Origin of the sequence: Arcanobacterium ihumii (genome assembly GCF_900604515.1) — a bacterium.
Classification (GTDB): domain Bacteria; phylum Actinomycetota; class Actinomycetes; order Actinomycetales; family Actinomycetaceae; genus Arcanobacterium_A; species Arcanobacterium_A ihumii.
The window spans coordinates 173015-230685 of the sequence record NZ_UWOS01000002.1 but is presented as its reverse complement, the minus strand read 5'-3'; the positions used below and the strand labels follow the sequence as shown (position 1 = coordinate 230685).

Here is a 57671-nt window from a genome sequence, read left to right as displayed (position 1 = left end):
AACCGGTGAATTCGACGATCCGAGCTGGGTTGAAATAGCAACGCAATATTTTGGACGTTTCAACTCTGGCGACGAATGCTCCTCGCAAGATATACATAGAACTGCTGCGGTGCTAATTCATGCCATGAGGAAAATCGAAAACCGAGATAAAATCATCGTATATGCACTTTTGCCGGGGAATTTATTGTTCTCAGAAATCCGCAGTCAATCTCTTTCGCGACTTTTGGATAAAGCTTCGTGCGCTGCTCCAGATAACGATAAACTTGGAGCCGTTATCTCGGCAATGATTGAACTGCATAATGTCAGTCCAAAAACAGAAGTTGCGCCGCTCGCCGTTATTGCTTACCTAAAATGGTGGATCGGTGCAGGTACCGATGCATATTCATGTGCTTCGCTAGCTCTCACCCGAGATCCCGATTATTCGCTTGCAAAGCTAGTTGAGTATGCGATAAGGGTTCAATTACCTCCTCCATGGGTATAGATAAATGAACGAAACTGCATTGGCGAAGAGAAGTGATGTAAAGACCTAGGTGAATACCATAGCAATCGGTTTTGAGTATGGCTTAGATGTTAAAATTCTTAAAATAAATACTTCTCAGTAGGTGAATATTTCTATTATTTTGCCGAGCGAATGGTAGTGTGACGATAGGTCAATTCTCGGCGCTACCGTGGTATTTCCGAAGAGAGGTTGGAAAATAATGACTCTTTTGATTCCTGTTCTTGCATCGAACATCGAATCTGATGCATTGGCATCAGGTATTACCTTTGCTCAAGAACACGAAGGGTCACTCCAAGTATTCCTTGATTTTTCAAATGCTGACTACACCCAAGATTCGATGAATAACACGATTGATGCCATCAGTGAAAAACTTGATGTTGCGGATATCCAATACCGTGTAGAGACAGTCCTTCGCGGAGACGATATGGTCGAAAAGCTAACTGGCGCTGCACGAGCTAACTCAAATGATGTGGTTATTGTCGGCCTTCAGTCGAAAATCTCACAAGAAAAGGTTCATCTGGGATCACAGATCCAGCGTATTTTACTTGAAGTTCCGTGTGCAGTCTTTATTTTGCGTCCGGATACAGGCGATTTCTTCGAGCCGTTGCAAACGTCAAGGGAATAAATCTGCTTCTTTGCGAGTTATCACTGATGCGGTTCCGTTAGGGAACTGCCCACTTTGCGCGTTATAATAGTGCAGCTGGCTCTCACAGCATCATCCTAAGTTCGAAAGGTCACACGTGGCTGCTTCCACTTCTCAAAAAACAGTATCGTCTAAAACTAAGAAGGCGGAGTCTGAAGAAATTACTGCACCGCTCAATACAGCATTGAAAGCGGCGTGGGTGGAGTACCGAGTAACTCGTGGCGATCTATCCGAAAAAGATGCTAAGGCTTTAACTAAAAAAGAGCTTATCGATTTTGAACCTGCTGAGGTTGTTACTCCTGCAACTCCCGCTGTCAAGAAAGCTATCAAGAAGCGTGGTAAAGCCAAAGACGCGGAAGTTGATGAAGAAGTAGCCGAAACCAAGGTCGCAGAAGAAACGGATTCTTCGGAGGAATCTGATCTTGATACCGTTTCGACCCCAGAAGAACCTGATTCGTTGGACGATGATGCGGATATCGATGTCGACGATATCGAAGAAGATGAAGAAGACATTGAAGACGAGGATATTGACGATGAGGACGTCGATTCCGAGACCTCGGCTTCTTCTGACGAGGCCGACGATGACGCTGAGAAGAAAACCAAGGTTACGTCTGCTGGCGCCTTCGTCATGAAAGATTCGGACGACACCGACGAACCGCAGCAGCGTGTCCATGTTGCAGGAGCGACAGCCGACTCGGTCAAGGATTACCTGAAGCAGATCGGTAAAGTTGCTCTTTTGAACGCTGAGCAAGAGGTTGAACTGGCGAAGCGAATTGAAGCTGGACTTTTTGCTCGTCACATTTTGGATACAACCGAGATTGAGGATGCTCGTAAGCGTCGTGAACTCGTGTTAATTTCTCGTGACGGACAAAATGCAAAGAACCATTTGTTAGAAGCAAACCTGCGACTGGTCGTGTCCCTTGCGAAGAGATACACGGGGCGTGGAATGCTCTTCTTGGACTTGATTCAAGAAGGAAACCTTGGTTTGGTGCGAGCTGTAGAGAAATTCGACTACGCCAAAGGGTATAAGTTCTCAACTTACGCAACATGGTGGATCCGTCAGGCGATTACCCGTGCTATGGCTGATCAAGCGCGTACGATTCGTATTCCAGTGCACATGGTTGAGGTCATTAACAAACTTGCACGTGTACAGCGTCAGATGCTCCAAGATCTCGGCCGTGAACCTACGGTTGAAGAGCTTGCTAAAGAGCTGGACATGACCGAAGAAAAAGTCGTCGAAGTTCAAAAGTATGGTCGTGAACCAATCTCATTGCACACCCCGCTTGGGGAAGATGGGGATTCTGAATTCGGCGATTTGATTGAAGATTCCGAGGCAGTTGTTCCTGCTGATGCAGTTGGTTTTACTCTCTTGCAAGAGCAGCTCCACCAAGTACTCGATACACTATCTGAGCGCGAAGCCGGTGTGGTCGCAATGCGATTTGGTTTGACTGATGGTCAGCCTAAGACTCTTGATGAAATAGGCAAGGTTTACGGTGTGACTCGCGAACGTATCCGCCAGATTGAATCGAAGACGATGTCGAAGCTTCGTCATCCCTCACGTTCCCAGGTGTTGAGGGACTATCTCGACTAAGCCAAGGATTTGTTGCTTAAACAGCGTTAAAGTTTAGTTACCTGCCCAGGCATGAGCTCTCAGCCATTGTCCGGGCAGGACTTTTTCTCCGCGTCGATTCAATGCACAGTTACAAACTCGTTCATTATTTTGCTCTCTATATGCAAATTCTTCTAATAGTCCTAAACAAGCCTTGGCATCAAAAATCGCGCGATGGCGCTGTTCGTAGTCTACTGAATGGAATTGCGCTAAATGAGCCAGGGAATGCCTCTTCGACTCTGAATAGATATGTGATTGGTCCATCGTACATACAACCGCGGAAAGTGGAATACTGTGCGGAAGATTGTTCCTCTTAAATTCGGCGTTTAGGAAGGAAACATCGAATGCTGCATTGTGCGCCACAATAACTCGCCCTTTTAACAGATTATGTACCTGGGTAGAAACATCGGCAAACTGCGGAGCTTGAGTCACATCAGCATCTGAAATTCCGTGAATTTGTGTTCCCGTCACAGGCATATTGGGATTAATTAGCGTTGACCAAGTCGAATCGATATTTAAATGCTCGTCAGTCAAAATGATCGCGATTTCGATAATACGATCGCGCGATGGAATGAGCCCCGTCGTTTCGAGATCGATGACGGCAAAGGGACGGGTTAAAGAATCTCGGAGCACGTCTTGATTGTACGCACGAGAGTGAAAGAACACTAAAGTATGTAATTACGTTGTGGTTTCGTCCAGTGTGAAATTTAACGGGGCTTTCTTGAGTTTGTCTATCAAGCATGTAATTATCAAAGTGTGAATACAGTAGTAGAAGAGAAGCAATTGACGGCAGCAGATCGGTGTGATGCATGTGGTGCCCAGGCGTATGTGGCGGTTGAGATGCCATATGGGAATCTGATGTTCTGTGCACATCATGCCCGCCAGCACCGCGCAAAGATCGATGAAGTTGCGATCCATATCGTTGATCAAACTGATCAAATCAAGAAGTGATGCCTGCACAATACTTCGCTTTACCTTTTGTTCCTGCTAATGATGCCTCATCTGTGAGCGATTTGGCGTGTGGCGATACCCAAATTTTTAGCTGATCTAGGTACACTTTATCCGTGTCAATTACTGCAAAATCACAAGAATATACCGCACGTCATCTTTCGGTGCTCGAAGGTTTAGAAGCTGTTCGCAAGCGCCCAGGTATGTATATCGGCTCTACCGATTCACGTGGTTTGATGCACTGCGCGTGGGAAATCATCGATAACGCCGTTGATGAAGCTCTTGAAGGTTTTGCAAAGAATATCGCCGTTACTATCTACGACGACGGCTCAATTGAAGTTTCCGACGACGGCCGTGGCATTCCAGTGGACGAGGTACCAGGTACCGGGGCATCTGGTGTTGAAGTCGTTTATACCAAGCTCCATGCCGGTGGAAAGTTTGGTGGAGGATCATACTCATCGTCTGGAGGCTTGCACGGTGTAGGCGCATCAGTTGTGAATGCTCTGTCAGAACGTTTAGACGTACACGTCAATCGTGACGGTAAGACCTGGGCAATGTCTTTCCGACGTGGTGAGCCTGGCCTCTTCAAAGACAAAAAGGGCGTTTTGAGCCCACATTCTATTTTCGAACCATTTGTCGATTCCTCTGAACTTCAAGTAGTTGGCAAAGTTGCAAAGAAAACTACCGGAACGAAGGTGCGCTACTGGGCTGATCCGGAGATCTTCCCAAGCTCTGCAAGCTTTAAATTTGACGAGCTAATCGAACGCGTACGTGAAAAGGCGTTTTTGGTGCCCGGGTTGCGCATTACGGTCACCGACGAACGAGTTCTCGACGACGGTGAGACGCAGCCTCGCGTGGAGGAGTTCCACTTCGACGGTGGCGTAGTCGATTTCGTTGATTTCCTTGCTTTGGATCCACCAGTCACCGATGTTTTTCGGATCCAGGGTGTTGGATCTTTCAAGGAAAGCGTCCAGATGCTCGATAAATCAACAGGTCATCTACGTGCACAAGATGTAGAGCGCGAGTGTAAAGTTGACATCGCGATGCGGTGGGGAACCGGCTATGAAACCACCGAAGAATCTTTTGTCAATATCATTGCCACGCCTAAAGGCGGTACCCATATTCAAGGTTTTGAGATGGGGCTTCTAAAGGCGGTGCGGTCCCAAATCGAAGCAAAGGCCCGCCAGCTCAAGGTCACTGCCAGAGACGCCAAAATTGAGAAAGACGATGCTTTAGCAGGTTTGACTGCTGTAGTTACGGTGAGCTTCCCAGAGCCACAGTTTGAGGGACAAACGAAGGAAATCCTTGGAACTGCACCGATTCGAGCGATTGTTTCGCGAATTGTGGAGAAAGAAATGACTAAGATTCTTAACTCTACGAAGCGTGATCAAAAAACGGAAAATCAGCGCCTTTTGGAAAAGATTATTGCTGAAATGCGAGCTCGAGTAGCTGCACGTACGCAAAAAGAAATTTCTAGGCGAAAGAATGCCCTTGAAACCTCTACTTTGCCTGCAAAGCTTGCTGATTGTAGAACCGAAGACGTAGCTCGCACCGAGTTATTTATCGTAGAGGGTGACTCGGCACTCGGCACTGCAAAACTCGCGCGATCTTCAGATTTCCAAGCTCTTCTTCCGATACGTGGAAAGATCCTTAATGTTCAAAAAGCATCGCCTGCGGACATTTTAAGAAACCAAGAGGTTTCTTCAATTATCCAGGTAGTCGGTGCTGGATCTGGACGAACTTTTGACCTTGAGGCTGCCCGTTACGGGAAGGTCATCTTTATGACGGATGCTGATGTTGACGGTGCGCATATTCGTACTCTTTTGTTGACTCTTTTCTTTAGATATATGCGCCCCTTGGTTGAAGCTGGACGTGTTTTCGCGGCGGTACCACCGCTACATCGAGTTGAAGTAATTAATCCTGGAAGCAAGAAAAACGAGTTTATTTATACGTATTCTGATGCAGAACTTCACGCCGTGTTAAAGAAGATTGATCGCGAAGGGAAACGCTATAAAGAACCAATTCAGCGCTATAAAGGTCTGGGGGAAATGGATGCTGACCAGCTCGCCGAAACTACTATGGACCCCTCGCATCGGATGTTGCGCCGAATCTCAATGGAAGATGAAGTCGCGTTGCGAGATGCCGAAGCAACTTTTGAATTACTTATGGGTAGCGATGTAGCCCCTCGGAAGGACTTTATTATCGAAGGCGCCGACGACATTTCCCGCGAGCAGATTGACGCCTGAGAAGTCAATAAGCTCTCAACGCCCGTAGCAAACGAAAGTGGCTTTGTAGCGACGTTCCTTGCACATTCGATAGGATATAACCATGACCATTAATTCCCAGTCTCGAGCCGACGATGCATCTGATACGAAGTCGTTGGTTCGTCGTCTTAATCCTCCTGCAGTAGCTGCTCATCCTGGCGCTCATCTGGGGCTATCATGGCGCCCTATTACTCAAGAAGATATCGACTGTGTTGTTGGACTTATGCAGGAGTCAGCCGGCGAAACTTTAACAGGGGATAGGGTCAGCACTCGAACGGCGCGATCTGAATTAGACTTCGTTATTAAGCATCCGGATAGTGCGGATACGCTCGGTGGTTGGAACTCCAACGGAGAGCTAAAAGCATTTGCGATGGTGGAAGTTAACTCCGATGCTTTGACCGAAATTCAAGCTGATGCGTTCGCCGTCGTTTGTGGTGCGTGGCGCGGACGTGGAATTGGACGTCTGCTTTTAGAGTGGCAAGATGCGCGGGCACGTCAGCTAATTGCAATGGATGGGCGTGACCTTCCAGTTTCAATTCGCTCGGTTGTTAACTCCGATAATCTTGATCGTCGTCGTCTCTTGGCCGCGGGCGGTTTTTCTCCGTATATCAAGAAGAATTTGCTGTATAAAGACGTTACTGAGGAAGATTTTAAAACGGGTGATCAAGCGCTAGCTCGTTTTAAAGAGCAAGGGTTTGACCTTATCCCGTTTACAGCGGAATTGACAGAGGAACTTCGCCGCCTCCATAACCGCCTGAGTCTTTCTAAGGAAAGACTCCAGCCCTATTCAAAAGACAACTGGTTGAAGCTCTCTCAGAGTTTCGACCCTGAGCATTCATTCGTTTTGCGGTCGGAATCCAATATTATTGGATATGCGATTTCAGTGCTAACTGATGATCCAACTGAACGTTTGATCAGGCATTATGGTGTAGAGCGGGGATTACGCAATCGGGGAATTGGCACTGATCTTATTCTTTCTTTCATGAGCACCGAGATCGGTCAAGTGGGAAATGTTATCGTGGTTCCTGTGATTGCTGATGCCGATCCTCAAAATCATTTCTTGTCAAAATTCGGTTTCGCCGAACGCGCAGCCCAGATCCTTTACACTATTGACCTATGACGAGTACGCAAACGCCTGGTTTTTGGCTGTGGAAAGAGCTGACGGTTGACGATGTAGCAACTGTTGGAAACCTGATCAGTTTGATTGAAGAAGCAGATCAGGCAGCCATTCGTACCACACGCCAAGAAGTTGAGTCCTATTTCAGCGAAAGCCAAGTTTGGCTTGCTGAAGGCGCTTGGGTGGGCTCTGAGCTTGTTGCTTTCAGTTTCATTCGCGCTTCTAGGTCCGACGACGGCCTGGCACTCACCGTGTCAGGTGGCGTGCATACCCGGTGGCGTGCGCGGGGCTTGGGTGCAGAGTTGCTTGAGCGTCAGCAAGAGAACGCTCGTGAACTTACTCGGCGTCTAGGGTATTCAGGTGCACGAATGAGTATGTATATTGATTCAGATCAAGGTGATTTGGCGAATCTTGCCACTCTGTACAGCTTCACTGAATCAGCTCGTTACCTGCAGTACCGACGTTCTCTTGTACCAAAACCGATTACGCCTGAATTAGGTAGATACCTTGAAATTATTCCGTTAACAAAAGAGTTCGAGCCAGAGGTTTGGAGCGCTCATCAAAAGTTTATGTCTCAGAATTCACTGGGGACCGTCGAAAACTATGAGCAGTGGTTAGAGCTTCGTAGCTCCATGGTAGATAAATGGTGCTTTGTAGCACTTGATACCTTTGGCGACCGACCAGAATTGGCGGGATACGTACTGTGTTCAAAATTCCGTTCTTTTACCACTGACGATACCGAAGACGAAGGCTATATCGAAGAAATTGCTGTGCTCCCACAGTGGCGCGATCGTAATCTAGTAGAGAATTTAGTTGCGAACTGTATGGACGCATTCAAACGAGATTCGATGAAACTCATCGGCATCGATTTGGAAAGTGATAAAAACACCGATGTCAATCAAACAGCTCAAATGCTACGACTATACAATTTTGAAAAAGTAGCAGAAATGATCGTCGTCGACCGTGATATTTGAGTTTGGTATTTGTAGAACCACGCAAATACCAAACTCATCAACCTCACTAGAATAATTACCTTCTACCGAAGCGCGCAAAGGGATTCTTAGCCAATAGTTGCAATGATTCCCTTCGCGGGCACACCTGAGCCATCTCGACGTTCGTCGATCTCTGGTAGTTCAACTGCCTGACCAGACTTCGTATTCGCTCGAGCGGGTAACTCTCCAACCCATGCAAAGGTGAGTTGGTCCTCGCCACGTAGGAACCGGTGGGTGCGAACGCCACCAGTTGCACGTCCCTTCGCAGGATAACGGTCCAATGGAGTGACCTTGATTGAGCCAAGTTCCGTTCCAGGAAGTGCAGTCGAAGAACCAGCAATAGTTACTACGCCTTGAGCACTAATATCGTTTCCAGGTGCAATACCCATTGCAAGTACAGTTGCGCCATCCGCTAAGCGAATACCTGCCACACCTTGACCTGTGCGTCCTTGCGGACGGACACTTTCAGCATCGAACCGAAGTAAACTGGCGTTGCTTGTTACGAGTACGACGACGTCGGTATCGGCTGCTGGATGCGCAGCAACTACCTTATCGCCATCGGAAAGGCTAATGGCATCAAATGGTGTTTTGTTCGGGAAACTTGGATTTAGGCGCTTGATCTTTCCCGCTTCGGTTGCGATTGCGAGCGGAACCGAATCTTCTTCGAGGGAGAATGCGGCGACGACGTTTTCATCCTCACCTAGCAAAGCGATTTCTGAAATTGCGGCGCCTGCCCCTAATCCAGGCGCCGCATCAGTGACTGGAATCGCGGGGATATCAAGTACAGAAAGTTTGTGAACAAGTCCAGTGTCGGTGAGAACGCCAATTTGGGAGTGATTAGAGGTTTTTACCATTGACACAATGGCATCGTGGGAAGCTCGTCCACCGGAGCGAGATGGTGGTTGTTCGCTTACAATTCGTGCCACCAAACCAGTACCACTGAGCATAACCCAACACGGATCGTCTTCAATTTTCAGACTCATCTTCTTCGCTGCGACTGCATTCGCCGAGTTATCGCTTTCCAAGAGCACGGTGCGGCGAGGTGTGCCGTATTGCTGGGCAACCTCTGCCATCTCAGAGGACACCAAATCTTTAAGAGCGTCTTCCGATGACAGGATGATTTCTAATTCGGCAATCTGCTTAAGTAAAGCATCACGTTCAGCTTCGAGTTCAATCTGAGAGAATTTTGTTAAGCGACGCAAACGCAATTCAAGAATATACTCAGCCTGCAACTCACTAAGATCAAAAACGGCCATTAGTCGAGTTAGGGCGACTTGGGAATCATCGGAAGACCGAATCACCGCGATAACTTCGTCGATATCCAAAATAGCGATCAGTAAACCTTCTACAAGGTGTAGACGATCCTTTGCTTTGGTTAGGCGGAATTGTGAACGCCGCCGAGTAACCGAAATACGATGGTCTATATATACCTTAAGTAGCTCGATGAGGCCCAAGGTACGCGGTTGCCCTTCAACGAGTGCAACGTTATTTATTCCAAAGGATTCTTCGAGAGGTGTGTGCTGATAGAGTGCAGCCAAAACGGCTTCAGGATTGAAGGAATTCTTAACCTCAACCACAAGACGCATTCCATGATGACGATCCGTTAGGTTCTGAACACCTGAAATTCCTTGCAGTTTCTTGGACTGAACGCCGTCTTTGATTTTCTCAATTACCTTTTCCGGTCCGGTGAGGTAGGGGAGCTCAGTGAAAATAATGCCCTTTTTACGAGCTGAAATATTTTCAATATGGGCAGTTGCGCGAGTCTTGAAGATACCGCGTCCGGTTTCATAGGCTTGGCGAATTCCTTCAAGTCCCACAATCTTTCCACCTTCAGGAAGATCTGGACCTGGAATAAAACGCATAACTTCCTCAAGGCTGGCATTGGGATGCTTGAGCAGATGGCGTGCACCTGAAATAACTTCAACCAAGTTATGAGGGGCCATATTTGTAGCCATGCCGACGGCAATTCCCGAAGAACCATTGACAAGCAAGTTTGGAATTGCAGCTGGAAGTACCTCTGGTTGTTGGAGAGTATTGTCGTAGTTCGGAATCATGTCAACAACGTCTTCATTGAGCGAAGTCGTCATTGCAAGTGCGGCTTTCGCCATTCGCACCTCGGTGTAACGCGGTGCTGCTGGACCGTCGTCGAGAGAGCCGAAGTTACCATGTCCATCTACCATTGGAAGACGGAGTGTAAATGGTTGGGCGAGGCGAACCATGGCATCGTAAATTGCGGTGTCACCGTGTGGATGGAGCTTTCCCATAACGTCGCCGACGACGCGTGAAGATTTAACGTGTCCCTTATCTGGACGCAACCCCATTTGATCCATCTGAAAAAGGATGCGTCGCTGCACTGGCTTTAACCCGTCGCGTGCATCAGGCAAAGCACGCGCATAGATAACCGAGTACGAGTATTCCAAAAAAGAGTTCCGCATTTCTTTGGAAACATCAATATCTACAATATTTTCGGTGACCGGTGCTTGTGAAGGTGCTTTTGCCATTCTCTCATTATCTGTGAAAACCGCCAGATTTGGCACATTGGCACGCGTAAATATGCGTGATCTTAACGACGCATGCGACGTTGTTTCTGACTTTCCACCTGCATCATGGGACAATAAAACTTACAGCGGTGCACGTGTAATGCGTACCGATGAACGAAAACTGCAACCGATCCTAGATTGAGGAACTCGTGTTTGATTATCTCCAAGGCGCAATTCTGCCCGATAAAAGAGGAATCCATGCTGTTCTTTCTGGCTCATTTGAATCTGTTGGACTTTCTATTGACGATGCCGGAATCGATTCGAGGCACGATCTCAAAGTTCTCGGTTTGCCTCGTGCTAAGCGGGTTTGTGTTGTGCTGGTTGATGGATTGGGCTCTGAACAACTCATCGCACGACGAGGGCATGCACGAAACTTGCGCAACTTAAACATTGATAATTTCATAACCTCGGTAATCCCGGCAACGACGGCCGCAGGCATTACAAGTTTTGGAACGGGAAAGCTTCCCGGGCAGACATCGATGGCGGGCTACGCTTTGAAATCACCTGTTAATGATCGGGTTTTTAGCTTGATTAGCTGGAACGATACCATTCATGATCCCCAAGAATGGCAGCGAGAGCCAACCCTATTTGAATTGCTGGGTGAGCGTACACGTGAAACAGTTTTGATCCAACCTGCCAAATTCATCGGTTCGGGTTTGACTCTGGCAGCCTTGCGTGGAGTGCGGGCACTGAGCGCAGAATCCCTCAGCGATAGGGTTGAAGCAGCTGTGAGCGAGCTGAGAAGCGGAACCAAAATGTGTTACCTATACTGGGGAAATCTCGATTCGATCGGGCATAAACACGGTTGGGAATCCGAGCAATGGATCAATGAACTTGAGCTGTTTGACTCTGAGTTCGGAGTTCTTTTGCGTCGTCTTCCACCAGATACTCTGGTAGTGCTAACCGCCGATCATGGAATGATTGATGCTGGTGCGAAGATTGACATCGCTTCTAGTCCGGAGCTTCGCCAAGATATCGATGTTGTGGCAGGCGAAGAGCGAGCGTTCCAGATTTACACTCGCGATGGAGACGGTGTTGCAACTCGTTGGCGTGATGCAGTTGGAGACCATGCGTGGGTATTGACGAAAGAAGAAGTCATTTCCCATGGCTTATTGGGACCGGTGAACGATCTAACCAAAACTGCGATCGGTGACGTCATCGTTTTTTCGAAGGACTCAACGGGTTTTGTGGATTCGCGTGTTCACTCAACGAGTGCTATTAATATGGTTGGTGTGCACGGCTCGCTTACTCCTGCTGAGATGCACATTCCGTTAATTGTGGAGGTAGTTTAGTGGCTGAGTTGGTGTTTTTCTCAGGGACGATGGATTGTGGAAAATCTACGCTCGCGCTACAAACAGCCTATAACTATCGTCAACGCGGATTAAACGGAATTATCTTTTCAATGAAGGATCGAGCGGGAGATGGAAAACTTTCTTCGCGGCTAGGGCTCATCACCGATGCCGTAGAAGTCCGAACGGAAACAAATTTCTGGGCCGAAGTAAGTAAGCAACGAATGCTCGGTCGTGTTGACTATATTATTTGCGACGAGGTTCAGTTCTACACTCGTGAACAGGTAGATCAACTGGCAAGAATCGTCGACGACATCGGCATCAACGTATATGGCTTTGGAATTACGTCTGACTTCTTAACTAATCTTTTCCCAGGTTCTGCTCGAATGCTTGAACTTGCGGATCGTGTTGAGCGTCTCCAAGTTGAAGCCCTTTGCTGGTGTGGTGCAAGAGCTACACATAATGCCCGTACAGTCAACGGGGTGATGGTACGAGAAGGAGAGCAAGTCGTCGTCGGTGATACTAATAGTAAAGACATTATCGCCTACGAAGTGCTGTGCAGGAAACACCATATGCAGGGAATGACCGCAGAGTCTGCCAATGCAAGTGAGCTCTCTCCACACACCCTGCTAGAAAACTGAAGCGAAAGAAATACGCAATTTTAGCGGTCGTCGTCTTTGGAATAACCAAAAACGATTTCATCCCACGAAGGCATAGCGGGTCTATCCCGCCGAGACTTCTTCTTCGGAGACGAATCATCCGAATCAGGTGTTTCTTGCTGGGAAGAATCAGATTCTATTTCGTTAAAGCCTGGTAGCGTTGCGCTACTACTCTGAGGAAAGTCATCAACGTCAACGGGGAGGATCAATTCATTCTCAGCTTCAGCGCGATTCCGATCAGGTAGCCGTAAAACCGTTGCATCTTGCGCAAGGTGTGGTTCGGAGTCAGCCGGATGCGCTCCAGCAAAATCAACATCATCAATATCAGAGTCAATCGGCATCGGCCTTGAAACTCCACGTTGGGAGTCAAGTGAGGCCAGCACATCATCGATATCAATTGCTTTTGAGGAGGAAGGATCGTCCTGTTCGAAGGCAATATTTACACTTGGAAGTGCAGAAACAGAAGAAATAGAACTTGAATCGTCGTGAGATTCAGGTTCTTTCGAGGACTTTTCGTTCGCGTTATCTAAGTGACCCAGGGAATTTTCGCGCGGGGGTTCGCCTGCCGCTGGGACCGAGACTTTAGGAGTGTTTAGCGGACGCCATGGTGAATTTGGAGTGTGGATCTGAGTCTCGGTAAGCCATGCTGCTTCGTCGTTAAGGGCGATGACGGTTTGGGACTTGGAATTGATTTTCCAGCGTGGTTCAAAATCTTGGGAACCAATGGTGTAGGAGGCAAGAAGAGTCCAAGGCTCACCAGCTTCACGAATCGCGTCCCACGAAATTGCTTGCGGTGACAAGCCTCGTTCTACGAGACGAGAGATAACAAGTTCCTCGAGAGTCATACCACCTGAATCTTGGCTGATGCGAAACCCCTTGGCAAGCTCAGCGTTATACCGGCGCTCTACCTTGATGGGGTGCTCAAGGCTAGCAAGTTGAGAAGGAGGAACCGAAGAAAGTTCAGAAACGTCTGAGATCGTCTTTCCCGCTCGGAAGAAGGCCTGGATCTCGCGAGGAGTTAGAGGCTTAAGCTCTTCTTGAGCTGGTACTGAAACGTCATGACGCAAAGCTGCACGTAAATCATCGGAAATGGGTAGTGTATACCGATTTCCTTCAGCGTCGTTGAGAGATAACCGAGCACCGTCGGCATCAAGTCCCAAAAGTTCTAGCTCAATCATTCTTCCTCCTAAAGTACTAGACTGCCATTTCTCAGCTTTTAATTGTGGTTTTGTTCGAGGTGTGTCCAAAATTTTTTAGCCTTATCGTGCGAAAATCCTCTCCCTGAAAACTAAATAGATTTTTTTCTTGCTTATTAGCTCAACCTTTGATACAAAGACTGGGACAAGTGCACAACTTAGATCGCGTTTCTCAACCACAATCATCGGTAGAGGGTCACGATTACTTAAATTGAAATGGAACTGTAGATGGCAACAGATTATGATGCTCCACGTAAGCAAGACGAGGAGCTCAAGACCGATTCACTTGATGAATTAAAAGCTCACCGCTCCGACCATCAATCAAACTCGGTAGATATCGATGAAGCAGAAGCCGCTGACGGATTTGAACTTCCGGGTGCAGATCTTTCCAATGTTGAACTTTCAGTGGCGGTTATCCCTGCGCAAGATGACGAGTTCACCTGCTCCTCGTGTTTCCTTGTTCACCACCGGTCACAGCTCGCGTACGAAGAAAACGGATTGCCGGTTTGTGCCGAGTGTGCATCTTGATGTGATTTCTGCGCATTTGCAACGTAGTGTAGTTGGTGAAATAAAGGAGAAGTCATGGGGTTGTTTTCCCGCCAAAAGAATCAAGAACGAGACGAAGCAACGATCGATAATACTATCGATAATACTGAGGTTGATGCTCGTGAATTAGAAATAGATTCATGGCGTAAAGCGGGGCCCTTTGATATCTCTGAATACTCAGCTGTTGAGGATTTGATCGACGCCGGTGCATTGCGTATTCCGGCAGTATCAGGAGCCACGATCCAATTCACCACCGATGCTGCTCAAGAAACTGTTTTAGGTGTAGTTTACGTCAAGGACGATTCAGTGCTTCAACTACAAGTTTTTGCTGCTCCTAAGAGTAGTGGCTTGTGGGATGAAATTCGGTTGGATATGCGTACCTCGATTGCCAATCAAGGTGGATCCTCAACGGAAATTGATTCACCTTTAGGTAAGGGACTTCTTGCACGGATGCCGCTTCCACAATCAAAAGATTTCGCTCCTCATCGTTTCCTTGGCGTGGATGGGCCGCGTTGGTTTATGCGCGTTACTCTTTATGGTCGTGCAGGTTCTGATGAGAATGCTGCGAACGATATGCTCCGTATCCTTGAAAATGTGGTTGTAGACCGCGGATCCGATCCGCATCCTCCTCGGGAACTCTTGCCACTTAGTATCCCGCATACGGCAAGGCGTTCCGAATAGTATTCGTGGCATTGATCGTGTTGCTCTGTTTAAAATGCAGTTGGGGCTAACGCCCCGGTTGTTTCCGCACCACCTATAGGAATTCTATGCCCTCCCATTACGACTACTCGGAAAAGATTGGTCAAACAGTTCCTGACGATTGCCACCATGTAGTTGCTGGCGGCAAAACAAAAGCAGGAATTTCATCTCTTACTGCTGAACGCTTTGACGTTATGGGTGCCGTTGGCGGCGTGCGTGGAATACTTGAATCGATCATCCCCACTATCGTTTTTCTTGCGCTTTATGTGTACATGGGTAGCTATGAGCTACCTGCGCTCATCGCTCTTGTTGCTTGTGTTGTATTTGTACTAATTCGTCTTATACAACGAATTTCGATCATGCCTGCTCTCAGCGGTTTAGGAGCAATGACGATCTCGGTTTTTCTTGCGTGGAAGACCGGTCAAGCTAGCAACATTTTCTTATGGGGGATACTTACAAACCTTGGCTACCTTTTAGGTTTAACAGCGTCAATATTGGCACGGTGGCCGATACTCGGCGTCGTTATTTCCCTTATCCTTGGAACCGATCAACAATGGAGAACCGATCCGCGCCGCACTCCGGCTCGTCGCGCATACTTCGTGGTCACATGGCTGTGGGTACTGCTATTCGCTACCCGATTGATAGTACAAGTTCCGCTATATCTTTTTAATCAAACCGAAGCCTTAGGAATTGCGAAGATTTTGCTTGGATTACCACTTTTCGCACTTTTTGCTTGGTATTCGTGGGCATATTTAAAACCCCACCTTGCCGTTGAGAAATCATTGAAAGAACACTCTCATGAAGGACAATAATCACGACCAAATAGTTGACTCTAGAGCTATTACCGTGAGAATAACGGATATTGCGCACGGTGGATGGGGAGTTGGAAGAGTCAACGACCAAGTCGTCTTTGTACGCGGTTCTATTCCGGGTGAATTGGTTGAAGCTCACGTTACCCAAGCTCGATCTAAATTTCTACGCGCAGTTGCCTCGAGAATCATTGAACCTTCAGAATCGCGAGTTGAACATCCGTGGAAAATTGGAGATGCTGGTCAAACCGGAGCTGCAGATTTTGGTCATATTAAATTAGCAGATCAGCGCAACCTGAAGACGCAGGTGCTTCAATCACAAATTCGACGCTTAGGTGGGGAAGACCTTTGCGCTCATCTTGAGCCGTTTGCCCCGAGCATCGTCGGTATTGATAAAACGGATGGGTGGCACTGGCGAACTCGGATTGACCTCGTCAAAATGGATACCGGTTTTGGGATGTATCAGGAGCGTAGCCATAATCTTCTTCGTGTGGATTGCGTTCCCCTGGCAGTTAGAGATCTAGACGATCTTGAACTGTTCGGTAGCCGTTGGGATAGACACATCAAACCAGGTGACAAAGTTAGGGTGGTTTCTCCCAGCACTGGAGACAACGTGATTTCCACCAAGCACGGAACATACATTGCTCCAAATGTTAAAACTAACTCGTTCGTGGAAAATATTGCCAGCGATGCAGCTAATGTCCATCACTACTCGGTTCAAGCTGCAGGGTTCTGGCAAGTTCACTGGAAAGCGCCTCAAATATTGCTTGAAGCTGTTATAGATCAATTGAATATAGAACCGGGGATGAACGTCGTTGACCTATATTCGGGTGCAGGTCTCTTTTCTGTTCCGGCTGCTAAAAGAGTTGGAGAGAAGGGTAACGTTATTGCTTTGGAAGGATCGAAGCCCGCTGCTGAAGATGCTAAACGAAATCTTGCGCAGTTCCCCTGGGCAAAAGTGCAACACCGCAACATTGATGCAGAGGTGATTTTAGGTCATACCGGGCATGCAGACATCGTCATTGCCGATCCATCTCGGTCTGGGCTTGGTATTGAGGCAGCACATGCTTTGGCTTCGTTACCTGCTTCACGAATTGCGCTTGTATCTTGTGATCCAGCCGCGATGGCGCGAGACTGCGCAGTTCTGATAGCTGCCGGACGCGAAGTAATTTCGGTTCAAGGGTTCGATATTTTCCCGAATACGCATCACTTCGAAGTGGTTACTCTTTTCAGTTAGAAATACACCCTTAGTAACTAACGAGACTCTCTCACTATTTGTATCTTGACGTCGAGATAAGTGGTATTGTTGGTTGTGGTACGAAAACAACGTTGAAGGAGTGCCATGAGCGTCAACACTTTTCATGCAAAATCAACACTTCAAGTGGGGGATAAGGACTATCAAATCTATCGACTTTCAGCGGTCGATGGTCTTGAAAAACTGCCGTATAGCTTGAAAGTTTTAGCCGAGAATTTATTGCGCACCGAAGATGGCGCAAATGTGACGGCAAAGCATATCGAAGCACTCGCTAATTGGGATGCAGATTCTGAACCGAGTGAAGAAATTCAATTTACGCCTGCTCGTGTAGTTATGCAGGACTTCACCGGAGTTCCGTGCGTTGTCGACCTTGCCACGATGCGAGAAGCCGTGGCGGATCTTGGTGGAAATCCAGATCAGATTAACCCGTTGAATCCCGCTGAGATGGTTATCGATCATTCAGTTCAGATCGATGTATTTGGAACGAACGACGCACTTGAACGCAATATGGATATCGAATATCAGCGTAACGGGGAGCGTTACCAATTCTTGCGTTGGGGGCAGTCCGCCTTTGATAACTTCAAGGTGGTTCCACCTGGCACTGGAATCGTTCACCAGGTCAATATTGAATATCTGGCGCGGGTAACGATGACTCGTGATGTTGATGGTGTAACCGAAGCGTATCCAGATACCTGTGTAGGCACAGATTCGCACACTACGATGGTTAATGGCTTGGGCGTTCTAGGATGGGGTGTTGGTGGAATTGAAGCCGAGGCCGCCATGCTTGGTCAGCCGGTTTCTATGCTTATCCCACGGGTCGTTGGTTTCAAACTTACTGGTGAGATTCCAACGGGTGCCACTGCCACCGATGTTGTTTTAACCATTACTGAAAAATTGCGCCAGCACGGCGTCGTAGGAAAATTCGTTGAATTCTACGGCGAAGGTGTTTCGCAAGTTCCGCTCGCAAACCGAGCCACCATTGGAAATATGAGTCCCGAATTCGGCTCAACCGCGGCTATTTTTCCTATTGACGACGTTACTTTGGATTACCTCCGGTTGACAGGACGTGATGCCGATAGGGTTGCACTAGTCGAAGCCTATGCGAAAGAACAAGGTTTGTGGCTCGATCCAAATGCGGAAGTTAAGTATTCGGAGTACCTAGAGCTTGATTTATCTACTGTTGTTCCTTCGATTGCTGGTCCAAAGCGACCGCAAGATCGAATTGAACTGGCACACGCGAAGGAATCGTATGAGGCAACTGTTCCAAATTACCTGGGTGAAAACGCTGCTCATAATCCCGTTGCGGTTACGCTCGAATCTGGAAAGGAAACCGAGCTTATACACGGAGACGTAGTGATTGCATCGATCACCTCCTGTACCAACACTTCAAATCCATCCGTGATGATGGCTGCAGCTTTGATTGCTAAGAAAGCGGCAGATAAGGGTTTAAAGTCAAAGCCCTGGGTGAAAACGTCGATGGCTCCGGGCTCAAAGGTTGTTACGGATTATTACGAAAAGGCGGGTCTATGGCCAAGCCTCGAAGCGCTTGGTTTTAACTTGGTAGGCTATGGTTGCGCTACCTGCATTGGCAACTCAGGACCATTGCCAGAAGCTGTTTCCCAGGCAGTTAATGAAAACGATCTGACGGTTGTGTCGGTACTTTCTGGAAACCGAAATTTCGAAGGCCGCATCAACCCCGATGTTAAGATGAACTACCTTGCTTCACCTCCACTTGTAATCGCCTATGCTTTGGCTGGAACAATGAATTTTGACTTCGAATCTGAAGCACTTGGAGTCGATTCAGAAGGTAACGAGGTCTACTTGGCAGATATTTGGCCAACTCCGCAAGAAGTCCAAGAAACGATTGATCAAACTATCGATTCGGATATGTTCGCTAGAAACTACGCTTCTGTTTTTGATGGAGACGATCGTTGGAAGGCAATTGAAAGTCCTGAAGGTAAGACTTTCCAATGGGATGCCGATTCCACTTATGTGCGAAAAGCACCATACTTCGATGGTCTAACCATGGAACTTACACCGGTTTCAGATATCAAGGCTGCCCGTGTTCTAGCTAAGCTGGGGGATTCGGTAACCACCGATCATATCTCGCCAGCAGGTGCTATTAAAGCGGATTCTCCGGCTGGGCGGTACCTTGCAGAGCATGGAGTTGATCGGAAGAGTTTCAATTCCTACGGCTCGCGGCGTGGAAACCACGAAGTTATGATTCGTGGTACGTTTGCTAATATTCGCCTGCGCAATCAGCTGCTTGATGGTGTTGAAGGTGGCTACACGATGAATTTCCTGAGCGGTGAACAAGATACGATTTACGACGCTGCCCAAGCCTATGCGCAAGCAGGTACTCCACTTGTTGTACTGGGTGGAAAAGAGTACGGATCGGGTTCTTCACGTGATTGGGCGGCTAAGGGAACTTCTTTGCTGGGCGTGAAGGCTGTTATTGCCGAATCTTTTGAACGTATCCATCGCTCGAACTTGATCGGTATGGGAGTATTGCCGTTGCAGTTCCCACAAGGGGAGAATGCTCAGTCATTAGGGCTGAAGGGTGATGAAACCTTTGATATCACAGGAATTGAACGTCTAAATGACGGTGAAACTCCTAAGACGGTCAGGGTAAGCGCTCGTGGAACGGATGGAGAGTTTATTGAGTTCGACGCCGTGCTTCGAATCGATACACCAGGAGAAGCCGATTACTTCCGAAACGGTGGAATTTTACAGTATGTACTACGTCAATTAGCTGCATAATTTGGTGCGGTTCAACGATAAGGTGTGAACTAGCTAAGAAGTAATTCTATACGAACTAAGCGAGTGATGGCGTTGCGGTGCTGGGACTATGTTCCGAGTGCCACAGCGCCATCATCATTAAAATATAGGATGTTACACAGACGCTGGTACGATAGTTATCTGTCAGATTTAGTTGAAAGGAATTGAAATGAGCCTACTTGACGCGATTCATAGTCCAAGTGATATCCGCAGGCTCAATGATTTCCAACTAAAGCAACTAGCTGCAGAAATCCGCACATTTTTGGTGGAAAACGTGGCGCGCACGGGCGGGCATCTAGGCCCGAACCTCGGCGTTGTTGAACTTACAATCTCCATCCATCGAACATTTTCTTCACCGCTAGACAGCATTGTTTTCGATACCGGTCATCAATCCTACGTTCATAAGATTTTAACAGGGCGTAAGGATTTCACCTTGCTCCGCCAGGAAGGTGGACTTTCGGGATACCCGTCGAGATACGAATCTGATCACGACATCGTAGAGAACTCACATGCAACTACTGCGCTCTCATGGGCTGACGGAATTGCGCGTGGTTTCCAACTTTCAGGACGGAAGAATCATGCAGTTGCCGTTATTGGCGACGGTGCAATGACCGGTGGAATGGCGTGGGAGGCTCTTAACAATATTGCAGAGGATCCACAGCGTCCCGTCGTCATCATCCTTAATGACAACGGTAGATCCTATGCGCCAACCGTAGGCGGTATTGTACGTAGATTGGAACCGGTTCGTAAGCTCGATGCGGTTCGAGTTAATCAGAGCTACGAGAAGCTCCTTGGCTGGGGAAAGAAGACCTTACAAAGTGCCGGAACTCCAGGGCATCTCGCCTATGAAACCCTTCACGGTATTAAGCGTGGAATGAAAGATGTACTCTTTGACTCAGGAATTTTCGATTCTTTGGGATTGAAGTACATCGGTCCTGTTAACGGTCATGATTTTCACGAACTTGACGAAGCAATGCGTATGGCCAAGAATTTTGGCGGCCCCGTCGTCGTCCATGTAGTCACTGAAAAGGGACGCGGATACAAGCCTGCTGAACAGAACAAAGATGATCACTTCCATGCCGTCGGAAAGATTCATCCCGAAACGGGACTACCAATTGAGCCCTCGCGTTTTGGCTGGACATCGGTATTTGCTGATGAAATCACTGAAATCGCTCGTAAAGATCCAAGGGTTGTTGGCGTAACTGCGGCAATGTTATTACCGGTTGGTCTTGGCCCGATGAAAGAAGAATTTCCAGATCGCGTGATCGACGTGGGTATCGCAGAACAACACGCAATGACGATGTGCGCTGGTCTTGCGCATTCGGGCTATCATCCGGTGCTTGCGCTGTATGCAACCTTTATGAATAGAGCTTTTGACCAACTCATAATGGATGTTGCGCTCCACAATGAACCTGTAACGATTTGTCTAGACCGTGCTGGTATTACCGGTGATGACGGCGCTTCGCATAACGGTATGTGGGATCTCTCTATTGCTTCGATGGTTCCAGGACTCACGGTCGGGGTACCACGTGACGGCGATCAGCTAAGAATGCTTCTTCGCGAATCTGTTAATCTCAATGGGCCATCCTTATTGCGTTATCCGAAAGGTTCATTGCCTGAATTAATCCATGCAGTTCGTACAGAAAACGACGTAGACGTTCTATTTGAATCGAATCAGTCAGGTGAGCCACATATTTTGGCGATCGGTTTCGGTCCATTGGCGCACACTATGGTTGCAGCAGCAAAAAACGCAAAGAATAAAGTCACGGTTATCGATCCACGATGGGCACTTCCAATTGCCCCCACAGTCATTGAGATGGCAAGTCGCGCACAAGGTGTGATCATTGCAGAAGATGGCTTGCTTCACGGTGGACTTGGCATGGAAATCTCACGTGCCTTGAAGTGTGCAGAAGTTGACGTACCAGTTAGCATTCACGGTGTTGATAAGCGTTTTATTTCGCACGCGAAGCGTCAGACAATTATCGAAACTGAAGGTCTAGACATTACTGCCCTTCGCCGTGCAATTGACGATTTCAACGTCTAGTTAAAACGTCTCGTTGAAAAATTGAGACGCATAGGTTAAAGACAGACGCGTACTTCGAGCTATACAGATATGCCTAATTGTGAACAGTAGCGAAAATTATTGGAGCGGTTTGCTCGATCTGCCAAGGTCGCGCGCCCTGTTCTGCTAGTAAATCCTCTAACTGAGTCGGCGAACTCCACCCTGTCCAAGCCGTGAGCTTTTGGATGGCAGGCTTAAGAAGAATATCTTGACGGATTCCAAGTTCATCTGCGTGCGTTAAAACGGCGGCTCGGAGCTGAGTCCAACGTTCTGCAGCTTCTGGATCGAGGTTTTGCCAGCGTTTAAGTGGAGGGAAAGGATCTCTTTCCTCATAGAAATGCCTCTCAGGCAACTCCGAGTCCGCTAAATGCCAAGCTCGGTCAATGGAATCCCACCACCTCGGAGCATCCTTCATTCTAATTCGAGAGCGCAGGAGAGACGAATTAAGAACATCTGAACGTGAACGCGGTTTACGCAAAGCGAGTTCAGCTAAAACCTTAGATGGCAAGACCTTGCTCGGAGCAACATCTCGTTTGCACGCGAGCTCATCGCGAGTTTGCCACAGTTGCTCAACCATAGCTAGCGCGCGCCGATCACGGATTCCTGCTTGGCGGGCTGCTTTGCGCCATGGTTGCTTCTTCGGAGGGTTAGGTTTACGAAGACGCACTTCTTCGCACTCTTGTTCGAGCCAACTAAGTCGTCCCGAGTTTTCAAGGAGTGGAACAAGCTCTGCCTTGAGCTCGTGTAAGACGTCTACATCCAAAGCTGCATAGGCACGCATCTCCGAACCGATTGGACGTTGAGACCAATCAGCACTGGAGTGTTCCTTTGCTAAAGCAAAATTCAGTACTTCTGCGACCATTGCCTGAAGTGAAACGCGCTCGAAGCCTAAAAGAAGCCCAGCTATTTCCGTATCAAAGACCTTTGCCGGTAGTAGCCCAAGCTCAGCGAGGCAGGGGAGATCTTGATCAGCAGCGTGTAAAATCCATTCATCTTGAAGGACGACGCCGAGGTCGTTGAGTTTTGTTTCTATGCCCACCGGGTCTATCAGAAAGATTGGTGAGCCAGTCCTTTTAATTTGAATGAGGTAAGCGCGGTTGGAGTACCGAATCCCCATAGCGCGCTCTGTATCTATAGCAAATGGACCTGAAAAATTACGTAGGATTTTGACGGCTTCGCAAATCTGATCATTGATGACTTCGGGGATTCCGTCTCGGGGTTCTAATAATGGGGTAGCTTCGCAACTGTCAGCAGGGGTCAAATTCGATCAACTTTTCTAGGAAGAGTTTGAACATTATCAAGTTCTGGAGCTAGGCCAGACATCTGCGCACCAAAATTTGCCCAAGCTAATAGATGCTCGGTCAAGTATGGAGTTTGAGGAGTCCAAGACGCTCGAACCTCAAGTTCAATCCGTGAACTGTTAAGGTAGAGACCACCGAAAGTTTCGTTGAAAACTCGTGTAACAGTGCCGTTGAGATTATGGAACGAGGCACGTGAACCTTCGATAGAATCATGCAACCAGCTCCAAGCGACTTCGCCGAGCAATGGATCGTCACCCATTTCGCTCTCCATGGGAGCTTGAGCATGGACAACGATTCTAAATTGGCCATTCCATGCGGATTGACCTGCTGGATCGTAGAGGACTACGAACTTCGTAGATCCACGATAAGAATCTGGATCTTGATCGGGAGAGTCATTTATCTCTGCTTGTAGAGCAACCGCCCAAGGGGCAATTTTCGTTGGCGCAGGAATTTGTGTGACGTGAAATTCGGGTCGGAAATATTGGCCCTTGAGACTTTCAAGTGCTGTAATAAAATCTTCCGGAGGTAGAGACGAACCAGTCACATGAAAACTCTAGCTATTTCGCCGAACTGAAAGGTTTAAGCCACGCCGTAAAGGCTGAGATCTCGGACTCAAAGGCTTGAATCCGAGATCTCATGAGTCTTCCATGCCTAAATACTATTTGGCAAAGGTTTCACTACTTTCTTTTTTCTTGTTCGCCGTGTGAGGACGAGTCGATCCTTTTGGGGAGTGCGGATTCCCTCCCTGAACTGCCTTGTGGGCAACAGTGTCTTCAATTGAGTTCTCGTATCGAGGGATCCGAAGCTCAGCAACGTATTCACGGCAACAACGGGTATCATCACTCGTAGTGTATTTTGCTGGTCGGTTAATGACTTCCAAAAGACCGAGTAGTGCAGACGGAAGAGAACGGTTTGAGGAATAAACCAAGTAACGCGAATCCCAACGGGGCTTGAACTTTTCCTTGTAAGCCCGCAATCCACGGAAATTGTAGACGCGGTTTCCGAAGTCGTGGACGTAACGAACAATTTTCTCTGCACCATGCGAGTAAATCTTGCGTCCAACATTGGAAAGAGGTGCCATTCCCAGGTTGATCTCCTTGAAACCGGCGTCTTTTGCCCATTCGATGAGTGAAACCATGATGCCGTCCATGGTGCCTCCCGGGGAATCCGGACGGAAACGCATGAGATCAAAGGTCACGGCGTCGTCGTTAAGGAATACCACGTTTGCGAATCCTTCGATACGTTCAGCACTCCGTACGACGGCGATCGGTCCAGATGAGAGGTAAGCTTCGTCAAAGAATCCGAGTGAGAAAGCCATTTCCTCACGGTTTCCGAGCCACGAGTCAGAGACGCGACGCAACTCAGCGAAAGTTTCCTCGTCGTAAGGAGGATAGAGCATCTCAAACTCGGTTCCGTTTTGAGACATACGGTTGCGCATCCGGCGGAAAATCTTTCCGGAGTTTCCGATGTTCGAATACGTATCTAGTTCGAGTGAAGCATCTTCACCAATTTTTACGAAACGTAGGCCTTGCTCAACGAGGTTCTCAAGGAATTTACCTGAGATCTCGTAGAAAGCTACATTCATATCGTGTCGATGAGCAAAACCAAGGAATTCATCGAGTGCTTCGTCGAACCGGGAGGTCTCGCCGATTGGGTCGCCAAGCACAAGAAGAGTGCCCTTATGTGGACGATAGAGTAGCGCTACTGATTCGTCTTCGGTGTAGTACACCTGCTTATCTCCAAGCGCAAAGAGGTAAGAATAAGAGTTGCCTGGATGATGAAGAAGGAAATCATGGAAGCGGTTAACTTCTTTTTCATCTGGTGCAACAAAGCTGAGCTTCTTTGAGCGTGAGAACATCAAGATAAAGACGATCGCAAGAACAAATGCGGAGTAGAAAGCAATCTGCATAACGGGGTGGCTTGGATTAATAATCCGCAGGTAAAGCGACTTTGAGTGGAAAATATAGTGGCGCATTTCAATGATTGCAAACGGAATTCCGATAATTGCAATTGCAGAGAAAATAAGTTTAACCGGAGTAGGGTGCAACGGCTCGGCATCGTAGTTATTACGGCCAAGGTAGAGCATGATTGCAAAGACAAGCAATAAAGCTGCTTCTTCGTAATCGAGACCCTTGGCGATAGCACCGATTGCGCCTGCTACCAACAAAATGAGTGCTGCCCAGTAGATACGGCGAATGCGAGCTCTCAAGCCGATAGAAAGTACTACCAGCGAAATTCCAATAAGAAGAGACGTTAGGGAAGAGGCCCCTCGAATGGAATCTGGAATGATTTGGGCGATCTTCCAAGCGCGAAGGAAGTTATCAGGGGTAAGCGTTGAAACAACAAGGACGATTCCGCAGAAGGCAGTTCCAATCCAGATAACGGAATTGATGAATCCACCTTTACGATACTCGTCGCGAAGGCTCCGGCGAGTATCGGCGAACTCGTTGACCGAAAGTATCAGTGCTAGTAGCCAAGGCACAACATAGTAAGCGATTCGGAAAAGTACAACTCCAAGAAGGAGTTTCGTAGTGTCGACGTCGGCAACTGCGAAGAGTGAGATAACCGTCAGATCGAAGGAACCAATTCCAGCAGGAAGCATGGAAGCTAGACCGATAATAGTTGCTGTTGAGTAAACGAAAAGGGTGAAAGCGAGTCCGGCATCTGGAGCAAAGAGCCTAATGCAAAGCCAGAAGAAGACGGCGGCAGCGAGCCAATCAGCAACCGAGGCAATGAGCATCTCAAGCTTTTGCTTAAAATTCTGGCGAGCTAGGAATGTTTGACCGAGCTTAATCTTACCGATATTAATATGCTGACCCCAGAAATAGAATGGAAGATAGAGGCAGCCAAGGAGTGGAACGAGCATAAACGTTCCCTCCCACTGGTAGGCAATAGGAGCGGTAGCCAAAATAATAGCGAATAAACCGAGTAGATTCGCTGCCCACACCGCTAGCGTGATATTGAGAGCAGTGCGCGTCTCAATTCCGTTAGTCGTGTAGTGCTTGGTGCGAAGAGTGCCACCAGTTAAACCACCAAGTCCCGCAAAGTTATTGAAGGCTTGTGCAATCCAACCAATTCTTAAGGCACGGTGGCGGGGAACATCAATTTCGAAGTGCTTGACTGCGTAAAAGTCATAAATGCCGGTGGCCGTGAAGGCAAGAACGCCAAGTACAAGGATTCCGATGATCATGCTTGGGTGTTGTTCCGCAAAAAGCTGACGCATTTCAGCACCAGAAATTGAGGAGAGTTCGCGTTTGGCGACTAGTACAACCGCAATAATCATGACGACGTAAAAAATGCGGGTAAGCGCAACCTTGTGCGCAACCGCAAATTCCTTGACCTTGCCAAATACGGATTGAGTGTTCCGAGAATCTTCCATAGTTCAAATCTATGTCAAAAGAGACGAAAATCGTCTACACCTCGGGTGTTGTTTTCCTTATAGTATGGTCATACCTGGGTATGACGTATCAGTTATCACCACGATTTTCGGTATGAATACATGAAATAGTGCTGTGTCGCTTATTTGTCACGAGTGTTCATATAGGTCTATAAAGTTCATGTATAGACTTGTTAGCTTCGCCTTTGACGCTAAGAAACATTTATGGAGGAACTGGCTCACATATGGCACCAAATTCGCTTGTAATTGTCCTAACTTCGTGGGCTATCGTTGTTGCTATTGTATTGGCATCGGCGTGGTTATTACGACGCCGGAAAGTCGTTTCATTTGCAGCCACAAGCGTCTTTACCTCCATTTTCCTCTGCCTTTCAATAATGGCCCAAATTAATTTCCACGGTGGCTACATGAAATCATGGAGCGAAGTCCGGGAGTTTGTAGGGGGATCAGGAACTACTCAGTCCGAGCCCCAACCTTTACCTCCGATGCCAACCAGTTTCGATGGAGCGGCATATAAAGCTACGTTTACCGAGATTTCGGATCCCACCCTTCGCGGCAGTAATTTTTCGGGACATTTTATGGAGACCTTGTGGAAAGGTCCTCAGTCGCAGATTCAGCAGAAAGTGAGGGTATGGGCACCTGAAGGCTGGCAGAAAATGTTTAACCTCAACGTCGTCGTCCTTCTCCACGGTTTCCCATCGAATCCGCATCTAATGTCCGCCAACCTCCAGATCCCATCTATTCTCCCTGAGCTCCAGAAATCCGGAATTATCGGTCCAACGATCGTGGTTATGCCAGAGCTTCGCCCAGATTCACGTGAACCTGATTGTGTGAATATCAAGGGACGTCCGGCCGTTGGGACTTGGGTGATGAGAGACATCGTTGGTCTGATTCAAAAGAACTTCCCAGTTTCACATGACCGCATGGTATGGTCGCTCGGGGGAATCTCCGCAGGTGCATACTGTGCAGGCGTATTGGGTACATCTACCAGTGATGTGTTTGGTAACCTGTTGCTTTTCTCCGGCTATGATGAACCTCTTTTCGGCGGATTGAAGAAGATGCCTCACAAGGAGAAAGCTGATTTCGTTATCTCGAAGCTTATTCCCAAGGTTAATCAACCAACTCGAATCCTTGCCACCTCCTCTGGTAGCGACGTCGATGCCATGAAGCTTTTGGGTAGACTCGCTAAAATCAAATCCTCGAACGTTGAACTTGAGCTCGACTATGGATCCCATGGTGGACACAACTGGGGAGCGTGGTCTCAGAACTTTAAAGATTCGATGTATTGGCTGAATCATAAGAAGATTCCAAGCACTGACCACACCAAGTTCACCAATGAAGGAGAAAGCGGCTGGGGGATCGTCCCAGTTTATCTATCATTTGCAGCGTTTACCGTGATTATGTTGATTGCCGTGGCGCTCTACGTTCGCTTTGCCAAACAGCGAGCCAAGATCCCAACAAATCCACGTACAGTGACGAAGGCATTAATGTGGGCAACTTGCATCTTCTTATCTCTTGGCGTGGGAATAGCGGGTACCTTGTGGCTCGGCGCGGTGGTAAATATCAAGATGGAAACTGTTCAGTCGTTCGAAGATTTTGCTCCACTCGGTCGCTTGATCGGAATCCTCTGAGGAAGCTTTAGATCCCAGATTTGAAGACAGCTACGCCTGGCTCGTTAAAAACAACTTCACGTTGATTGATAGTTGCTTCTCCCCACGAAAGTAGCTTTTTGCCCACGTCAATTGGAATACTTACAGTTTGAGGATCGCGAGCGAAAGCGATGATGATGTTATCTCGACGCATCCAACCAGATCGATCGTTGATATATACTGATGTCTTCGAACGATCCCCGCTCGCTATTGCTGCTTCATCAGACCTCAACTTGATGAGATCTTTGACGAATTCAAGGAACTGACGGTTCTTGCCTTCATTGATCTCCTTCCAATTAAGTTTTGCGCTGGTGAAGGTTGAAAGCGCTTGAGGATCTGGCATGGATGGCGGGTTCGCTCCATAAACTGAGGTCAAATCCCAGTTCGAGAACTCATTCATACGCCCGTCCATAATTAAGAGACCGATTTCCTCTCCGTGATCGGTAAAGAACGGGAATGGCGTTGTAGCTGCCCACTCCTCGCCCATAAATAGCATCGGTGTGTAATGTGAAAGCAATATTAGTGCCCGTGAAATAGCGAGGTCAGAAAGTGGAAGTGAGTGACTTGGTCTGTCACCGATTAAGCGATTTCCAACCTGGTCATGGTTTTCATCAAAGGCAATCAGTGAGTGCCCATTCAATTTTGCTGGGACTGGGCAACCTCGCACCTTATGATCAAAATTCGTCCAAATACCATCGTGGTAGAAGCCTTGAAGCAATACCTTAGCGAGGGTGTCTGCGCCGGTGTATTCGCTATAGTAAGCGTTATTTTCGCCGGTGAGCCACACATGTAAACCGTGGTGGATATCGTCGGTCCATTGCAGATCAGCGCCGCGACCGCCGTCGTCAGTTGACGTAACCGTCATGGAGTTATTTGCATCCGATTCGAAGCAGATCGAAAGCTGTTTTCCGATTTCTTTGCCGAGTGAGTGAACTGTGTCGGAAAGTTCGGCAAGGAAATGATATTCCGAGTCATCAATCAAGAAGTCTGTTGCGTCAATACGAAAAACATCGAAATGGTAATCCCGAGCCCACTGCGTGATGTTATCTAAAAAATAACGACGTACGTGCTCAGAGTACTTACCATCAAGGTTGACTGCGTTTCCCCATGGGGTGTGGTGTTTGCCTGTAAGATAGGGACCTACCATACCCAGATAGTTACCGTCTGGACCAAAGTGATTATAGACGACGTCAAGGCATGCGTGTAAGCCACGTGCGTGCATCGCATCAATCAGGGCTGCCAAGTCACTAGGGGATCCGTACTCTTCGTATGTAGCCATGATCGAGACGCCATCATATCCCCACCCGTGTTTACCGGGGATAGGATTAACAGGCATTAACTCAACGACTTCGACCCCAAGGTCAACTAGGTGATTCAAACGTTCAATAGCGCTGCGAAATGTTCCTTCTTCTGTGAAAGTACCGATATGGAGCTCATAAAAAACCAATCCACGCACGTCTTTCGGTTTCCACGAACTGTCTGTCCATGAAAAATCCGAAGGGTCAACGATTTCTGTTGGACCGTGGATACCGAGTGGCTGGCGCCGTGAGCGAGGATCCGGTATAGGTAAACCGCCATCAACGACGACGAAATACCGAGTTCCACTGGGTAGCGTTCGCTCGAGAGTCCACAATCCGTCACCGCTATTTTCAAGTGGGATTATCTCTTCACTTGGGTGGATTTTGATGTCTACCTTCTGTGCGTTTGGCGACCACACCTGAATCGGAGTCATGAGATCCTTTCAAGGACGGCGGCTGGGAATTTATCGAGAATATCCGTGAGTAATATAGAACCGCCGGTCAATTGCTTGTCTGTAAAAATATTTCGCCATGTCCCTTCGGGTAACACAACCGTATGTTGCCCAAACCCACCGGACCGTTCCAAAGTTGTGAGATGACGTTGGAAAATACCGACGACGGCGTCGTCGTCCGAGGTACGAGAAAATGCGAATGCGTGCGAGGTCGTTACTGGCAAAGGCTTGTATTCCAATTCTGCCGTTGCAAGATTGGGCTTACGTCGGCGCAAATCAGTCATTCGAGAAGTGATCCAGAGTTTTTCTGTATCGAGATCTGGTTCGCTCGGCAATCCCGATTCCTCAAGGGTATTTAGAAGCTGGCTAATGTAGGTGTAGTCAACTGCCCTGCGGTTATCTGGATCAACAAGTGAATTTTGGGTAATTTCCTCACCTTGGTAGAGGTCGGCAACGCCAACAATCAGCATCTGAAGTGCCTTCTGACCAAGGATAATTGCTCGGACGGAAGGTAGGAGTTCGCGATGTAAATCAGCGAGAATCTTGTTGATTTCTGGCGATCCAATGATTGCTCTTGCAAAAACCAGTAAGTTGTTTTCCGCGTTTGAGTTTTGCTCCGTCCAGGTGGTCCACTTTTTCTGTTCGCGCACGGCCTTAAGTAGGTAATTTTCCAAACGATCCCACTCAATCGGTCCAGAATTAGTCCAGGTTCCAACCAGTGTTTGCCACAGCAAGTTCTCAATCTGGCCATCGAGGTCAATTGGTCGAATGTCGGCGGTAAGCGTGCGTAGCTGTGTAAGCACGTCGTACCACTGTGTGGAATATTCAGATAGAGCTGCGATATGAGCTCGAGTATCTTCTCCACGTTTTGTGTCATGTGTGGTGAGAGTGGTTAAGGAGTGAGGCCAGTTTCGCTGCATAAAATTTTGCCACGAATGGAATTGATCCGAAGAATATGTTGGATGGCTAGGTCCGCCACCTACTTCGTTAGCAGAAAGCAGTGCTGTGTAGCGATAGAAGGTGGTGTCCTCTACACCCTTGGCCATCACTGGGCCACAGAGTTGCTGGAACCGTACGATTGCCTCATGCCGAGCTTCATCGTGGGTGCGACCCGCCGATCCCATTTCATAGCCAAGGAGCAGTTCTACAACGGCATCCAAGGTGTCGTGGAACTCCGAATCAAGTACACGGCGCGCTTTGGTTTGTGCAGAGCGAAGGACTGCTTCGTCGTCAGGTGAGGGTTTTTCGTTCGGAATAACGTAAGCGCGGTAGCGTTCCATGTGGACAACTAGTTCAACCAATACTCGCCGGATTGCTCGGAATGTGTGATCACGCAGGCGAACATCTGCGTTAAAAACTGATACAAGTAGTTGGGATAGTCGATCGACTTCAGTAAATAAAGATTGATCGATAATCTGGCGTTTCGCCTTGATCTCAGTTGCGTGGACACCGTCGAAGGAACCGCTGATCTCCGAATAAATGTTTGTTAGTTCCGGAACACCCTGAGGGTCCGTAAAGAGACCTTGGATTCTCTGCAAAGCGTCGTATCCCGTTGTTCCAGCACACGCCCAGTCGTGAGGGAGCGCTTCTTCAGCTTCAAGAATCTTCTCAACAACTACCCACGCTCCACCGGTGACTTCTTTTAAATTGCGAAGATATTCGCGTGGATCAGCGAGGCCGTCCGGATGGTCAATTCGGAAACCGTCAATGAATCCCTGGCTGTAGAGCTCAATAAGGAGTTTATGTGATTCCCTAAATACCTCTTTATTTTCAACACGAATTGCTGCCAAAGTGTCAACATCAAAGAAACGTCGATAGTTGAGTTCTTCATTTGCAACTCGCCAATAGGAAAGACGGTAGTACTGGCTATCAACCAGCTCTGCCATAGGTAAATACTCAGTGCCGCTTCTAACTGGGAAAACATGGTCGAAGTAACGAAGAACATAGACTTCACCGTCGTCTTCAAAACCTGGAACACTCATTTTCTCCAACGAAAGATCACCGTCAGAAAGAACTGCGCCAATGCGTTTCCCAAGTACCGGCATAAGGATTCCTTGCCCAGCTTCTTGGAGTTCGATGTCAAACCAAGTAGCAAAAGGAGATTCTTTACCATCGCGTAAGATGGACCAAAGCGCGCGATTTTGATATAGCGGGGTAGGAACTGCCATGTGGTTAGGAACTACATCCACAACGACTTTCATACCTGCATCGTGAATCTTACGTGAGGCTTGTTCGAAACCTTTGCGTCCACCCATCTCAGCCGAAATCGCGTGGTGATTGACGACGTCGTAGCCGTGCATTGACCCCGGAGCTGCCTGGAGAATAGGGGAGAAGTAGACGTCGGTGACGCCTAGGTTCTGAAGGTACGGAACAATCTCTTCTACCTGTGCAAACGTAAACTGGGGACCCAGCTGCAGGCGATACGTCGTCACAGGAATGTGCCGTGACGCACCATTGTTGAAAGTGCTCGCATCTAAGTTTTGAGCTCCTGCAAGAGTGAGGGGTTGCTCAGTCATTGTTCTCCTTGGTTGAGATTGTTCCGTTTCCTATGTGATTTAAGGAACAAGTGTTCCTATGGTGCTCTGATCGCTATCTGGAAGATTCATCGCGCGCTGGAAAATCCACGATGAACGTGCTGTAGCGGCGAACGACTGCCCAGGTTCGAGCGATAGGTCGGGATCGGCATGCGAATCTGACGACAAAACGAGGTGCCAGAGGTTCGTGTCATCTGAAGCTGGGAGTGTGAAGGTGAGATCCGAATCCGAAGCATTGAAAACGATGATGAAATCGTCATCGAGGATCGGCATTCCGCGCATATCTGGCTCACCTATCTTTTCGCCATTGAGGAAAACCAAAACGGAACGTGCGTAAGAAGTATCCCAATCGGCGTCGGACATATAGGAAGCGTCGTTCTTGAACCATTCAATATCGCCGTTCGACGAGGAACCTCCGCGCGAAGATTCGCCTTTGAAGAAACGACGACGCCGGAAGACCGGATGGTCTTTTCGTAACTTGATCAAGGCTTGGGTGAAGCGGAAAATATCTGTTTCGGTTTCACCCAAGTTCCAGCTCATCCAAGAAATATCATTGTCTTGGCAGTAGCTGTTGTTGTTTCCGCTCTGAGTGCGTCCAACTTCGTCGCCGTGCGAAATCATTGGAACCCCCTGGGACACAAGCAACGTAGTGAGGAAGTTTTTGATCTGGCGAACTCTTAGCGCGGAGATTTCAGGTTGGTCAGTTGGACCTTCTTCTCCGCAGTTCCACGACCGGTTATGCGATTCTCCGTCTTGGGAGTTTTCGCCGTTTGCTTCGTTGTGCTTCTCGTTGTAGCTAACGAGGTCACGCATGGTGAAGCCATCGTGTGCAGTGACGAAGTTAATCGATGCCATTGGGCGACGGCCCGAGTGCTCGTAGAGATCGGAAGAACCCGAGAGCCTGGAAGCGAATTCGTCTAGGGTTGAAGGTTCACCGCGCCAGAAATCGCGAATCGTATCGCGGTATTTTCCGTTCCATTCAGTCCATAATGGTGGGAACTCTCCGACGTTATATCCGCCTTCACCAATGTCCCATGGCTCTGCGATTAGTTTTACCTGGGAGATAATGGGGTCTTGCTGGATAATGTCGAAGAAGGACGAGAGTTTATCAACCGCGTAGAGCTCACGTGCCAGAGTTGAAGCTAAATCGAAGCGGAAGCCGTCCACGTGCATCTCTGTGATCCAGTAGCGCAAGGAATCCATGATGAGCTGGAGCGTGTGCGGCGAACGCATATTGAGTGAGTTTCCCGTTCCGGTGGTGTCGAAATAGTGTGCTCGATCTTCGGGAACTAGCCGGTAGTATGCTTCGTTATCAAGCCCGCGGAAGGAAAGGGTTGGACCCATATGGTTACCTTCGGCGGTGTGGTTGTAGACCACGTCAAGGATGACTTCGATTCCAGCCTCGTGGAATGCTTTAACCATCGATTTAAACTCATCCACCTGCTGGCCTAATTCACCGGTTGAGGAATAGGTGTTTTGAGGAGCAAAGAAGCCAATGGTGTTATAGCCCCAGTAGTTGGACAGCCCTTTTTCGATTAAAGAGGTGTCGTTGACGAATTGGTGAACCGGCATCAATTCGATCGCTGTGATTCCAAGTTCCTTGAGATATTGAATCATCGCAGGGTGCGCCATACCCATGTAAGTGCCACGTAATTCTTCTGGGACCTCTGGCTTCTGGATCGTCATGCCCCTGACGTGAGCTTCGTAAATGACGGTATCGTGGTACTCATGCTGCGGTGGGCGGTCATGACCCCAATCGAAGTATGGGTTGATGACGACGGAGAGCATCGTGTGATGTAAAGAGTTCAGTTCTGATCGCTCACCGTGGTTATTGAAGTTGTAAGAGAAATTTGCTTGGTGATTTTCGATCTGTCCGGTAATCGCTTTAGCATAGGGGTCTAAAAGAATCTTCGAAGGATCAAATCGTTTTCCAGATTCAGGATCAAATTCTCCGTGAACGCGGAATCCGTAGCGTTGCCCGGGACGCACACCTGGAATGTAGCAATGCCATACATGGGCATCGACTTCACGCAGTTCAACTAGGGTTTCTTCGAGTTCTTCATTAATTAATGACAGTTCGACTTTTGTTGCATTTGAAGAAAAAACTGCGAAGTTCGTGCCGACGCCGTCATATGTGGCGCCGAGGGGATAGGGGTTTCCTGGCCAAATTTCCATAGTCTAAGAATCTCATGAAATTGACCAAAATCCCGATACATATCGCGTTCGGTGGAATGGTTTTGAAGTGGAATGGAGGTGGTGGGCGATACTGGGTTCGAACCAGTGACCTCTTCCGTGTGAAGGAAGCGCGCTACCACTGCGCTAATCGCCCTTAGCTCACATAGGATAAATAGACATGTGAAGGCTGCGTAACACATGGTATCTAGATGGTGAATCAGAATCAAACACCACCGAGGTGGCGCAGGTCATGTTTTTGTAATTGGACATCGGGGGCAAAAGTTGGCTATATTTATCTGCGTCGCCAAAACGACTGAAACGCAAAAGATAATGATTTATCTGGAACGAAACAGTCTAGCGGTGAGAATGCGGATGTAGCTCAGTTGGTAGAGCACAACCTTGCCAAGGTTGGGGTCGCGGGTCCGAGTCCCGTCATCCGCTCGATGGCCAAGCAGTTTACTGCTCAACCACATGGTGGGTTGGCCGAGAGGCGAGGCAGCGGCCTGCAAAGCCGTATACACGGGTTCGAATCCCGTACCCACCTCGTTTTATAATGGGCGATTGGCGCAGTGGTAGCGCGCTTCCCTGACACGGAAGAGGTCACTGGTTCGAACCCAGTATCGCCCACCAGACAGAAACCACCTTCGGGTGGTTTTTATTTTGCTTTATATTGGAAGCGATGCTGAATACAGGGGCAATTTTGCGTGTTAGTGGAAAATAGCGCCACACAAGCGCACAATTGCCCCTGAATCGTTAGTCTCCAAGAATTATATCTTCGCCTTGAGCTAAGTTGGCTTCTGTATTCCCTTGCCTAGAGCTGAGGCATTAATCAACTCTTGTGACGGAGTGAATTTCGATGACGTCGTCATCGTTTTGCTCGGCAATCGCCGATGTTGCGGCAAGACCACCAGCAATCGTCGTGTAGATTGGAATCTTCATATGAAGAGCTTTTTGCCTGATCTTGGCACCGTCGGCAACTACGCTACCTTCGGTGTTTCCGGTATTTATAATTAACGAGATATCGCCATTAGTGATCGCGTCGATAATGTGGGGTCGGGCCTCTGAACGGCGATTCATTCTCTGTACGTGAATGTTGTGATCGGCTAAGTAGTCAGCGGTTCCACGAGTAGCACATAGCCCGAATCCCAAGACCTGGAGATTCTTAGCAATCTGAACAACTCCAGGTTTATCAATATTTTGGACCGAGAGGAATGCTTTTCCAATTAGCGGCACCTTTCCGCCTGCGCCAATCTGTGCTTTGTGGAATGCTCTTGCAAAACTCGAAGCCATACCCATTGACTCACCAGTAGATCGCATTTCTGGTCCCAAGATAGTGTCAACTCCAGGGAACTTCGAGAATGGGAAAACCGGCGCTTTAACCGAGAACAGGTGAGGAATAACCTCTTTTTCACATCTGAGCTCTTTCAGCGACGATCCAGCCATCACGTGTGCGCCTATCTTTGCTACCTGGCACCCAGTTGCTTTTGAAACAAACGGTACCGTTCGTGAAGCTCGCGGATTAACCTCAAGGACGTAAATCTTATCCCCTTGAACCGCGAACTGAACGTTCATTAGCCCTTTCACCTGGAGAGCGAAAGCCAACTGTGACGTCTGTTCGCGAATCCTGTCTTGGATCTCCTCTGATAGCGAATGCGGAGGTAACGAGCATGAGGAGTCGCCAGAATGGATTCCGGCTTGCTCCACGTGTTCCATAATTCCTGCGATCGTCATTGTTGTGCCGTCGCAGATGCAGTCTACATCCACTTCAATAGCATCTGATAAGAAACGATCAAGCAAGATTGGGCTTTCAGGCGAAACTTGTACTGCTTGCGTCATATAGCGACGCAACTGTTCGTCGTCGAAAACTACTTGCATCGCACGTCCTCCCAGTACGTAGGAGGGGCGGACCATCAACGGATATCCGATTTCCTGAGCTTTAACTAGAGCTTCATCGGTGGTGCGCGCAATGCGATTTTCAGGCTGCATCAGTCCAAGATCGTTAATAATTTTCTGGAAACGCTCACGGTCCTCTGCCAGATCAATTGCATCGGCCGCCGTGCCAATAACTGGAACACCGCATTCTTCTAGTGCCTTTGCAAGCTTCAATGGTGTTTGCCCACCATAATGGATAATTACACCCTCTGGCCTCTCAACGTCGACGATGTCAAGTACCTTTTCAAGGGTTAATGGCTCAAAGTATAGTTTATCCGAAATGTCGAAGTCGGTTGATACCGTCTCGGGATTGCAATTGACCATGATCGTTTCGAACCCGGCTTCTCTCAACGCTAGCGAAGCATGCACACAACAGTAGTCGAACTCGATTCCTTGCCCAATACGGTTTGGACCTCCGCCCAGAATCATGATTTTTCGCCTACTGGACGGAGAAGCTTCGCACTCTTCTTCATAAGTTGAATAGAGGTAGGAGGTTTCAGTGGAAAATTCACCCGCGCATGTATCAACACGTTTGTAGACCGCTGATACACCCGATTTGCGACGACGATCGCGCACCTCGTTTTCCTTCACACCCAGTAGTATTGACAGGCGTTTGTCAGAGAAACCCAACCGTTTAATCTCGAAAATTTTCGATGCATCGAGCTTATCAAGCGAGGTGTTTTGGAGTCCTTTCTCAACCGCAACGATCTCGGCAACCTGTGCTAAGAACCAGCGGTCAATCTGCGTTAATGAATGGACGTGATCAACCGTCATGCCGTTTCGGAAGGCATCGGCTATATAGAGGATTTGGTCTGATTGAGGGCGTGCTAGGCTTTGTTCAATGACCGAGAATGTATTTGATTGTTCATCGAGTCCGCTCAAACCAACTTCCAAACCGCAGAGCGCCTTCTGTAGGGACTCTTGGAAGGTTCGACCGATTGCCATTACTTCGCCAACTGATTTCATCTGTGTGGTGAGGTGGGGATCGGCAGCTGGAAACTTTTCGAAAGCGAAGCGAGGGATTTTCGTAACGACGTAGTCGAGTGCAGGCTCGAAAGAAATCGGAGTGATTCCGCCTGTTATTTCGTTACGCAACTCATCAAGCGTAAAGCCAACAGCAAGTTTGGCGGCAACTTTAGCAATTGGAAAGCCTGTTGCTTTAGAGGCAAGGGCAGAAGATCTACTTACACGTGGATTCATCTCGATTACTATGACGTCTCCCGTCATCGGGTTAAGAGCAAATTGCACGTTTGATCCGCCGGTTTCCACTCCGATCTCCCGCACGACGTTGATCGAGGCATTACGCAGTAACTGGTATTCTTTGTCGGTGAGCGTTTGAGCTGGCGCTACAGTGATTGAGTCCCCTGTGTGGATTCCACACGGGTCAAAGTTCTCAATCGAACAAACGATGATGCAGTTATCAGCGCAATCTCGCACCACCTCCATCTCAAACTCTTTCCACCCAAGAATTGATTGTTCAATAAGAAGCTCATGGGTGGGGGAGGCATCGAAGCCACGAGTGCAGATCTCAAAGAACTCGTCTCGATTATATGCAATTCCTCCTCCTGATCCACCCATCGTAAAAGAGGGGCGGATCAAGGTGGGAAATCCTACGGTTTCTTGAGCTCGAAGCGCTTCTTCCATTGTGTGGCAAAGTTCGGAAGCAGGTGTTTTCAAGCCGATTTTTTCCATTGCAATTTTAAACAGACCACGGTCTTCGGCTTTGTCGATTGCGTCAACACTCGCACCGATCATTTCTACGCCAAATTTTTCAAGAACTCCGTGGCGTGCCAGATCCAATGCGCAGTTCAAAGCCGTCTGGCCACCCATTGTAGGGAGGATGGCATCTGGGCGTTCTTTATCGATCACCTTTGCCAAGGTTTGCCAAGTAATTGGCTCAATATAGGTGGCATCTGCAACGTCAGGATCGGTCATGATCGTTGCAGGATTAGAATTGACGAGCACAATCCGGTACCCCTCCTCACGCAATGCTCTACATGCTTGCACTCCAGAATAATCAAATTCGCATGCTTGCCCGATGATGATTGGACCGGCACCAATAATCAAAATGGTTTCAAGATCTGCTCGTCTTGGCATGTGTAGTTATTTCCTTTCGATAGCAGTGGGAGTCAGACAACTCGGCGTTTGTTCTTCGCTCGTTTTTACTACGTGAACTCAGCTATTATGTTCGTGCATAAGCTCAATGAAGTGGTCAAAAAGAAAGCCCAGATCGTGGGGACCTGGGCTAGCTTCGGGGTGACCTTGGAACGAAAATGCTGGCTGATCGTTCAATTCCATGCCTTGGAGAGAACCGTCAAATAACGAAATATGCGTGACGTCCACATTGCTCGGCAACGAGGCCGGGTCAACACAGAATCCGTGATTTTGACTCGTGATAAACACCCGATTGGATCGCAAGTCCATGACCGGATGATTCGCACCATGGTGACCAAATGCCATTTTTTGAGTGGTAGCACCAAGTGCCAAAGCTAGTAATTGATGCCCTAAACAGATTCCAAAAATCGGAATACGTTCTTTAAGAATCTCTCTAATTGCCGCAACCGCATAAGTACACGGCTGAGGATCACCAGGTCCGTTGGAAAGAAATACGCCGTGCGGTTTGAGTGCAAGTATTTCGCTTGCCGGGGTAGTGGCCGGAACAATATACACTTCGCAGCCACGATCAGCGAGCATACGGGCGATATTCGTCTTCATGCCAAAGTCATAAGCCACAACACGCCAAGGCAGAGCATCGGGTTCATCGAATTTACCATGTGGATTCCACGTACCTTCACGATGTATGTGCAGATGTCCGCACGTTACTTTGCGCGCCAAATCTTTCCCTGCCATCGTGCCGAAAGCTTGGGCGAGCTTTTGACCATGTTCCACCGAGACGTCGTCGCCAGTAAGAATCGCACCAGCTTGGCTACCTTTTTGGCGCAGTATGCGAGTAAGACGCCGCGTGTCGATTCCTGCAATTGCAACCGTTCCTTGTTGGCTAAGATAGCTTGGAAGATCGTTTTGCGCGCGATAATTGGATACAAAAAACGGGACATCTCTTACGATCAGTCCCGAAGCAAATATTTGTGAACTTTCTATGTCTTGCGAATTGGTTCCCGTATTTCCTATATGAGGATAAGTGAGGGTGACGAGCTGTTGATAATATGACGGATCGGTAAGAATCTCTTGGTATCCAGTCATTGATGTATTAAAAACAACTTCGCCAACGGCGGTTCCTGCCGCTCCTGCGCTGTAACCCTGAAAAGAGGTTCCATCAGCTAAGACTAACAGTGCTCTAGTTGTCATGGTTTCCATAGTAGGGCGAAAGTCTATGATCACCAAGCAGATTTATATGTGAGTCCAGATACTAAAACGAAATTTTGCGATACTGGTTCAACATTCGATCACGTTGACGGCAAGGCCGCCAAGGGAAGTTTCCTTGTATTTCGACTGCATATCGAGGCCAGTTTCGCGCATCGTCTTAATCACTGAATCGAGCGACACAATGTGCTTTCCATTACCATGCAATGCCGTACGAGCTGCTGCAATAGCCTTAACCGAGGCGATTGCATTGCGTTCAATACACGGCACCTGCACGAGTCCGCCAACTGGATCACAGGTGAGTCCAAGATTATGTTCCATACCGATTTCAGCCGCGTTTTCTACCTGTTCAGGAGAACCTCCTAGAACGGCAGCCATTGCGCCAGCCGCCATCGAGCAAGCAGAGCCCACCTCACCTTGGCAACCTACTTCAGCACCGGAAATAGAAGCAGTGTTTTTAAAAATAATTCCAATTGCACCTGCGGTTAAAAGGAAACGGACGACGGCGTCGTCGCAAGCACCTGGAACAAAATCAAGATAGTAGCGCAAAACCGCCGGAATAATACCAGCTGCTCCGTTTGTAGGAGCCGTTACAACGCGCCCACCAGCGGCATTTTCTTCGTTAACCGCTAAGGCATAGAACGTAATCCAATCCATACCACGCAAGGGATCATTGCTTGCACCCTCAGAGGTCAATTTTTGATACAAACCAGGAGCACGGCGCAACACGCGTAAAGAACCAGGCAACATGCCCTCAGTTTCACTGCCGTTTTGAATACATTCGTTCATCACATCCCAAATATGGATAAGTCCTGCTCGAACTTCTTCTTCGGAGCGCCAAACTTTTTCATTTTCCATCGCCACCTTAGCTATTGAGAATCCGGTTCTTTGGCAGATATCAAGCAGGTCCGCGGCCGTTTTATATGGATAAGGAATAGCAGTTTCGTCTGGACTGATCGGCTCGGTAGGGGATACATCACCACACATCACAAAACCGCCACCAACAGAATAATAAGTTGAATCTGAAATTACGTTACCCTCGGCGTCGTACGCGCATAAGGTCATGCCATTCGGATGGGCAGGAAGCTCGGTACCGCCGTCGAAGATAATGTCCGAAACGGGAGCGAAATCGATTTCGTGACTACCTGCTAAGGAAAGGCGGTGCGTGCTATGCACTTCGCGCACGGTGGGCATCACGCGCCGTGGATCAACTGTTTCTGGCACTTCGCCCAGCAGACCAAGAATTACTGCGACATCAGTTGAATGACCGATTCCAGTTGAGCCCAAGGAACCGTAAAGGGTGCACTTCACGGAAACTACTTCAGGAAGTCGCTTGCTTAGTTCGTCTAGGAACATTTTTGCGGCTCGCATTGGGCCTACGGTGTGGGAAGAAGAAGGACCAATACCGATCGAAAACAGGTCAAAAACACTTAGTGCCATGGCGTAACGGTATCTTAAATCGAGGCTTATTGCATTCTTGGTAAGGCAGTTAATTTCCGCACGTCGAAAGCGTGCTTAGGGAATATCATCAAAGTGCGCGTAAACTACTTAGTGATTGAACAAATAGCTGGGTGCCCTCGTAACGCAGCCAGCCAAGCCAGGAGGCAAAGTTGAAACTGAGCATTGATGGAGAAATCGTAGCTCTTGAAGAACAGATAAACGGCATCGATTATTTTGCTGGAAACCGTTCTATCGTCGCATTGAAGGTAGATGGCGAGTTAAAGGACTTGGCATCAGAACTGACGGCTTTCCCCGAAAATGCACAAGTCGAAACAATTACAATCGACAGTCCCGATGGTCTAAATATCTTGCGCCACTCGGCTACTCACGTACTGGCTCAGGCAGTTCAGAATAAATTCCCAGACGTAAACCTTGGCATTGGACCTTTTATTACCGATGGTTTCTACTATGATTTCGGCAATATTGATGCCGTTACGCCTGAGATGCTCAAAGATCTTGAAAAAGAGATGAAGCGCATCGTTAAGGAAGGTCAGCGATTCGTACGTCGTGAGCTTAGTGAAGAAGAAGCTCGAGAGCTACTTGTTTCCCAGCCATATAAGCTTGAACTTGTTGATGCGAAGAGTGGTCAAAGCGAAGAATTTGCAGATGGTGCTTCTATTGAAGTCGGTGGAGAAACACTGACTTACTACGAAAATGTGCGTCGTAATGGCGAAGTCGCCTGGGGTGATCTTTGCCGTGGACCACATCTTCCAAATACCAAGCTCATTGGAAATGGATTTGCTCTTACACGCGCTTCTGCCGCTTACTGGCGTGGAGACCAAAGCAAAGATTCCTTGCAACGCATCTACGGAACGGCTTGGGCGTCGAAGGAAGATCTTCAGGCTTACCAGCAGCGTATTGCAGAAGCTGAACGCCGCGATCACCGTAAACTCGGTAGCGAGCTTGATCTGTTTTCTTTCCCTGATGAAATCGGTTCTGGTCTTGCAGTATTCCACCCTAAGGGCGGAATTATTCGTATGGAGATGGAGAACTACTCGCGTGAAAAGCATCTTCAAGGTGGCTACGAGTTTGTAAATACTCCGCATATCACGAAGGCAAACCTATATGAGCTTTCGGGACACCTCGATTTTTATGCTGAGGGAATGTATCCTCCAATGCAGATGGACGAAGAGCGCGATGCCGACGGTAACGTAACCAAGCAGGGAGCGGACTACTATCTCAAGCCCATGAACTGCCCTATGCATAACTTGATTTATCGTGCGCGTGGCCGTTCCTATCGTGAGCTTCCACTTCGACTTTTTGAATTCGGTACCGTGTATCGAAACGAGAAGTCAGGTGTTATCCACGGATTGACTCGAGCTCGTGGTTTTACGCAAGATGATGCGCATATCTACTGCACCCGCGAGCAAATGAAGGACGAGCTTTCTGAACTACTTACCTTTGTTCTTGATCTTTTGAAAGATTATGGACTCGATGATTTCTACCTCGAGCTCTCCACAAAGGATCCGAAGAAGTTCGTTGGAGACGACGATATCTGGGAAGAGGCAACTCGTACCCTTGAAGAAGTTGCTCACGAATCAGGGCTCGAGCTGGTTCCAGATCCAGAAGGTGCGGCTTTCTACGGACCGAAGATTTCGGTTCAGGCAAAGGATGCGCTGGGCAGGACATGGCAGATGTCTACCATCCAGCTCGATTTCAACCTTCCACAGCGTTTCAATCTTGAGTACACAGCATCAGACGGTAGCCGTCAGCAGCCGGTCATGATTCACCGAGCTTTGTTTGGTTCTATCGAGCGCTTCTTCGGCGTTCTTACTGAGCACTATGCAGGTGCTTTCCCAGCTTGGTTGGCGCCTGTACAAGTTCGTTGTGTGCCAGTTGCCGATGCTTTTGATTCTTATCTTGACGACGTCGCTGCTAAGCTTCGGTCCCACGGTGTGCGTGTTGAAGTTGATAAGTCCGATGACCGTTTCCCGAAGAAGATCCGTAATGCTTCTAAGGACAAGGTTCCGTTTACGCTTATTGCGGGTGGCGAAGACGTCGAAGCCGGTGCGGTTTCATTCCGTATGAGGGACGGCTCCCAAGACAATGGCGTACCTGTTGAAGAAGCGGTTTCACGAATTGTTGACCAGATTAAGAATCACGTAAATCAGTAATTTGTTTTCGCTGGCGCTTGAAAAGAGTGCCAGCGAAAACTGGTTATTTCTGAACAGGAAGATAAAGATGCTGAGCAGAACAGGGCGCCCATTAGCTAAAACTATATTTGGGCCAATTGCGCACGCATGCGTCAAACTAGGGATCAGTGCAAATACGATCACTGTGGTTGGGACGTTCTTGACGGTTATCACCTCGCTCTATTTCTTCCCGACCAATCAACTCCTGCTTGGTTTCGTCATCGTTTCTATCCTGGTTATTTTCGACAACTTAGATGGACAAGTTGCGCGCTTGACGAATAGCTCGAGTACGTGGGGAGCCTTCCTTGATTCAACTATGGATCGCTTTGCCGATGCAGCGATCTTTGCCAGCTTCGTTGCTTGGGGTTACACGTCTGCTTCAGAACCAACTCGAATCTGGGTAATGACCGGAGCCTTAGCCGCCTTAGTTTTTGGATCTGTTGTTCCCTACGCTCGCGCACGTGCAGAAGGAGTTGGTCTCACCGCTAGCGTCGGGATTGCAGAACGCGCCGATCGCCTTGTATTCGCAGGGATTTGTGTACTCCTTGTTGGCTTTGGCCTGTCACACTGGTTTATGGCAATCGGAATGTGGATTCTTGCCATTCTTTCTTTCATTACAGTAATTCAGCGTATGCATACCGTATTCCAGCAATGCAAAGCCGGCGAATCTGAGGGGGAGTAGTCCCTCAATGGACGTTTTCAAGTTATTTTCTCTTGCAGACGGTTTTGTTAAACACACTCCTGATTCGGTTTCTCGCCGTGTGTTTGAAACGGTTGGATTCGCCGTCGGTCTTAGCAACAACGCCGGTGTGCGTCAACTTCGCAAAAACTATCAACGCATAACGCCGCTTTCTAACAAATGGTCTCAACGAGTCCGTTCTGCTCGAGCAATGCGTTCCTATATGCGTTACTATCAGGAAGTATTCCGGCTTAAGTATCTTAATCCAGAACAGATCTTGGCCCGAGTTAGCGGAGAAAACCTTGGCGTTTTGCGAAAGCATTTGGAAGAAAATTCTTGTTCGGCAGCCTTGCTGCACGCAGGAAACTGGGATTTAGCGGGTGCTTGGGCCACCCTTGATCTTGCTCCGGTTCACACCATCGCCGAAAAATTGGAGCCACCTGAACTCGCGGATGAGTTTTTGAATGTCAGACAGTCTCTGGGAATGACGATATATCAGGCGGTTCGTGGTGCAAATTCAATCGGGAAGTTAACAGCGGATATGGGGCAGGGGATTTGTTTTACCCCACTGCTGTGCGACCGGGATCTAAGCGCAACCGGCGTGAATGTTAAACTCTGTGGTCATGACGTACGGGTAGCTCCCGGTGCTGCAATTTTAGCTATTCGTACCGGGCAACCAATGTTTCCAGTGACGATCATATCTGATTACTTCGGCAAAGATAAGGCTAGGGTCAAGCGCGCAGGATCTCCATGGGGGATTAAAATGGTGGTTGGTTCACCGATTTTCCCTCCTCACGAATTAGAAGAGAACCTGTGGATTCCTGAAGATGAATCGGTACGGTCAAAACGAATTGATGAAGCAGATTTGGCTGCCCTCAATCAGCAGTGGCTTGATCAAATAGAGCCCTTGCTCCGTGACCATCTAGAAGACTGGCATATGCTTCAAAAACTGTTTGTTGAAGATCTTGACCGTACCCGACTTGAGCGTGCAAAACGTCGTCACCAGGAAAACAATGGCGATTTGCTGCGAGCTCAGGAAGAAGATAGGTGAAGCTGTGAAAATTGGTATCGCGTGTGGGTATTCGTGGGATGTCGCCGGTGGAGTTCAAATCCATATCCGCGATTTGGCAGAAGAGCTGATTTCTCGTGGTCACGAAGTTACTGTGATCGCTCCGTCTGAGAAAACTGAAGATCTAGAGCCCTATGTGGTTCCGGTCGGGGCAGCTGTTCCAATTCGATACAACGGTTCGGTAGCACGATTGGCTTTCGGTCCGAAAGTAAACCGTCAGGTCAGAGCTTGGTTAAAAGACGAGAATCTTGATGTTTTGCACGTTCACGAGCCGTTCACTCCCTCTGTTTCAATGCTCGCCTTGATGAGTGCGCACTGCCCGATCGTTTCAACTTTCCATACGGCGATGGATCGCTCACGAGCAATGGCTCTTTCAGCGCCGGTCCTTGTGCCGATGCTCGATAAGATACAAGCGCGTATTGCGGTTTCGGAAGAAGCAAGACGGACTGCGGTTCAGCATCTTGGCGGAGACGCTTGGGTTATCCCGAACGGTGTGCGAGTTTCTCAAATGCGCCTTGAACACAAGGATCCTAGGTTCATCGGAACTCCAGAACGCCCGACTTTAGCATTCTTAGGGCGTTTAGATGAACCGCGCAAAGGTTTGCCACTGGTTGCTCAGGCTCTTCCAAAGGTTCTTGAAAAATATCCGAATGCACATCTCTTTATTGCCGGCAGAGGCGATATCGAAAAAGCTCATGGTATGTTTGGCGAATACGCCAAAAACATTGAATTCCTTGGCGGTGTTTCCGATTCAGATAAAGCGGCGCTATTAGGCTCCGCAGATCTTTACCTTGCCCCTAACACCGGTGGTGAATCTTTTGGAATCATTTTAGTGGAAGCGATGAGTGCAGGAGCTTGTATAGTTGCATCCGACATTCCCGCATTCAGAGCGGTTTTGCAAAACGGCAAGTGTGGTTTTCATTTTGAAAATGAAAATCCGGTGGCGCTTGCAGATGCTATCAACGAAGCCCTCGAAGATGTGAATGGTCGGTTGGAAAAGTCGCGCAACGGCGAGGAACATGCAGAAATCTACGATTGGGGAACAGTAGCTTCTCAGATCTATGAGGTCTACGAAACCGCAATTAAGATGCAGAATTCTGGAATTGAATAAAGGATTGTTCGGATGTTTCCAACGGTGTTTTGGCTCCTAATTTTTGGCGTAGTTGCTCTGGCAATAATTATCGCCATCGGTATTTTGCGTGCCCGCAAACTAAATTCGTTGCATCTCAACGCTCTGAAATCACGGCGTCTCCTAGAGCGTGCTCTATATTCGCGCGCGCAACACGCTCAGGATTTCGCTGAACTAGGTGCTTTGGACGTTGCCTCCGCAGTCTTACTTAAAGCTGCCGCCCAAGAAGCTGCTCATTTCGTTGGCACTCCAATCATCGACGATGGTTTGGACTCGTTGTCCGGCGTGCCAAGCTTAGCTATTGCAGATGACGCTCCATCTAGCGCCGATGAGCTTTCGGTTAACTCTGGATTGGTTACAGCGCCTGTAGTAGACCGCCTCGTCATCGAATCTGAATTAAGTAGGGTTTTGCAGCTCACCGTTGATGAGCTAGAAGAAACTGAATTGGATGATGAGGTCCGTGAGGTGCTCCGCCAGCTTAATCGAGATAGAAATGAGGTGCGCTTAACTCGGCGTTTCCATAATATCCATGTTTCTCAAGCTCGGCGTGTGCGCCGTAGCACCTTTACTCGGATTTTGCGTCTCGCGGGAAGTGCGCCTCTACCTCAAACTGTTGATTTGGTGGACGAATAATATGAAACGTCAACGTAGCTCAGGTTTCGTCATCGCCGTTTTCATGATTATTTTGGGGGCTTTTGGTGTCTGGATGATTTTGCCGGAGCTTGAAAGCCCAGAAGGAATCTCAGGTGTCTTTGTTGCCGCGCTCTATGCGTTGATTCCGGTGGTCGCAATTGGTTTCTTTGTTTGGCTCATCGATAGCTGGGAACCTGAACCTCTATGGATGTATGTGGCTGCATTCATGTGCGGTGCCGGATCTTCGATTATCCTTGCCGTTGTGCTAAACGGGTACGCGGGGGATTACATTTCAAGCCAAGCGATTTTGCCCTCAAACTCGCAACTTGATATCAACCTATACCTTGCCTCTCATGTTGCCCCTCTGACGGAAGAGTTTTCTAAGGGGCTCGCCGTCTTCTTTATCTACAAGTATTTGAAGAACTATTTCAATGGTCCCGTAGATGGAATTGTTTATGGTGCGCTGGTAGGTTCAGGTTTCGCATTCACAGAAAACATTCTTTATTTTGTACGAAATTATGACGAGATCGATGTGGTTTTTAAACTTCGTTTCTTAGACGGTCCACTCAATCATGAGGCCTGGACGGCCGCCTTTGGATTCTTCCTCGGTTTCGCTACTCTGATGCGTAGTCGTTTAACAAAAGCATTGTGGTTAGTTCCAGCTATGGTGAGTGCTGTAGCTGGACACTGGTTTAACAACGCTGCCCTAACGTTCTCAAATATGAGTTATGAGCGCTATGTCATCCTTAGTAACGTTCCGACGGCGGTCGCGTTAACAGGATTTGCATTATATGCGCGTTGGCAACAAAAACGGTTCGTCGTCAACGGTCTCAAAGATTATGTAGAGGCAGGTTGGCTACTGCAATCGGACGTTGATATGATCCTTTCCTTGGCTAGGCGCCTATCTGCTCGGCACTGGTCTGAAACTCGACTCCTCGGTCGTGGATCTCCGCGTGGTCGTGGCACAAAAGCCATGAAAGATTACCAGCAGGCACTAATTGAGCTTGGGTATTTCCGAACAACCGCTTTGAAAACCGGCGAAGTCCACTCTGAAGAAAACCGCGAACGTGAGCGTTTTTTACTAGGAGAAATTGTTCGCCTTCGTACGATTTTCTTTGGAAACGGAGTAAAAGATGGACAAAGTATCCCAGCAGAATGATATTCGCGACCAAGTCTTCCAAGAGATGGAGCGTGAGTGGCCAGTGGATGACGACGGTTTCCCTCATCGTCAAGCCGCGCGCGTCGTCGTCATTGATTCGAAGGGAGATGTATTCCTTATCAAAGGTCATGATTTTGGCGACTCTAATCGTTCGTGGTGGTTTACGGTGGGCGGTGGCAAAGCAAATGGCGAATCCGATCGTCAAGCAGCACTGCGCGAGTTACAAGAAGAGACGGGATTAGCCGTTTCTGAGGATCGACTGGAAGGTCCGGTGCTTCGCAGAGAATCGACGTTTCGTTTCGTGCTCCGAGACGTGAAACAAGATGAGATGTTCTTCCTGCTCAGAGTCACTGATGCGGAAAAATCCACGATTGACCGAGATGGAAACAGTTCACTCACGCTCATTGAAAGCGAAGTTCTTGAAGAATACCGGTGGTGGAATTTAGATGAGCTTCAAGCCGCAATTAAAGATGGAGAAACCGTTTACCCGGTGTCGTTCATTTCATTGGCAAAGAGCTGGGTGCAGGGTTGGGATGGAAAACTTAGTGAACTTCTCGACGACTAATTCTTACGTGTAGGAAATTACTCGATACCTGATCACTGAAAAGTGCGGGTTTGAGGGAGCTCACGGCGGACGTGTGCCTATTCGCAAAAAATGAATACCAGTGTTTTCACCGATCAATGTAGACTTGTTCCGTTAAAGGTTTCAAAAAATAAGGAGATCTAGTGTCTGGACATTCTAAGTGGGCAACCACAAAGCATAAGAAGGCGGCGATCGACGCGAAGCGTGGAAAGCTTTTCGCCCGACTCATCAAGAATATTGAAGTTGCTGCTCGTACTGGCGGTCCGGACCCTGAAGGAAACCCAACTTTGTTCGACGCCGTTCAGAAGGCAAAGAAGAATTCGGTTCCTTCCGATAACATTGATCGCGCTCTTAAGCGTGCATCAGGCGAAGGCCAAGACGGCGTTCAGTACGAATCAATTATGTACGAAGGCTATGCTTCGGGTGGCGTCGCAGTTTTGATCGAATGTCTTACCGATAACCGCAACCGCGCAGCTTCTGAAGTTCGTGTTGCACTCACCCGCAACGGTGGAACTTTAGCAGACCCGGGTTCAGTTTCCTACATGTTCGCTCGCAAGGGCATCGTAGAAGTTCCAAAGGTCGACGGTGTGGATGAAGATTCGCTTCTTATGGCAGTTCTAGACGCCGGCGCTGAAGAGGTAACCGACGAAGGCGAAGTTTTTGAAGTGCTTTCCGAGCCAAATGACGTTGTTGCCGTGCGTTCGGCGCTTCAGGAAAACGGTATCGACTACAACTCAGCTGAAGTCCAGTTCGTTCCGTCGATGAAAGTTGGCGTGGATAAAGAAGGTGCGTTGAAGGTCCTTAAGGTTCTTGACGCTCTTGACGATCTTGACGATATCCAAAATGTCTACTCAAACGTGGACATCCCAGATGAGGTTATGGCTGAAATCGAGGCCGAAGGCTAATTGCGTATTTTAGGTGTGGATCCGGGCTTAACTCGTTGTGGGTTGGGGATTATTGACTCGCGTGGTGGGCGCCAAGTCACCTTGGTTGATGTTGATGTTGCCCGGTCCGCACCTGAACTGCCTCCGCATCAGCGTCTTCTCCTTATTTCAAACAAACTTGAGGAAACGCTACGAATCTTTCGCCCCGATGTCGTCGCGATTGAACGCGTATTTGCGCAAGAAAACGTCCGATCGGTAACGAGTACTGCACAAGTTGCGGGAATCGTTATGCTGGCTGCGGCTCAGCATGGTTTACCGATTGCCCTTCATACTCCTTCCGAGGTTAAAGCAGCCGTTACAGGAAGTGGTCGTGCTGAAAAAGCACAAGTCCAGATGATGGTGCAAAAAATTCTGCGACTGGATGCGCCGCCTCGGCCAAAAGATGCCGCGGATGCTCTGGCGATTGCGATTTGCCATTCTTGGCGAGGAGGGGCTCTTCAGTTCCAAGATACGGCGCGTTCCCAGCATGGCGGAGCAGGAATGCTTCCTCGAGCAGAGGGCGCTGATCTCACACCGGCTCAAAAAATGTGGGCGCAAGCGGAGCGTATGCGGGCGCGTCATGGTGCGGTTGCCCCGAAATCTAAAGACAAATAAAGCCAAATCTACACAACGCTGGCGTCGTTCTATGAATTTTTCTGCGATGCGGTACTCTATTTATGAAACGTTTGTTCGAAAGGTGAAATAGTGATCGCATCTTTACGCGGAACCGTGATATCCGTTGGAATCGCCACTGCAGTGATTGAGGTCGGGGGAGTCGGTATGCTTATTCACGCCACTCCAACTACACTAGCCAAGCTCAGAGTTGGTTCAGAAGCATCACTTTTCACATCCCTTGTGGTGAAAGAAGATTCTCTTACCCTGTTTGGATTTGCCGACGACGACGAACGAGCAGTTTTTGAAACGCTTAACACAGTATCTGGAATCGGTCCACGTACCGCTTTGACAATCCTAAGTGTTCATACACCAGATGCACTGCGACTTGCTATTCAAAATAAAAACGAATCGGCCTTGACTCAAGTTTCCGGAATCGGGAAGAAGGGCGCGCAACGTATGATTCTTGAGATAGGCGATAAACTTGGCCCAGCTCATGGAGCTGTGCAGGCTTCGGCTCCAAGCTCTGGGGCTTCACCAGATATCTTAGAAGCACTCGTTAACTTGGGTTGGCAGGAGCGAGAAGCAACTTCGGCGATTTCTGAGGCGAGGGAAAGTAATCCTGATGCCACGGTGGCTCAGCTTTTGCGTAGTTCCCTTCAAATTCTTGGGAGCAGGAGATAATCGTGAGCCAATGGGACGTTACAAATTCGGATGCCACAGATTCTGAGCGGGCTCAAGAAGCGGCGCTACGCCCTAAACGGCTAGTTGAATTCGTCGGTCAAGAAGTCGTTCGTAATCAGCTTTCGCTAGTGCTTGATGCCGCAATCGCACGCGGTAACTCTCCGGATCATGTATTGCTTTCGGGCCCTCCGGGATTGGGGAAAACCACCCTTGCGATGATTATCGCTGCGGAAGTCAATGGTTCGCTTCGGCTCACTTCCGGGCCGGCTATTCAGCATCCGGGAGATTTGGCTGCTGTACTTTCCTCGCTACAAGAAGGCGATGTTCTTTTTATTGACGAAATCCATCGTCTCGCGCGTACCGCGGAAGAGATGCTTTACTTAGCAATGGAGGATTTCCGGGTTGATGTGATGGTCGGTAAAGGGCCTGGAGCAACATCTATCCCACTGCCGCTCCCATCTTTTACCGTGGTTGGTGCAACCACTAGAGCGGGGCTTCTTCCAGCGCCATTACGTGATCGTTTCGGATTTACCGCACACCTCGATTACTATACCGACGCCGAGCTTGCACAAATCGTCTCTGCCAACTCTATTAAACTTGACGCTGTTCTTAATGAAGACGCTGCTGCTGAAATTGCATCGCGTTCGCGCGGTACTCCTCGAATTGCAAATCGTTTGCTTCGACGCGTCCAAGATTGGGCGCAGGTTCGCGGTAATGGAATTCTTGATTTAGAGGCAGCCCAGGCAGCGCTTACCGTCTTTGAAGTTGATGGTCGCGGTCTTGACAGGCTTGATCGGTCGGTCCTTGAAGCTGTATGCATGCGGTTTAACGGGGGACCGGTTGGCTTAACGACGCTTGCAGTTTCGGTAGGTGAGGAACCTGAAACAGTTGAGACGGTTGCCGAGCCATACTTGGTACGCGAAGGCTTCCTTGTACGCACCCCACGAGGCAGAATGGCTACCTCACTCGCATGGTCTCATTTGGGACTAATTCCACCTGAAGAAACACTTTTTAGTTAGTGGTAAAAACTAGTAGAGTGAACTCTGGTAATTTCTATCATTCTACGGAGAATTTTTATGCCAGGAATTGAAATTTTGGTGCTTGTCGTCCTTATGGTCGGCTTTATCTGGTTCATGAATGCAGGTGCAAAAAAGGCACAGAAGGCTCAGTTGGAACAGCGCGAGCAGGCCGTCAAGGTCGGCAACAACGTGGTGACGACGTCGGGTTTCTTTGGACGTATCGTGGATATCGATGGTGACGCCGTTACGCTCGAATCTCCGAGCGGTGACGAAACAGTATGGCTGAAGACTTCGATCATGGCCGAAATGAATATCCCTGTAGCCGAAATTAGTGAAGAAGAAGCGGCTCGTCTTGATGAGGAAGTTAACCCGTTGACTGTTGCTGATGATGTCGAACTTTCAGGCAACAAGGATTTGGGAGCTGAAACAAGTCAGACGCCTGAAAACCGCGAGTAATTAATCCAAACACACGGTCGTGTACAAGAGAGAAAAGACAATTTAGTGTCGAAGAAAAGAGTAATGGAAAGGCAGTCTTCGCGTAATAAGCGCTTGGTCATCCTTTTCATATTGATGATTGCCCTCGTTGGATCACTTTTTGCGGGCACCCTAAAAGGGCCACAGTCAAGGTTCACCCCGTCGCTCGCTCTGGATCTTGAAGGAGGAACCCAAGTTATCCTGACTCCGGTTACTACTGATGGTTCAGAAGTAACCGAATCAGATGTATCTCAAGCTATTGAAATCATCCGTCAGCGCGTTGATGCTTCTGGTGTTGCTGAAGCGGAGATCACAGCACAGGGTGGAAAAAATATCGTTGTTGCATTGCCAGGGCATCCGAGTAAGGAAACGCTAGATCTGGTTCGCACCTCAGCTGTATTGCGTTTGCGTCCGGTGCTGTCTGTAATGGCGCCTAAGGCGATCACCTCTGCTGACATCGCAAAGATGAAGGAAGCAAAGGCTAATCCAGGGCAAGCCGGACAACAACAAGCTCCCGCTAAAGAATCTCAGGCTCCAAAGTTAAGCCCAGAAGAGCTGGAGAAGGAGATTGTCGCTCTTGCTGATTCGAATAAGGACGGCAAGATTGCAGATGAGCCTCAAGGTACGCCGAAAGACTTCTCCGACGACCTATGGATCACTGAAAAGACTCTCTACGACGCATTTAAGCTCGAATGTGGATCTGAAAACGCACGTTTACAAGCAACTTCGGATAATGCGAAGAAAGCTTCCGTAGCTTGTTCTTCGACCGGTGAACAAAAATACATCCTCGGTCCAGCGGAGATCGAAGGTACAGATCTAACCAAGGCTTCGTCGTCGCTGGCAACTGATCAAAAGGGAACACCAACCGGTGGTTGGGCTGTAAATATGCAGTTCGATTCCAAGGGTGCGAAGGCATTTGCCGACGTAACTGGACGTATCTACAAGATGAAGTCTCCAAAGAATCAGTTTGCCATCGTGCTTGACGGTCAAGTCCTTTCCGCTCCGGTTCCAAATGGACCGATTGCTGGTGGTCAAGCTCAGATTACCGGTCACTTCAAAGCTGAAGAAGCAGCTGCCTTGGCTAATCAGCTCAATTTCGGTTCACTTCCATTGAACTTCGAAGTACAGTCCGAAGAACAGATCTCTGCAACTCTTGGAGCGGAGCAACTCCAAGCTGGTCTTATCGCTGGTTTTATCGGTCTTGTGCTGATCGTGCTCTATATGATTTGGCAGTACCACGGTCTTGGAGTGATTGCGATTGCGTCAATCGTTCTTTCCACCGGGCTGTCTTACCTCGTCATTTGTTTGCTCTCGTGGGTTATGGGTTATCGGCTCTCAATGGCTGGCGTTTTGGGAATGATCATTTCCATTGGCGTTACCGCGGACTCCTTCATCGTCTACTTTGAACGAATTCGAGATGAGATCCGCGATGGTCGCAATATTCACTCGGCAATCGAATACGGCTGGGATCGTGCTAAACGCACCATCATTATCTCCGACTGCGTGAATCTTCTAGCTTCGCTTGTACTCTACATCTTGACTGTTGGTTCTGTGCGTGGCTTCGCTTTCACCCTCGGAATCACAACGCTTCTAGACTTGATCGTCGTCATGATGTTCACCTATCCGCTCATGCTTGTGATTATCCGTACCGCGTTCTTCGGTAAGGGTAAGCGTTTCTCGGGTCTCGATATCGAGCGTCTACGCCACACCCCGCTGTACCGTGGTCGCGGAAGTTCCTCCTTGGTTTCATCTCGCCGCAAGAATAAAGAGGTAAAGGCTGACGATGCGAGCATCGTCAAGCAGGAAGAAGCTCCAGAAACTGAGGTGGAAGTGGAAGAAACACCGGCTGTGGTCACCGCTGCTGTGGATGCCCCGACCAACGAATCGCTTGCAGCTCGACGAGCCCGTGAGCGTCGTGAAAAGAAAGCTCAGGCACAAAACAATGCTAACGATACTAAGGAGGAGAACTGATGTCTGTTTACTCCATCGGTAACGACCTCTATTCGGGTCGTAAATCCTTCAAGGTTATTGGATTACGCAAAATCTGGTTTGGAATTGCGCTCTTTGCGATTCTTGCCTCGGTGCTTTCGGTATTCGTTAAGGAACCGAATCTAGGAATTGAATTCCGTGGTGGATCGCAGTTCACAATTTCAAATACCAAGATTCATTCACACGAGGGTGCCTACAAGGTTATCGCCGACATTGGAAAAGACGACGCTCCGCGTGTCTCTTCAGTCGGCTCAAGCGGCATCCGCGTCCAGACGGTTTCTCTCGATAACCAATCAACCCAAAAAGTCAAGGAATCCTTAGCACAAGCATATGAAGTTCCTGAAAAGGACGTAACTTCGACGTTCGTTGGTCCTTCTTGGGGCAAAGACATTATGGCTAAGGCAATCCGGGCGATGATCGTCTTCATGGTTGCCGTCTCAATCGTTCTTATCGCATACTTCCGTTCTTGGACTATTGCGGTTGGCGCAATTGGCGCTCTACTCCATGACTTCATCGTTACCTTGGGAATCTATTGGATTCTTGGACTTGAAATTACCCCGGCAACGATCATCGGAATCCTCACCATTATGGGCTACTCGCTCTATGACACGGTTGTTGTTTTCGATAAGGTTCGTGAAAATACTACCGAGCTAAGGCGTCAATCGAAGGTTACCTACGAAGAGTCAGCTAACTTAGCAATTAACCAAACCTTGATTCGTTCGCTCAATACGTCGATCACTGGTTTACTTCCCGTTGTGTCCGTACTCTTCATTGGTGTAGGACTCCTAGGTGCAGAAACACTTCGCGATCTTGCCCTCGTGATGTTCATTGGTATGTTGCTTTCGACTCTTTCGTCTATCTTTATCGCTGCACCCTTGGCAGTGGCACTTGCACTTCGCAACGATGATATTTCCAGCCATACCCGCAGTGTTTTGGCTACACGAGGTGAGCTTGGACATGAATCGTCTAAAGATATGGGATCGAAACCCGCTGAATTGGGCGAATCGGATATGATTACTGGTGCGCATTTCGACGACCGGATCGCCGGAAGGCACCAAGGCAATGCAGCGCAGCCAAAGAAGCGAAAGAAGAGGAATAAATAATGGGTGAGACCCCGATTTTTCCGAAAGATACAGTAGAACTTGTTGAGTCGCACGTACGCGAGGTCAACGATTTCCCTGCCCCTGGTGTGCTTTTCCGAGATATTACGCCTCTGATTGCAGACGCGCATGCTTTTGGGAAACTCATTGAGATCCTTGCAGACCGCTACCGCGGTAAAGTTGATGCGGTTGCAGGGTTGGAATCGCGTGGATTCATTCTTGGAGCGCCTCTTGCGATCGCAATGGGTGTAGGTATGCTAACCATCCGCAAGGCGGGACGACTTCCTGGTCCAGTAGTTGGCATTGATTATGACCTTGAATACGGTTCGGCCCGTATGGAACTTCAACCGTTCACGGTAGAAGACGGCATGCGCGTTCTGGTTATCGACGACGTTCTCGCAACAGGTGGCACGGCAAGCGCCGCGTTCAACCTGATTGAGCAGGCAGGCGGAATCCCAACCGCGCTTTGCGTCCTCCTCGAGTTGAAAGACTTAGGCGGTCGTGAGCGACTCGGCGATGCAATTCCGATCGAATCGGTTCTTAGCTACTAATCATTTCAAAAACACGGGCAACGTTGGTTGCCCGTGTTTTTTGATATCGAAATTTTATTCCCAGTGATTTTGCCGTAAAATCACAGCATGGTAGGTGGAAATATGTCAGAACATCACTCGGCGTCGCGGTTTCGATCTAAGTATTCGTGGCTGAGCAAGCGTGAATCGGTAATGATCCCAGAAGCTCTTTCTGACATTTTTGAAGCTATTGGCGATAGATCGCTGAATTCCGAACGCATTATTCACGCCTACGAGGTTGCAAATAAGTGCCACGAAGGCCAAAAGCGCAAGTCTGGAGAACCGTACATCACTCATCCGATTGCTGTATGTCAAATTCTCTCAGAATTGGGGATGGATGAAGATACTCTCGTCGCGGCCCTGTTACACGATACAGTAGAAGATACCGGCTACACCTTAAAAGAAGTTACTAAGGAGTTTGGCGAAACGGTAGCGCTCCTTGTAGACGGTGTTACTAAGCTAGACAAGGTCGAATATGGCGAAGCTGCTCAGGCAGAAACCGTTCGCAAGATGGTTGTTGCCATGGCAAAGGACATCCGCGTTCTACTTATTAAATTAGGTGACCGTCTCCATAATGCGAGGACCTGGGGGTTTGTGGAATCGGCGTCGGCTGCGAAGAAAGCGCGCGAAACGCTTGAAATCTATGCACCGCTTGCACATAGACTCGGAATGAACTCAATTAAGTGGGAGCTCGAAGACCTGTCGTTCAAGACTCTTTATCCAGCTGTTTACACCGAAATTGAGAGAATGGTTGTGGACCGAAGCCCAGAGCGGGTTGCCTACATCGAAAACATTAAGAAGTCACTGGAAACTGAGCTAACTAAGGCTCGAGTAGAATGTACGATTTCTGGACGACCTAAGCACTACTATTCAATCTACCAAAAGATGATCCTTCGGGGTCGCGACTTCGAAGATATTTACGATCTTATCGGTGTTAGAGTTCTCGTTAACGAAATCCAGGATTGCTACACGGCACTTGGTGTTGCCAACTCAATCTTCACACCAATTCAAGGGCGAATTAAAGACTATATTGCGAGCCCTAAATTTAACTTTTATCAGTCGATTCACACCTCGGTCATTGGACCAAACGGTAAGACGGTTGAAATCCAGATTCGCACCTACGATATGCATCGTCGGGCAGAATTTGGCGTTGCTGCCCACTGGCGATACAAGGAAAACCCGAATAAAAAAAGTGGCTCGGTTGAAACCAGTGCAGAAGACACCCAACTTGAATGGTTACGTCAGCTTGTTGACTGGCAACGTGATACGGCAGATCCAGCAGAATTCCTAGATTCTCTGCGCTATGAAATGTCTGGACACCAAGTTTACGTTTTTACTCCAAAGGGCGAAGTCATGGAGCTCGCTGCTGGTTCGACGCCAGTTGACTTCGCTTATGCAGTCCACACCGAAGTCGGGCACAAGACGGTGGGAGCAAAGGTTAATGATCGCCTAGTTA

The 57671-nt window shown here is 48.5% G+C and carries 45 protein-coding genes and 4 tRNA genes (2 of these 49 running past the window's edge); 36 read left to right on the top strand and 13 right to left on the bottom strand.

Annotation, left to right across the window (positions count from 1 at the left end):
• From EIH22_RS06095 to EIH22_RS06085, 3 genes are all read left to right on the top strand, one after another.
• Window positions 1-481, top strand: the end of a protein-coding gene (locus tag EIH22_RS06095; protein ID WP_160149034.1) for a DUF4192 family protein. The gene continues 764 nt to the left of window position 1, outside the view; only the last 481 of its 1245 coding nucleotides appear in the window; its start codon lies off the left edge, out of view; its stop codon occupies window positions 479-481.
• 217 nt (window positions 482-698) lie between these two features.
• The gene (locus EIH22_RS06090; RefSeq protein WP_124054919.1) at window positions 699-1124 is read left to right on the top strand and encodes a universal stress protein; all 426 of its coding nucleotides are present in this window, start codon (window positions 699-701) and stop codon (window positions 1122-1124) included.
• A gap of 115 nt (window positions 1125-1239) precedes the next feature.
• On the top strand, window positions 1240-2733 hold the full coding sequence (locus tag EIH22_RS06085) for an RNA polymerase sigma factor (protein WP_124054918.1): 1494 nt from the start codon (window positions 1240-1242) through the stop codon (window positions 2731-2733).
• A gap of 33 nt (window positions 2734-2766) precedes the next feature.
• On the opposite strand, the gene EIH22_RS06080 is transcribed toward EIH22_RS06085, so the two are convergent.
• Window positions 2767-3384 carry a 3'-5' exonuclease gene (locus EIH22_RS06080; protein ID WP_160149033.1) on the bottom strand — a complete coding sequence of 206 codons (618 nt, stop codon included), beginning with the start codon at window positions 3382-3384 and terminating at the stop codon, window positions 2767-2769.
• Between the two features lie 123 nt (window positions 3385-3507).
• On the opposite strand from EIH22_RS06080, the gene EIH22_RS06075 reads away from it, so the two are divergent.
• The 4 genes from EIH22_RS06075 to EIH22_RS06060 all read left to right on the top strand — a co-directional run bounded on the left by EIH22_RS06075 (window position 3508) and on the right by EIH22_RS06060 (window position 8054).
• Window positions 3508-3702, top strand: a complete 195-nt coding sequence (locus EIH22_RS06075; protein ID WP_124054916.1) for a DUF7455 domain-containing protein — start codon at window positions 3508-3510, stop codon at window positions 3700-3702.
• 113 nt (window positions 3703-3815) lie between these two features.
• Window positions 3816-5945 carry a DNA gyrase/topoisomerase IV subunit B gene (locus EIH22_RS06070; protein WP_200829197.1) on the top strand — a complete coding sequence of 710 codons (2130 nt, stop codon included), beginning with the start codon at window positions 3816-3818 and terminating at the stop codon, window positions 5943-5945.
• A gap of 82 nt (window positions 5946-6027) precedes the next feature.
• Complete coding sequence (locus EIH22_RS06065; protein WP_124054915.1) at window positions 6028-7083, top strand: GNAT family N-acetyltransferase; 1056 nt, start codon at window positions 6028-6030, stop codon at window positions 7081-7083.
• Complete coding sequence (locus tag EIH22_RS06060; protein ID WP_124054914.1) at window positions 7080-8054, top strand: GNAT family N-acetyltransferase; 975 nt, start codon at window positions 7080-7082, stop codon at window positions 8052-8054. The genes EIH22_RS06065 and EIH22_RS06060 overlap by 4 nt, the downstream gene beginning before the upstream one ends.
• An 86-nt stretch (window positions 8055-8140) precedes the next feature.
• Here the strand turns inward: EIH22_RS06060 and EIH22_RS06055 are convergent, their stop codons facing one another.
• Complete coding sequence (locus tag EIH22_RS06055; RefSeq protein ID WP_124054913.1) at window positions 8141-10573, bottom strand: DNA gyrase/topoisomerase IV subunit A; 2433 nt, start codon at window positions 10571-10573, stop codon at window positions 8141-8143.
• Window positions 10574-10610: 37 nt separating this feature from the next.
• Between EIH22_RS06055 and EIH22_RS08935 the strand changes: the two genes are divergently transcribed.
• Genes EIH22_RS08935 through EIH22_RS06045 form a run of 3 tightly spaced genes read left to right on the top strand, consistent with a single transcriptional unit; the run spans window position 10611 to window position 12542 of the window.
• The gene (locus EIH22_RS08935; protein ID WP_160149032.1) at window positions 10611-10754 is read left to right on the top strand and encodes a hypothetical protein; all 144 of its coding nucleotides are present in this window, start codon (window positions 10611-10613) and stop codon (window positions 10752-10754) included.
• Window positions 10755-10761: 7 nt separating this feature from the next.
• Window positions 10762-11904, top strand: a complete 1143-nt coding sequence (locus EIH22_RS06050; protein WP_235001796.1) for an alkaline phosphatase family protein — start codon at window positions 10762-10764, stop codon at window positions 11902-11904.
• Complete coding sequence (locus tag EIH22_RS06045; RefSeq protein ID WP_124054912.1) at window positions 11904-12542, top strand: thymidine kinase; 639 nt, start codon at window positions 11904-11906, stop codon at window positions 12540-12542. Before EIH22_RS06050 ends, EIH22_RS06045 begins: the two co-directional genes overlap by 1 nt.
• 20 nt (window positions 12543-12562) lie before the next feature.
• Here the strand turns inward: EIH22_RS06045 and sepH are convergent, their stop codons facing one another.
• Complete coding sequence (gene sepH, locus EIH22_RS06040; RefSeq protein ID WP_124054911.1) at window positions 12563-13738, bottom strand: septation protein SepH; 1176 nt, start codon at window positions 13736-13738, stop codon at window positions 12563-12565.
• Between the two features lie 246 nt (window positions 13739-13984).
• On the opposite strand from sepH, the gene EIH22_RS06035 reads away from it, so the two are divergent.
• The 6 genes from EIH22_RS06035 to dxs all read left to right on the top strand — a co-directional run bounded on the left by EIH22_RS06035 (window position 13985) and on the right by dxs (window position 21887).
• Entirely contained in the window at window positions 13985-14284 is a 300-nt protein-coding gene (locus tag EIH22_RS06035) for a DUF4193 domain-containing protein (RefSeq protein ID WP_124054910.1), read from the top strand.
• A gap of 54 nt (window positions 14285-14338) precedes the next feature.
• Complete coding sequence (locus EIH22_RS06030) at window positions 14339-14983, top strand: DUF3710 domain-containing protein (RefSeq protein WP_124054909.1); 645 nt, start codon at window positions 14339-14341, stop codon at window positions 14981-14983.
• Window positions 14984-15069: 86 nt separating this feature from the next.
• Entirely contained in the window at window positions 15070-15813 is a 744-nt protein-coding gene (locus EIH22_RS06025) for a DUF3159 domain-containing protein (RefSeq protein ID WP_124054908.1), read from the top strand.
• Window positions 15800-17047 (top strand): class I SAM-dependent RNA methyltransferase, encoded by a 1248-nt coding sequence (locus EIH22_RS06020; protein ID WP_124054907.1) that lies wholly within the window; start codon window positions 15800-15802, stop codon window positions 17045-17047. Before EIH22_RS06025 ends, EIH22_RS06020 begins: the two co-directional genes overlap by 14 nt.
• A 105-nt stretch (window positions 17048-17152) precedes the next feature.
• A complete protein-coding gene (gene acnA / locus EIH22_RS06015; protein WP_124054906.1) occupies window positions 17153-19825 on the top strand; it encodes an aconitate hydratase AcnA in 2673 nt (890 codons plus the stop codon).
• 187 nt (window positions 19826-20012) lie between these two features.
• Window positions 20013-21887, top strand: a complete 1875-nt coding sequence (dxs, locus tag EIH22_RS06010) for a 1-deoxy-D-xylulose-5-phosphate synthase (protein WP_124054905.1) — start codon at window positions 20013-20015, stop codon at window positions 21885-21887.
• 73 nt (window positions 21888-21960) lie between these two features.
• On the opposite strand, the gene EIH22_RS06005 is transcribed toward dxs, so the two are convergent.
• The 3 genes from EIH22_RS06005 to mprF form a co-directional block, all read right to left on the bottom strand.
• Window positions 21961-23166 carry an HRDC domain-containing protein gene (locus tag EIH22_RS06005; RefSeq protein WP_124054904.1) on the bottom strand — a complete coding sequence of 402 codons (1206 nt, stop codon included), beginning with the start codon at window positions 23164-23166 and terminating at the stop codon, window positions 21961-21963.
• Window positions 23163-23750 carry a DUF3000 domain-containing protein gene (locus tag EIH22_RS06000; protein WP_124054903.1) on the bottom strand — a complete coding sequence of 196 codons (588 nt, stop codon included), beginning with the start codon at window positions 23748-23750 and terminating at the stop codon, window positions 23163-23165. The genes EIH22_RS06005 and EIH22_RS06000 overlap by 4 nt, the downstream gene beginning before the upstream one ends.
• Window positions 23751-23864: 114 nt before the next feature.
• Window positions 23865-26585: a bifunctional lysylphosphatidylglycerol flippase/synthetase MprF gene (gene mprF, locus EIH22_RS05995; RefSeq protein ID WP_124054902.1), complete on the bottom strand. Its 2721-nt coding sequence runs from the start codon at window positions 26583-26585 to the stop codon at window positions 23865-23867.
• Between the two features lie 242 nt (window positions 26586-26827).
• Between mprF and EIH22_RS05990 the strand changes: the two genes are divergently transcribed.
• A complete protein-coding gene (locus EIH22_RS05990; RefSeq protein WP_124054901.1) occupies window positions 26828-28231 on the top strand; it encodes an alpha/beta hydrolase in 1404 nt (467 codons plus the stop codon).
• A 7-nt stretch (window positions 28232-28238) separates the two neighbouring features.
• On the opposite strand, the gene treZ is transcribed toward EIH22_RS05990, so the two are convergent.
• From treZ to EIH22_RS05970, 4 genes are all read right to left on the bottom strand, one after another.
• Window positions 28239-29981, bottom strand: a complete 1743-nt coding sequence (gene treZ, locus EIH22_RS05985) for a malto-oligosyltrehalose trehalohydrolase (protein WP_124054900.1) — start codon at window positions 29979-29981, stop codon at window positions 28239-28241.
• Window positions 29978-32515 (bottom strand): malto-oligosyltrehalose synthase, encoded by a 2538-nt coding sequence (treY, locus tag EIH22_RS05980; protein ID WP_124054899.1) that lies wholly within the window; start codon window positions 32513-32515, stop codon window positions 29978-29980. The genes treZ and treY overlap by 4 nt, the downstream gene beginning before the upstream one ends.
• A gap of 39 nt (window positions 32516-32554) precedes the next feature.
• Window positions 32555-34708 (bottom strand): glycogen debranching protein GlgX, encoded by a 2154-nt coding sequence (glgX, locus tag EIH22_RS05975; protein ID WP_124054898.1) that lies wholly within the window; start codon window positions 34706-34708, stop codon window positions 32555-32557.
• 79 nt (window positions 34709-34787) lie between these two features.
• Window positions 34788-34862 (bottom strand) — tRNA-Val (locus tag EIH22_RS05970).
• A gap of 214 nt (window positions 34863-35076) precedes the next feature.
• Between EIH22_RS05970 and EIH22_RS05965 the strand changes: the two genes are divergently transcribed.
• The 3 genes from EIH22_RS05965 to EIH22_RS05955 all read left to right on the top strand — a co-directional run bounded on the left by EIH22_RS05965 (window position 35077) and on the right by EIH22_RS05955 (window position 35338).
• Window positions 35077-35149, top strand: a tRNA-Gly gene (locus EIH22_RS05965).
• A gap of 32 nt (window positions 35150-35181) precedes the next feature.
• Window positions 35182-35252 (top strand) — tRNA-Cys (locus EIH22_RS05960).
• Between the two features lie 11 nt (window positions 35253-35263).
• A tRNA-Val gene (locus EIH22_RS05955) sits at window positions 35264-35338 on the top strand.
• A gap of 195 nt (window positions 35339-35533) precedes the next feature.
• Here EIH22_RS05955 and carB read toward each other — a convergent pair.
• The 3 genes from carB to EIH22_RS05940 all read right to left on the bottom strand — a co-directional run bounded on the left by carB (window position 35534) and on the right by EIH22_RS05940 (window position 41401).
• Window positions 35534-38737, bottom strand: a complete 3204-nt coding sequence (carB, locus tag EIH22_RS05950; RefSeq protein ID WP_124054897.1) for a carbamoyl-phosphate synthase large subunit — start codon at window positions 38735-38737, stop codon at window positions 35534-35536.
• Window positions 38738-38815: 78 nt separating this feature from the next.
• Window positions 38816-39946, bottom strand: a complete 1131-nt coding sequence (gene carA / locus EIH22_RS05945) for a glutamine-hydrolyzing carbamoyl-phosphate synthase small subunit (RefSeq protein ID WP_124055150.1) — start codon at window positions 39944-39946, stop codon at window positions 38816-38818.
• An 87-nt stretch (window positions 39947-40033) separates the two neighbouring features.
• Window positions 40034-41401, bottom strand: coding sequence for an L-serine ammonia-lyase (locus tag EIH22_RS05940; RefSeq protein WP_124054896.1), 1368 nt, complete (start codon window positions 41399-41401; stop codon window positions 40034-40036).
• Between the two features lie 170 nt (window positions 41402-41571).
• On the opposite strand from EIH22_RS05940, the gene thrS reads away from it, so the two are divergent.
• The 16 genes from thrS to EIH22_RS05860 all read left to right on the top strand — a co-directional run.
• Window positions 41572-43575: a threonine--tRNA ligase gene (gene thrS / locus EIH22_RS05935; protein WP_124054895.1), complete on the top strand. Its 2004-nt coding sequence runs from the start codon at window positions 41572-41574 to the stop codon at window positions 43573-43575.
• A gap of 67 nt (window positions 43576-43642) precedes the next feature.
• Window positions 43643-44275, top strand: coding sequence for a phosphatidylinositol phosphate synthase (gene pgsA / locus EIH22_RS05930; RefSeq protein WP_124054894.1), 633 nt, complete (start codon window positions 43643-43645; stop codon window positions 44273-44275).
• Window positions 44276-44282: 7 nt separating this feature from the next.
• Window positions 44283-45323 carry a phosphatidylinositol mannoside acyltransferase gene (locus EIH22_RS05925; RefSeq protein WP_124054893.1) on the top strand — a complete coding sequence of 347 codons (1041 nt, stop codon included), beginning with the start codon at window positions 44283-44285 and terminating at the stop codon, window positions 45321-45323.
• A 4-nt stretch (window positions 45324-45327) separates the two neighbouring features.
• Complete coding sequence (locus tag EIH22_RS05920) at window positions 45328-46452, top strand: glycosyltransferase family 4 protein (protein WP_124054892.1); 1125 nt, start codon at window positions 45328-45330, stop codon at window positions 46450-46452.
• A 12-nt stretch (window positions 46453-46464) separates the two neighbouring features.
• Window positions 46465-47103, top strand: a complete 639-nt coding sequence (locus EIH22_RS05915; RefSeq protein WP_124054891.1) for a hypothetical protein — start codon at window positions 46465-46467, stop codon at window positions 47101-47103.
• Between the two features lies 1 nt (window position 47104).
• A complete protein-coding gene (locus tag EIH22_RS05910; RefSeq protein WP_160149031.1) occupies window positions 47105-48262 on the top strand; it encodes a PrsW family intramembrane metalloprotease in 1158 nt (385 codons plus the stop codon).
• Window positions 48237-48827, top strand: coding sequence for an NUDIX hydrolase (locus EIH22_RS05905; RefSeq protein WP_235001795.1), 591 nt, complete (start codon window positions 48237-48239; stop codon window positions 48825-48827). The genes EIH22_RS05910 and EIH22_RS05905 overlap by 26 nt, the downstream gene beginning before the upstream one ends.
• A gap of 161 nt (window positions 48828-48988) precedes the next feature.
• The gene (locus tag EIH22_RS05900; RefSeq protein ID WP_124054889.1) at window positions 48989-49750 is read left to right on the top strand and encodes a YebC/PmpR family DNA-binding transcriptional regulator; all 762 of its coding nucleotides are present in this window, start codon (window positions 48989-48991) and stop codon (window positions 49748-49750) included.
• Complete coding sequence (gene ruvC, locus EIH22_RS05895; RefSeq protein WP_124054888.1) at window positions 49751-50383, top strand: crossover junction endodeoxyribonuclease RuvC; 633 nt, start codon at window positions 49751-49753, stop codon at window positions 50381-50383.
• A 90-nt stretch (window positions 50384-50473) separates the two neighbouring features.
• Window positions 50474-51064 (top strand): Holliday junction branch migration protein RuvA, encoded by a 591-nt coding sequence (gene ruvA, locus EIH22_RS05890; protein WP_124054887.1) that lies wholly within the window; start codon window positions 50474-50476, stop codon window positions 51062-51064.
• A gap of 2 nt (window positions 51065-51066) precedes the next feature.
• Window positions 51067-52083, top strand: a complete 1017-nt coding sequence (gene ruvB / locus EIH22_RS05885) for a Holliday junction branch migration DNA helicase RuvB (protein WP_235001794.1) — start codon at window positions 51067-51069, stop codon at window positions 52081-52083.
• A gap of 57 nt (window positions 52084-52140) precedes the next feature.
• Entirely contained in the window at window positions 52141-52539 is a 399-nt protein-coding gene (gene yajC / locus EIH22_RS05880; RefSeq protein ID WP_124054885.1) for a preprotein translocase subunit YajC, read from the top strand.
• Window positions 52540-52602: 63 nt separating this feature from the next.
• Window positions 52603-54528: a protein translocase subunit SecD gene (gene secD / locus EIH22_RS05875; RefSeq protein ID WP_124054884.1), complete on the top strand. Its 1926-nt coding sequence runs from the start codon at window positions 52603-52605 to the stop codon at window positions 54526-54528.
• Entirely contained in the window at window positions 54528-55649 is a 1122-nt protein-coding gene (gene secF, locus EIH22_RS05870) for a protein translocase subunit SecF (RefSeq protein WP_200829195.1), read from the top strand. The genes secD and secF overlap by 1 nt, the downstream gene beginning before the upstream one ends.
• Complete coding sequence (locus EIH22_RS05865) at window positions 55649-56197, top strand: adenine phosphoribosyltransferase (RefSeq protein ID WP_124054882.1); 549 nt, start codon at window positions 55649-55651, stop codon at window positions 56195-56197. The genes secF and EIH22_RS05865 overlap by 1 nt, the downstream gene beginning before the upstream one ends.
• A 102-nt stretch (window positions 56198-56299) precedes the next feature.
• Window positions 56300-57671, top strand: the 5' portion of a protein-coding gene (locus EIH22_RS05860) for a RelA/SpoT family protein (protein WP_124054881.1). It continues 920 nt past the right edge of the window; only the first 1372 of its 2292 coding nucleotides appear in the window; it begins with the start codon at window positions 56300-56302; its stop codon lies beyond the right edge, outside the window.

Coding starts and splice junctions, on each gene's coding strand:
- EIH22_RS06090 (WP_124054919.1), top strand. CDS start 699: ATGACTCTTTTGATTCCTGTTCTTGCATCGAACATCGAATCTGATGCA.
- EIH22_RS06065 (WP_124054915.1), top strand. CDS start 6,028: ATGACCATTAATTCCCAGTCTCGAGCCGACGATGCATCTGATACGAAG.
- EIH22_RS06060 (WP_124054914.1), top strand. CDS start 7,080: ATGACGAGTACGCAAACGCCTGGTTTTTGGCTGTGGAAAGAGCTGACG.
- EIH22_RS06055 (WP_124054913.1), bottom strand. CDS start 10,573: ATGGCAAAAGCACCTTCACAAGCACCGGTCACCGAAAATATTGTAGAT.
- sepH (WP_124054911.1), bottom strand. CDS start 13,738: ATGATTGAGCTAGAACTTTTGGGACTTGATGCCGACGGTGCTCGGTTA.
- EIH22_RS06035 (WP_124054910.1), top strand. CDS start 13,985: ATGGCAACAGATTATGATGCTCCACGTAAGCAAGACGAGGAGCTCAAG.
- EIH22_RS06030 (WP_124054909.1), top strand. CDS start 14,339: ATGGGGTTGTTTTCCCGCCAAAAGAATCAAGAACGAGACGAAGCAACG.
- EIH22_RS06025 (WP_124054908.1), top strand. CDS start 15,070: ATGCCCTCCCATTACGACTACTCGGAAAAGATTGGTCAAACAGTTCCT.
- EIH22_RS06020 (WP_124054907.1), top strand. CDS start 15,800: ATGAAGGACAATAATCACGACCAAATAGTTGACTCTAGAGCTATTACC.
- acnA (WP_124054906.1), top strand. CDS start 17,153: ATGAGCGTCAACACTTTTCATGCAAAATCAACACTTCAAGTGGGGGAT.
- dxs (WP_124054905.1), top strand. CDS start 20,013: ATGAGCCTACTTGACGCGATTCATAGTCCAAGTGATATCCGCAGGCTC.
- mprF (WP_124054902.1), bottom strand. CDS start 26,585: ATGGAAGATTCTCGGAACACTCAATCCGTATTTGGCAAGGTCAAGGAA.
- EIH22_RS05990 (WP_124054901.1), top strand. CDS start 26,828: ATGGCACCAAATTCGCTTGTAATTGTCCTAACTTCGTGGGCTATCGTT.
- treZ (WP_124054900.1), bottom strand. CDS start 29,981: ATGACTCCGATTCAGGTGTGGTCGCCAAACGCACAGAAGGTAGACATC.
- treY (WP_124054899.1), bottom strand. CDS start 32,515: ATGACTGAGCAACCCCTCACTCTTGCAGGAGCTCAAAACTTAGATGCG.
- glgX (WP_124054898.1), bottom strand. CDS start 34,708: ATGGAAATTTGGCCAGGAAACCCCTATCCCCTCGGCGCCACATATGAC.
- carB (WP_124054897.1), bottom strand. CDS start 38,737: ATGCCAAGACGAGCAGATCTTGAAACCATTTTGATTATTGGTGCCGGT.
- carA (WP_124055150.1), bottom strand. CDS start 39,946: ATGACAACTAGAGCACTGTTAGTCTTAGCTGATGGAACCTCTTTTCAG.
- EIH22_RS05940 (WP_124054896.1), bottom strand. CDS start 41,401: ATGGCACTAAGTGTTTTTGACCTGTTTTCGATCGGTATTGGTCCTTCT.
- pgsA (WP_124054894.1), top strand. CDS start 43,643: ATGCTGAGCAGAACAGGGCGCCCATTAGCTAAAACTATATTTGGGCCA.
- EIH22_RS05925 (WP_124054893.1), top strand. CDS start 44,283: ATGGACGTTTTCAAGTTATTTTCTCTTGCAGACGGTTTTGTTAAACAC.
- EIH22_RS05915 (WP_124054891.1), top strand. CDS start 46,465: ATGTTTCCAACGGTGTTTTGGCTCCTAATTTTTGGCGTAGTTGCTCTG.
- EIH22_RS05910 (WP_160149031.1), top strand. CDS start 47,105: ATGAAACGTCAACGTAGCTCAGGTTTCGTCATCGCCGTTTTCATGATT.
- EIH22_RS05905 (WP_235001795.1), top strand. CDS start 48,237: ATGGACAAAGTATCCCAGCAGAATGATATTCGCGACCAAGTCTTCCAA.
- yajC (WP_124054885.1), top strand. CDS start 52,141: ATGCCAGGAATTGAAATTTTGGTGCTTGTCGTCCTTATGGTCGGCTTT.
- secD (WP_124054884.1), top strand. CDS start 52,603: ATGGAAAGGCAGTCTTCGCGTAATAAGCGCTTGGTCATCCTTTTCATA.
- secF (WP_200829195.1), top strand. CDS start 54,528: ATGTCTGTTTACTCCATCGGTAACGACCTCTATTCGGGTCGTAAATCC.
- EIH22_RS05865 (WP_124054882.1), top strand. CDS start 55,649: ATGGGTGAGACCCCGATTTTTCCGAAAGATACAGTAGAACTTGTTGAG.